Source organism: Rhizobium etli 8C-3, assembly GCF_001908375.1.
GTDB classification, from domain to species: domain Bacteria; phylum Pseudomonadota; class Alphaproteobacteria; order Rhizobiales; family Rhizobiaceae; genus Rhizobium; species Rhizobium etli_B.
In genome coordinates, this window is sequence record NZ_CP017241.1 from 3,184,788 (window position 1) to 3,240,569 (window position 55,782).

The following is a 55,782-nucleotide window of genomic DNA, read 5'->3' on the forward strand; positions in this document are numbered from 1 at the left end:
ATAGAGCGCGATAGCCCTCCTTGCGCCGTATCTGCGTTCCAACCGGGCCAACACCTCTCCTCCGGAGAACGAGAAGTAGGCGTCAAACAGTGGAATCTGCTTCAGCGCCAGATATTCCTCATCGCCACGATCGAGCTTTGCCAACGTGACAGGCGTATCGATGTCGTAGAAGCAGAGGCGTTTCAGCTCCAAGGCAACAAGTTTGCCGATGAGCGCCACACTATCGGGAACATAGGATCCGACGACCACGGCATCTGCCCGGCGCAGCCTTTCCCGATAAAGTTCGATCATGGTGTCGATTTCGGAATAATAGTCGAGTTCGCAGAAATCCGGCGAAGCAAGGTCCCGGTGGCTGGCATACCAGCGCACGTCCCGCTCGAGAAACAGAACCCGATGGCCGTCCAGTCGCAGGCCTTTGATGAGGGCCCGATAGGTCGTGGCATGACCGTTTCCCCACGAGGAGGAAAGCGAAAGTCCCAGGAAGACGATTTCGAGCGGTCTCGTCATTTGGCTGCCTCCATCCGCGCGCCGAGACGAGCGCGGAAAATCTCATCCACTGCTCTAGCGCGATGAGCATAGGTGTGATCGGCAAGGACACGCATGCGCGCCCTCGCCCCGATCCGGGCAGCGGACTGGCGGGACAAGCCGGCAATCAAGGCGGCCACATCCTGTCCATCGCGCGCGACCAGGATTTCTTCGTCCGGCTTGAGGAAGAGTTCTATACCCTCCCAATGGTCGGTGATGAGACAGGCGCCGGCGCCGGCCGCCTCGAAGACGCGGGTCGCGGGGGAGAAACCATTCTCCGCCATGCTGGCGCGCGATATGTTGAGGACCGCCATGGGGGTCACGTTGAAGGCGTTGTGATCCCGCGTCGGCACATGGCCGATATAGTTGACATTGGACGACATCGGCTTGTCCTGCCAGCCCGAACCGCCGAGCAGGAACGTCCGGCCCGGCAGACGAGACGCAGGGTCCAGGAAGAAATACTCGACCCGCGCCTCCCGGTCGGGCAGACGATTGCCCAGAAAACCGAGATCGGCGGCAAAGCGGCTGTCCTCCGGCACCGGATGATGCGTTTGCGGATCCAATGCATTGTAGATCGGCACGCATTCGGCTGCTCCGACGGAGCGATATGCGTTCACGACAGGATCGCCCCCTCCATAGGTCAGCACGAGATCGATTTTGAAGAGTGCCTGGCGCAGCGGATGATCGGGGTCGGCCTTGAGTTCGGCGAGCGTAGCGGGCGCATCGACGTCCCAGAAGATTTTCAGGGCCTTCGGCGATGCGTTGCCAAGCACTTCCTCAAGCAGCAGATCATCTTGAAAACCGACGCCGCTTGCCTTTACCACGATATCGGCCTCGGCGGCCTGGCGGGCTGCAGCCTTCAGGGCGTCGATCGTGCCTTCATAGACGACGACCTTGCACCAGTCCGGCGGCTCCATGTCACGGTACTTCTGCCGATCGTATACGTCGGGCTCGTAGAAGGTGATTTCGTATCCCTTTTCCGCCAACGACCTCAGCAGGCCGCGATAATAAGTGGCTGCACCATTCCAATAGGCGGAGACGAGACTCGAACCATAAAAAGCGATCTTCATTCGGCGGCCTCCCGCGAGTGCAGGCTCTTTGCAACCTTGCTCGTGCCGCAGTGCCCCAGGATGGTGAAAAGCTCGTCGACACGGTGCCGGCAGGTATGGCGCGCCTTGATCGTTTCGAGGCCGGCCGCAGTCAGGCTCGCGGCCCGATCGGCATCGAAGAGGACTTCACGCAGGCACTTCTTCATCTCCTCGCCGTCACGCACGAGAAGATAGTCCTTGCCAGATCTGAAGAGGTGTTCGGCATCGTCCCATGGCGCCGAGATCAGAGGTATTCCGCAGGCAAGTGCCTCGAAGACACGGATGGTCGGAATGCCCGGAAGATGCTCGACATAGGGCCGCCGTGGAATGTGCATCGTGACCTTGTGGCGAGCAAAGGCGACGGGAACATCCGCGTTGGCAATCCAGCCGCCATAAGAAAAACCGGCATTGCGCAGGGCCTCGAGCGCATGATCGGGATAGCGGACGCCGCGAACCGTAGTGTTCAGGCGGAGATCATGGGCTGGACGGATCAGAAATTCAGCAATCTCGGCGGACCGTTCGCCATCGCCCCAGTTGCCGATCCAGATGAGGTCTCCGTTTTTTTCGATTTCCGGCAACGGTCGAAACAGGGCATCGTCGGCCGCCTCGTGCCATGTGAATACAGATTTTCCCCAACCTGCGCGGAGGTAACGTTCACGCAAGGTCTGCCCAAAGGCCAGCACGCCATCGTAGTCGTCGAGCGTCAGTCCGGCGATATCGCCCTCGGCGGAAACTGCTCGATGATGCGTATCGTGGAAAAGCAGGGTGAAGGTCGCGCCGTTGCGGCGGATGCGGCCGAGACGCTCGACCAGTTGCGGTTCTGTCCACTCGTGGACGATGACGACGTCAGCATCGGCAAGCGCGGCTTCATGATCGAAGTTCTCGTCGTAGATCTGCGAGCGGTGCTGCGGGAAGGTTTCGAAAAACTTCTCGACTGCAGCCTGTCCCTGATCCTCGACGAGGTTTGCACGGCTCCACGCATTTTCCGCCTCCAAGGCCAGCGCTTCATGACCGCGCCGCTGAAGATCGCGCATGACGCCGCGAAGAAAATGCGCATTGCCGTGGTTCCAGTCGGAAACAACCGAGTGAGTATAGAAAACGAACTTCATGATTACTCCGCTGCTGTTGAAAACGCCCAGTCGAACATGCCAGAGTAGATCCCGAGCATCGCCTGCGCCTGTGCCTGGGGGCCGAACTGGATAGATCGCGCGCGTGCCTTTAAAGCGAGAGCGGCGCGCAGCTGAGGGTCATCGGCAAGACAATTGAAGGCATCAGCGAAAGAGTGAGGACGATACGGATCGGCAAACAGAGCGGCATCGTTCCAGATTTCGCGATAGGTCGGGATATCGGAAAGGACCAATGCCGCGCCTCCCCTCGCCGCCTCGAGAGCCGCAAGACCGAACGGCTCGTAGACGGAGGGCGAAGCCACGACGCCTGCCTGTCGCATCAGCGCGATCAGCCTGCCATGGGCAAGCTCGCCGCGATGATCGGCATTGCGAAACTGCAGGCATTGACCGTTGGGGCCGTTGCTTTCGCCAACGGCGATCACCGGCCAGCGCGCCAGGGCTGCCGCCGCATCCAGCACGGCGCCGTTTTTCCCGTCGTCCCACCAGCGGCCGGCGGCAAGAATGAAGTTCTGCTTGGGCTCGTCCGACGTGTCGAGGGCGCTCGAATTATGAACGACTTTAAGGTTCGGTATCCGGCCATAGGCCGCATCCATGGCAACGGCATGGCTGCGGCTTGGGGCAATCACGGCATTCGCGCGTGCGAAACCGGCAAGGTTCAGCCGATGTTGCCACTGCCAATTCGGCGGTACTTCGCTGCTGCGGACGGCCGCAAACCATGTCACGACACAGGAATGGCAAACCACGATCACCGGCAGTTCGGTTTTCATGTTCGCCGCCTGCGACGGCAGATTGAGGTGCAGAAGATCGGCCTGTTCTCGATGAGCGAGGTCCACGACCAGGCGCGGCACCTTTGCGACTGCCTTTTGGTCCTGCACCATCCAGTCGAGGGGCGCGTCCAGCCAGACGAGCTTGCCGTTCCGGTTTGCCTCGGCGATCTTTTCCTCTGTCGGGGCCGGCCCCAACCCTGCGAAGACCACCTCGATATTCTTCGGCTTCAGGGCTGCCGCCAAGTCCATGGCGTAACGCCAGACGCCTCCCACGGCGTCGACCGTCATCAGCACGCGGCGGTGCCGGTTGGGTCGCTGCTGACCGATCATGCCGATGCCTTTCGCTTTTCCCTGCGAATCTGCCGGCCGCCGAAACGGTTGGCGACCAGCCATTCGGCAAGATGCCGCAATCCGCTGCGCCATTCGATGCTGGCTGCCCAGCCGGTTTCGCTTCGGAGTTTTTCCGTATTGGCCACGAAATAGAACTGGTCGCCGGCGCGCCATGGACCGAAGCTGGTTTCGACGGGACGTCCGATAAGCTCTTCGATCTCGCGCAGCACCGCTACGACGCTGACGGCATTGCGTGGCCCTCCGCCAAGGTTGAAGGCATTCCCGCTCACGCGAGCGATCTTGTCGAGCAGAGACCGGTAGGCGGCAACAGCATCATCCACATGCAGGACGTCCCGCACCTGTTTGCCGCTGCCGTAAACCGAAACGGCTTCGCCGCCGAGCGCCCGGATTAAAAAATGCGCTACCCATCCCTGGTCTTCGGTGCCGAACTGACGAGGCCCATAAACGCAACTCATGCGCAAGACGGCAGCCGGTATGCCGTAGGACTTGGCGTAGTCGAGGATATACTGGTCAGCCACGCCTTTCGAACAGCCGTAAGGCGTGCAGAAATCGAGCGGCCGATCCTCGCCAATGCCTTTGGCCCGCACGACCTCGTTTTCCGGGATATAGCGATCCTCGAGCTCGACCATCCCCAGATCGTCGAGAGCGCCATAGACCTTGTTGGTGCTGGCGAAGATGACCGGCGCCCGTCTGCCCGCCTTGCGCACCGACTCCAGCACATTGAGGGTGCCACGGGCATTCGTTTCGAAATCCTCGAGCGGATCGACAAGGCTGGTGGTCACGGCCGTTTGCGCAGCATAGTGGAAAACGGCCTTGGCATCCTTGAAGGAAGCCTCGATGCCCAAAAGATCGCGAACATCGGCAAGAACGGGATGAACCCGTGCGCCATGCCGTTCGATGAGCCAGGAAAGGTTCTGGTCCACGCCGGCTCGTCCCAGATTGTCCAGAATGATGACGTCTTCGCCATCGCTCAAGAGACTGTCGGCGAGATTGGAACCGATGAAGCCACTGCCGCCGGTCACGACAATGGGTGCAGCACCGGAGGCAAGATGCGGTGCTGCGAGCGCTGCAACCTCTTGCACTTTTCTCACACCCCCTTCCACAAGCAGCCGGGCAAGAAGCTTGGGCTTGTTGTCATGGGTAACCGCGCCGAGATGGTAATGCCGGGGATCGAACCACAGACCCTCCTGCACAGGAACATCAGGCGGCACATCGCGCCACGAATACCAGTACATGCGGTCGGCCGGCACGTTGAGAGCTTTGACGAAGCGCCGCGCCTGTTCGATCTCGTCGTTGCGCCAGGTGGAGTAGCCGGCCTCGGTGATCCAGATCTCGGCATCGGCATTGTAACGGTCGACGATCCCGCGCATCTCGCCGAGGTGCATGTCCCAGCCGCCCCAGGTCCCTGCTTCGCTGTCCCAGGTTCCAGGAAAACCGTGAAAGCCGACTGCATCGACGACGTTTATCACGCCCCGCATGCCCATAAGGTTCAGCCAATAGGGATCGAAGGGGCATGGCCCGCCGAGTACCGGCTTGTAACCCCTCTGCTTTGCCCAGTAGGCGGCGCCACCGACCATCTCGCAGAAGAGCAGGAAATCGCTGTCCTGTCGCCAGTCCCAGTCGAGCAAGTTGTTCGGTTCGTTCCAAAGCTCGATGTGGCTGAAATACTTGCCATAGCGGGTTAGGACGTGATCGACGAAATCGGCATAGGACTTGAGATTGGCCGGCGGTCCTGAAGACCGGCCCGTGCGCGACATGGAAGGCGGCGTATAGTGGATGCAGGGGAGAAGATCGATCTCGCTCCCGACCTTCGGAATCAGCCAATCGAACCATTCCTGACCGCCCGGCGCCAGATACTCCGCCCAGGACAGATGCGTGCGCAGATAACTGGCGCCGCCGGAAAGGATATCGGGAAGGACCGCTTCGGTCCGCTCATATTCGCCTGGTCGGAACCACTCGACGAAACCGAACCGCTTTGTCTCCTTCTGGCTGGACAGGCGAGAGCCGTTCTTGCTCATGAGATCAAGCCCCGCTCTTCCAGTTGCCGCTTCATCTCGACCCCGCGGTCGATTGCCCCTACCTGCCTGATCCAGTCGGCAAACGGCGCGAGCGAATTCTCAAGGCGATCCTTCGGTTCGAAGCCGAGCAGTTCGCGCGCTTTTGAAATGTCGGCAAAGCAGTTGCGGATGTCTCCGGAGCGCGCCTTGTTCATGATGTCCGGGCGGATTTCCGGCACACCCATTGCATCAGCAAGAAGCGTCGCAACATCCGAAATCGAGTAGGCATGGCCGCTGCCGATGTTGATGACATGGCCGGCGGCGGCTGGCTTCTCCAGCGCAAGGCGGAAAGCCACCGCGACGTCTCGCACGTGGACGAAATCGCGACGTTGTCTTCCATCCTCGAAGATCATCGGCGGTTGCCCGTTGGCAAGACGCGAACCGAAATTCGCAAGCACACCCGTATACGGATTGGAAAGTGCCTGCCCGGCGCCGAAGACATTGAAAAGCCGCAGGGCAACGGCATGCAGGCCGTAAGCTTCGCCCAAGATCAGCACCTGCCTTTCCTGCGCATATTTCGTCAAAGCGTAGATCGACGCCAGATCGACCGGTTTCTCCTCATCCGTCGCGATCGGAACAAGGGGATCGCCATCCTCACCAAGAGGATCCCATTGGCCGCGTTTCGTCTCACCCGCCTTTCTCCGGACGTGTCCGAGCCTTCGGCCATCCGCAGTCTGGTAAAGCCCTTCGCCATAGACGCTCATCGAGGAAGCGACGACGATCTTTTTCACCGGCAATCCGAGCATGTTCTCGAGGAGAACGGCAGTTCCGAGGTCGTTGCAACCGACATAGCGGGCAACCTCGTACATCGACTGCCCCACGCCGACTTCGGCGGCAAGATGAACCACGCCCTCGACATCGGCGAGCGCCGCATGCACTGCGTCCTTGTCCCGCACATCGCCGTAGATGACCTCTGTGCCTTCCGGCACCGCGACCTCGGCATCGGCGTGCACCTGATCGACGAGCGCATCAAGAATGCGCACGTCATAGCCGTTTTCGATAAGTTCTTCAGCGACATGGCGACCAATGAAGCCGCACCCGCCCGTGATCAAGATCCTCGTCATTTTGATCTGTCCCATTGAAAAAGTCGTTTCGGAGACGACTGACGAACTGGCCTCGAAAGTAAAAGTTCCTTCATCAATGACATCTTTATTGACTTCATCATCTATGACTTCTTTGACTTCTACCGGAACCCATCGCAGCGACCGCAGTTCTAGGGATGCACCTGGAGGACATCTGATGGATACTGCGCACGGATCCGCACCAGACGTTATGCATGCTGCAATTGTGACCGGCCCCGGACAATTGTCGGTCGAAACGCGCCCCCTGCCGGAGCCGCTTTCGGGCCAGGTCAGAGTCAAGTTGGAAGGATGCGGCGTCTGCGCGTCGAACCTGACGCCTTGGGCGGGACCCGAATGGATGACATTCCCGACTGAGCCCGGCGGTCTGGGTCACGAGGGCTGGGGAAGCGTCGATGCAATTGGTGAAGACGTCACAGGACTTCATATCGGAGACCGCGTCGCGATCCTCTCCTATCACGCCTATGCCACCCATGACATTGCCGACGCCGCCATGGTTGTGCCGCTGCCTGAGGAACTGGACGGTCAGCCATTTCCGGGCGAGCCACTTGGGTGCGCCATGAACGTCTTTCGCCGTTCCAACATCGAAAACGGCAAGACGGTCGCCATCATCGGCATCGGCTTTCTCGGTTCGCTGCTCACCCAACTCGCAACGGCAGCGGGAGCGCGCGTGATCGCGATCTCGCGACGCCCTTACGCCGTGGAAGTCGCTGCACGGATGGGGGCGGCCGAGACCGTCTTAATGGACGATCACTGGCGCATCATCGAAAGCGTCCAAAAGCTGACGGATGGAAAATTCTGTGATTGCGTGATCGAAGCCGTCGGCAAGCAGTGGCCACTCGATCTTGCTGGCGAACTGACAAAGGAGCGTGGGCGGCTGATCATTGCCGGGTACCACCAGGACGGTCCCCGACAGGTCAACATGCAGCTCTGGAACTGGCGCGGACTTGACGTCATCAACGCCCACGAGCGTGACCCAGCCATCTACATGCAGGGCATCCGCGACGCGATAGAGGCTGTGCGACGCGGAAAGATCGATCCCCGATCGCTCTATACGCACGTCTATCCTCTAGAAAGGCTGGACGAGGCTCTTGACGCAACGCGCGACCGCCCCGACGGCTTCCTTAAGGCATTGGTGCAATATTCATGAACGGGATCGTTTCAAGGCAAGGTGCGGCAGTCACCGCCAAGCCGCTGAAGCTCGGCTTTCTGGGCGTTGGATGGATTGGTCGTCACCGGATGAAGGCAATTTGCGACAGCGGCCTCGGCGAGGCTGTCGCCATTGCCGATCCTTCCGAGGAGATGGCGCGAGAAGCCAAGGCGATAGCACCCGGGGCCAGGATCGCAGCCGACCTTGACGATTTGCTTTGCGAGCACCTGGACGGCCTGGTGATTGCGACACCGAGCGCAAACCACGCCGCACAATCCATTCGCGCCCTTGAAGCAGGTATTCCCGTCTTTTGCCAGAAACCGCTGGGACGGACGGCGTCCGAGGTGAAGGCCGTCATCGATGCGTCCAGGGCAGCCGACAGGCTCCTCGGTGTCGATCTATCCTATCGGCACACGAAAGGCATGCAAAAGATTCGGGAGCTCATTCGCGCAAACGCGCTCGGAAAGGTGTTCGCAACAGACCTGACCTTCCATAATGCCTACGGTCCCGACAAGCCATGGTTCTATGACAGAAGCCTTTCCGGCGGCGGCTGCCTCATCGATCTCGGCGTCCACCTTGTAGACTTGGCCCTATGGAGTCTCGATTTTCCGTCTGTCAAAACCGTCACGAGCCGGTTGAGAGCGGGTGGGAAACGGCTGGGGCAGGCAGGCGGCCAGGTCGAAGACTTCGCAACTGCTACGCTGACGCTTGAAGGCGACGAAGTCGTGCGGCTGACATGCTCCTGGCGGCTTCAGGCGGGCTGTGAGGCGATCATCGGTGCTGAATTTTTCGGAACCGAGGGGGGGGCTTCCTTCAGAAATGTCGACGGCTCGTTCTACGACTTCACCGCAGACAAGCTGCTGGGCACCTCGCGTAAAAACCTTGTCCAGCCTCCCGACGAATGGGGCGGACGGGCTGCCGTGGACTGGGCAAGGAAGCTGGCCCGGGAACCTGGCCATGATAGCGCTTGCGAGGAATTCCTGGCGGTCGCCGAAGTAATCGACCGCATCTACCATGGCGAGGAATGACAATCCTGGCCTTTGAAAGCGCCGGGCCGCGCTCCAACTCCAAGAGACAAAGAGCGTTTCCAGCGCCGTTGAGCGCGTTTCGTCGCGGACTGGAACCTGAAACACAGTGCATGGTTTCTTTCTCCGAAGGAAATTCCCATGCCGCGATGGAACTGCAACAAGGGACCGATTTTTTGACCGAAACCACCACTCGATCCGAGGGGCATGAAAAGGCTCGCCTCGAAACCAGGCGCTTGCTGGCCGCCGGTCAGTTGTCGCAGCCGCCATGGTTGCTGCTTTGGGCACAGGTGGGATCGATCCGTTCGCAGTTTCGCCTGCGGGAACAGCAGCGACCCAATGTCCGTCTCAGACTGGCGAACAGATGTCTGCCGCTTCGGAGGAGGATATTTCGCCCCGCCGACAGCAGCACAGCGGTGCCGCCGTTGCCGAGCCGCCAGTTTAAAAACTTTAGGAGAATGGTGCATGTCGACCTCGCCAGCAGCAAACTCGGCAAATGTCTCGCGACGCCTTGACCGCAATATCGAGACGCTTCTTCGACGGCGGCAGGCCGAGGAACGGAGTGCTCCGTTGCAGGATCGGGTGGCCGGCGAAATTACCCGTTTCGCCGGTTCGATGAATTTCGTCTACTTTCATGCGGTCGTCTTCGGCGCCTGGATTCTCGCCAATGTCGGCTTGCTTCCCTTCATCCCGGAATTCGATCCGTCCCTTGTGATCCTTGCCATGGTTGCCTCCGTCGAGGCGATCTTCATCTCGACATTCGTTCTGATCAGTCAGAACAGAATGGCCGAGGCCGATGACAAGCGATCCGATCTGAACCTCCAGATTTCGCTTCTGGCCGAACATGAGGCGACACAACTTCTCATGATCGTGGCGGCAATTGCCGAAAAGCTTGGCGTTGAGGTCGAGCAGACTGCGGAAATCGAAGAACTGAAAGAAGACGTCGCCCCGGAGGAGGTTCTCGACACGATTGAAGAAAAGGCCAGAAACGGACTGTAGGCCTGAACAATGAAGCCAGCCGCCGAGTAAGCAGTCGTCAAATGCGATTGCCGATCCTTCATTCGCCAGCCATGAAAATCGCGTCGGCGGCCTTGGGTTTTGATAATACTCCTGAAGAACACTTGCCGAATGTCCTGATTTGGACTATATCTCGATCAGGATAAGGAGATCATGATGTTGCGTACGCGCCGCACAGAGGAACGAGACGAGAGTGGCCTGCAGCGCCTGGACCCGGACCGATTTGCTCCCGCAAGCCGCAAAAGGCTGAGCGCGCCGGCCCTGCGAACCTTTCTGGCGATCGCCGACCTCTGGGGCCTGAACGAAGAGCAGCGTTTGCTTGTACTGGGCTACCCGTCTCGGTCCACCTATCACAACTGGGCCAAGCAAGCGCGCGAACATGGTGCCTTCACGCTGGACGTCGATACCCTCACTCGAATCTCGGCCGTGCTCGGTATTCATCAGGCGCTTGGAATCCTGTTTCCCGACGAACGCGCCGGCCTCGCGTGGCTGCGGACGCCGCATGATGCGCTTGTTTTCGGCGGCCATCCTCCACTCAGCGTTGTCACGAGCGGAACCCAAGACGGGCTGATGACCGTTCGTCGGTTCCTCGATGCGGCAAGGGGTGGCATCTACATGCATCCGAACACCCTGGATGAAAGATTTGCGCCGTACGAAGACGGGGACATCGTCTTCCGGTGAGTGATCGTGTTGCAAAGGCGCCGCGTCCTGCCTACCGGCTGATCCCATCGCAATTCCCGCCGATCGGACTTTTTGATACCGTTGCGACGACGGCCGATCTCGAAGCCGTGATGGAGCTCGCCGGCTGGACCAATGACCGTCTCGTTGCAGACCGCATCCAACGGCTTTCCAAGGGCGAATGGGTCTATGGCATGCCCAATTCCAGCATTGTGATGGCGGCATTTTTGCATGTTGCGCCGGGCGGCATGCGATTTAACGGTCCCGATCTCGGCGCGTGGTATGCTGCCGACGATCTCCGTACAGCCGCAGCCGAGGTTGGTCATCATCTTCGGCGTGAAGCTGTTGCGCGCGGCGTGGCGACGATGACGCGCACCTATAGAAGCTACTCGGCCATCCTGCTTGGCGATTACCTCGACATTCGTGGAGAACAGGCACTGCGGCCCGAGATCTATGACGGCACCAGCTACACGGCTTCGCAGGCCCTTGGTGAGCAGGTTCGTTCGAACGGCGGGGCCGGCATAGTCTATGACAGCCTGCGGCGCAGAGCCGGCGTGAACATTGTCGCACACCGGGCGCGAAACATTCGTGAGGTTGTGCAGGCCGACCACTTCGAGATTACCGTGTCTGCCGCCGATCGGCGTATCGATGTGCGAAGGCTAGCGGCCTAGCCGTGGAAACCGGTAAACCGTCTCGTTCGCAAAGGCAGGACGGATGGAAAAGACGGAACCCTCATCGATGCAGTAAACATCGCCGTAGCTTCGGCATCTTTTCAGTACTGCGCGATATCGCCGCTTTCAGATTGCGCAAGCGTCAGGGGATAGCGCTCCGGGTGATGCACAAGGGCCGTGAGGTTCACCGGCCGGTTTCGGCTGTCGAATGCGATCTGATCGACAGTCAGGACGGCCGCGGGCGAATGCAGGTCCAGCATCTCTGCTTCCTCGCGAGAGGCGAGACGCGCACTCAGCGTTGTCTGTCCGCGCGATGGATGGATGTGATGGTGCTGGCGAAGCTCCGCATAGAGAGAACGGTTGCCGATCGTCCAATCGAGATCCAGAAGCCCAGGAACGCGGGCCGCCGGCAGCCAATCGGTCTGGATGACGACCGGGATCTCATCAAGCAAGCGCAATCTTGAGAGCACGACGACATCTGCGCCCGGCGGCAGGAAAAGCGGCCGGCTGATCTCCAGCGGCGCGCGAAGAACACGTGCCTCTATCAGGCGATGTCCAGGAACCCGGCCGTTCGAAATGGCCGTGGCTGTGAAGCTCTTGAGAACCTGCAGTTCGAAGCCGCCGCTGTGTTCTGCAACATAAAGCCCCTTGCCCGGCTGGCTCGTCACCACGCCTTGCTGGACCAGCTCGCGTATTGCGTGTCGAATCGTGATGCGGCTGACGTCGAAAAGATCAACTAATTCGCGTTCCGAGGGTAGTTTCCCTCTCAAGGGCAGCTTGCCGTTCCGGATCGAGGTCAAAAGCGCTTCGTAAACCTGCTTGTGAAGCGGCCGGGGATCTTCGCGGTCCACCAGACTTTGAGTCATGATGGAAAGCGGGTGCTCCTGACGCTTGTTCAAACCTGTTCCCCTTTCCTTTGCGTTCATTTTGCAACCACTCTCCACGCAATTCTCGATAAAGTCTATATTGACATGACTGGATATAACCAGTCCTAATGTGTGCCCAGGAGCCAAAGAGTTCCATAGATACCGAAGCGCTATCACAAAAAGGGAACAATCCATGTTGAAGAGAAGTCTTGCTGCCTTAGCCGTCTCCGTCGGCATCTGGACCGGCAACGCCCATGCCGAAGCCATTTCCGTATTCTGCTCGCCCACCGAGTTCGAGCTTTGCACAACGGTCGCCAATGCCTGGAAGGAAAAGACCGGCAACGAGGCGAAGATCAACAAGATGCCGGCTTTGCTGGATGATGCCATCCCGCTTTACCAGCAGCTGCTGGCCTCGAAATCCAAGGACATCGACGTCCTGTTCCTGGACGTCATCTGGCTCGGCATGTTCAAGAACAACCTGCTCGACCTGAAGACCCTGGTGCCGCAGGCAGACCAAGACAAGCATTTCGCCTCGACGCTCGGCGCAGCCAAGCTTGACGGCAAACTGGTCGCCATGCCCGCCTACATGGATGTCGGGCTGATGTATTATCGCAAGGACCTTCTGGAGAAATATGGCAAGCAGCCGCCCAAGACATGGGACGAGCTGGCGGCCAGCGCCAAGGAAATCCAGGACAAGGAACGCGCCGCCGGCAATGGCGAGATGTGGGGCTATGCCTGGCAGGCCAAGAGCTACGAAGGCCTGACCTGCGACGCCATCGAACTGATCGCCTCGAACGGCGGCGGCACGATTATCTCCGACGACGGCAAGGTGACGATCGACAATCCGCAGGCTGCCGAAGCGATAGAGAAGGCCAAAGGCTGGATCGGCAGCATCAGCCCGGAAGGCGTGCTGAATTACGACGAGGAAGCCTCCCGTGCAATCTTCGAGTCGGGAAACGCCGTCTTCCATCGCAACTGGCCCTATGTGTGGGGAACGAGCCACCAGAAAGGCAGTGCCGTCATCGACAAGGTCGGCGTGATGCCGCTTCCCGTCGGCAAGGAGGGCCAAAAGTCGAGCGGCTGCCTCGGCCCGATGTATTACGGCGTTTCCAAGTTCAGCGCCAAGCCTGAGATTGCAGCCGATTTCGTCAACTTCATCACCGCTTCGGAAATGCAGAAGATGCGAGCGATCGAGGCGGCCTACAACCCGTCGATCCAGGCCCTTTACAGCGATGCGGACGTCCTTGCCAAATTGCCCTTCCTCAAGGACAACCAGCAGGCTTTCGCAGATAGTGCAAGCAGACCCTCAGGCTATACCGGCACGAGCTACAACCGCGTTTCGCAAGCCTTTTATCGTTCGGTCCACGACATGCTTTCGGGCGGCGGCGATATCAAGGGCGGGCTGAGCGCCCTTGCAGCACGCCTTGAGAAGCTGAAGGAGAGCCGTTGAGGCTTTTCTGACAAGCCGGCGCGAGCAGGACCCCTTGCCTGCTCGCGCAGCCGGCTTGCTTGCCGCGCAACCGGCCACTGAAGTGGCCGTTGCTTTTCAGCATCATCAAGTTCGGGTGTAAGATGGCATCGGTTTCACTGGACTCCGTTTCAAAAAGCTATGGCACGCATTCCGTGATCGAGGATGTCGATCTCGGGATCAGGGACGGCGAGTTCATCGTCTTCGTCGGCCCGTCGGGATGCGGCAAGTCTACGTTGCTGCGTATCGTCGCCGGCCTGGTGTCTCCGACAAAGGGCGCCGTCAGCATCGGCGGCGACGATGTTACCGACGTTCCCGCCTCCAAGAGGGGCGTTGCCTTTGTCTTCCAATCCTATGCGCTCTATCCGCACATGAGCGTTGCCCGCAATATCGGCTTTGCACTTGAAACGCTCGGTCTTGCGCGGACCGCCATCAGCGACAAGGTGCTTGCCGTTGCAAGAATGCTCAAGGTCGATCATCTGCTGGATCGCCGTCCGAGAGAGCTGTCCGGCGGCCAGCGCCAGCGTGTTGCGATCGGCCGGGCGCTGGTCCGTCAGCCTGAGATCTTTCTTTTCGACGAGCCGCTTTCGAACCTCGATTCGGATCTGCGCATGGAGATGCGCATGGAGATCGCCAAGCTCCACGACGAACTCAAGACGACGATGATCTATGTGACGCACGATCAGTCGGAAGCCATGACGCTCGCCGACAGGATCGTTGTCCTCAATCACGGCCGCATCGAGCAGGTGGGCACGCCGCAAACCCTTTACCACGCGCCAGACAACCGCTTCGTGGCAAGCTTCATCGGAAGCCCGCGGATGAATTTCTTGTCCGTTTCCATGCAAGATGCCGCCGGGGGCAAGGTGATCGCAGGCCCCGGTGGACTTTCTGTTGACGCCGGATTTCTCAGTTCCGATGCAGCGGCAGCGACCATCGGCGTCAGGCCGGAAGCCCTGACCATCGCAGCCGACGGCGCCGGGCGCATATCCGGCGTCCTGGAGCGCGTCGAGGATCTCGGGCATGAGCATTTTGCCTATTGCCGCATTACAGAAGAGGTCGTGTGGGTGATCCGTGTGACTGTTCCGCCTGCCAGGGAAACGATCGGCCGGCGGATCGGGTTGAGGTTTGCTGACGAGGCGGTTTTCGTCTTCGACGCGACGGACCGGCGGATCCCGCACGTAAGAGCGGCTGCCACTCCCGCAAGGGCAGCAGAGCAATGAGTGCGCGTCTGGCACGCCGCGACCACGTAGCCGCGTGGCTTTTTCTCGTCCCCGTCATCATCGTGATGCTGCTCGTGGCAGTATGGCCGCTGGCGCGGACCTTCTTCTTTGCCTTCACCGATGCCTATCTTGATGATCCTTCGACCTATTCCATGGTCGGGATCGACAATTTCCTCGACGTCATCAACGACAGAAGCTGGTGGGTGGCCGTCAGGAACACGATCGTCTTCACGGTCATTTCGGTTGCGATCGAAACCGTTCTCGGCCTTGCGATTGCGCTCTTGATCAACGAGGCCATCCCTGGACGGGGGATGGTGCGTGCCGCCATCCTCGTCCCTTGGGCGATCCCTGTCGTCGTTTCCGCGAAAATCTGGGAATGGATGCTGAACGACCAGTTCGGGGTGCTCAACAAGATCCTGATCGGACTGGGCTTTATCGATCACGGAATTGCCTGGACGGCGAGCAGCTCGCTGATCATGGGCGTCATCATTTTTGCCGACGTGTGGATGACGACGCCTTTCATGGTCCTGCTGATCCTCGCCGGACTGCAGCTTATTTCGCCGGAGATATTCGAAGCTGCAGAGGTAGACGGCGTTCCGGCATGGAAGCGCTTCTGGTCGATCACCTTGCCGATGCTCCGGCCGGCGATCGGCGTGGCCGTGCTCTTTCGCGTGCTCGATGCGCTTCGGATGTTCGACCTTGCCTATGTCATGGCTGCCAGCAATGAGAACGTCATGACCGTGTCGATCTACGCGCGTGACAGGCTCATCAGCTTCCAGGAGCTGGGTGTCGGCTCGGCCGCATCGACATGGGTGTTCCTCTTGGTGGCGCTCGCCGCCATCATCATCATCGGCGCGCTGCGTCTTGATCGGGCAAGCGGGGAGCTGACGAAATGACGGATATTGCACTCTACAGAACGGTTCGCAAACCTGCCACCTATTACCGGGTGCGGCGACGCATCGTGAGGCTGCTTCAGTCCGCAGCGCTCCTGCTCGTTTTGCTCTACACGCTTTTCCCCTACTATTGGGCTTTCGTGTCTTCGACGAAACAGGGCGCAGCCCTCTACCGGGCTGCGCTCGTTCCTGCACTCGATTTCACCTACTACCGGCAGCTGATCGACAATCCGGTCTTCATGGGTTCGCTGCTTAATTCCGCCTATGTCGCGGTGGCGACGACGTTCCTGTCGCTCTTCATCGGCCTCAGTGCCGCTTATGCTCTCGGGCGGATCGATTTTCCACAGCGCCGTGCATTGCTGATGATCATCCTGATGATCTCGATCTTTCCGCAGGTCGTCGTTCTCTCCGGCATGTTCGAGCTGATCAACTGGATGGGCTTGTTCAACCGTCCAAGCGCGCTGGTGCTGACCTATCTTCTCTCGACAGTGCCGTTTACGACCTGGGTTCTCACGACCTTCATCCGCGAATTTCCACGTGAGCTGGAAGAAGCGGCAATCATCGACGGATGCTCGCATTTTCGCATTCTGATGAAGATCCTGCTGCCGCTGATGGGTCCGTCGCTTGCCAGCACCGGCATTTTGGCCTTTATCCTGGCGTGGAACGAGTTCCTCTTCGCCCTCACTTTCACTTTGACGGACGAGAACCGAACGGTGCCGGTTGCAATCGGCCTCATTGCCGGAAACAGCCGCTACGAATATCCCTTCGGCCAGATCATGGCGGCCTCGGTGACCGTCACCCTCCCCCTCATCTTGGTGGTGCTTTTCTTCCAGCGCCGCATCGTTGCGGGCCTGACGGCAGGCGCGGTCAAGGGATGAACGACAAAGGACATAATCATGGACATGCTGGTAAAACTCTACGAACTTAAACCCGATCACGCGCTGGACAAGCGTTTGGCAGATCAGGACATCCTGATCCGTCGGATGCTTGCACCCGAGCTCAAAGCGCTGACATCGTGGATCGAGCCGCGCTTTGGCGCCGGATGGGCATCGGAGGCGACCGTGGCGGCAATGCGCCAGCCGCCGTCGTGCTTTGTTGCGGTCAGGGGCGGCGAGCTCATCGGCTTTGCTTGCCACGAGGCGACGGCCAAAGGTTTCTTCGGGCCGACAGGCGTGGATGTTTCTGCCCGCGGCCATGGCGTCGGTCAGGCCTTGCTGATTGCCACCCTGCTCGACATGCACGCCCAGGGCTACGCCTATGGCGTCATTGGCGGCGCCGGCCCGATGGAGTTTTATCGCCGCAGCGTGGGCGCGATCCCGATCGAAGGTTCTGTTCCGGGAATTTATCGCGACATGCTTCCGATAGCCAAGCCAAGCGAAGTCTCCGAATCTGAAAAAACGCCAACCGAAATGCAGCGATGATATCGCGGTCCGCTTTCGGCCCATGAAAATTAATTTCATGATTTCGGAAGAAGCCGCGTTAATGGTTGACGACTTGTAATTTTTGCCCCAACCTGAAGAAAATAAATTACGAAATGGGAACGACTTAAGCATGAAAGTGGGAATCGTAGGGCTGGGATTTCGGCTCGGTTATCTTGGCTATGTTTTCAAGGCTATCGACAGCAGCTTCGAAATCGCAGGCTATGTTGATCCGGAGCCTGCCGGTCTCCCCGGCTTGACGGAAAAGGGTATTTCGGTCGGCAAGGCCTACGCCTCGCCTCAGGAGCTTCTTGCCGGCGAAAAGCTCGATCTGCTGATGATCGGTTCGCCCAACCACATGCATCTGGAACACATCAGGTTGGGCCTTGAGGCCGGCTTGAAAGTGTTTTGCGAAAAGCCGATCGTCACCACGATCGCCGAAAGCATCGAGCTCGCCAGGCTCATGGCAAAGTTCGGCCACGAACGGTTGATGGTGGGCCTGGTGCTGCGGTACTCGCCGCTCTACAAGGACCTTCGCGCCATCCAGGCGGCCGGCAAGCTCGGCCAGATCGTTTCGATCGAGGCATCCGAACATATCGAACCCTATCACGGCGCGTTCTTCATGCGCGACTGGAGGCGTTACGAGCGGTATTCCGGCAGCTTCATGCTGGAAAAATGCTGCCATGACCTCGACCTCTACAACGGTGTGGTCGGCGCAAGAGCCGAACGCGTGGCAAGCTTCGGCGGACGGAAGAGCTTCATTCCGGCAAATGATCCGGCGCGTGAAGGGATCAACGACCTCGAACTCTTTCACCGCAAACCCAGCGGCTGGATGGGATCGGACAGGGTCTTCGACAGCGATGCCGACATCATCGACTACCAGGTGGCGATCGTCGAATATGCAAATGGCGTCGGCATGAATTTCCACACCAACCTCAACGTTCCGGACCAGTTCCGCCGCTTTGCCATCATGGGTTCGCGCGGGATGGCGGAAGGCGACTTCGTGCGCGGCTATCTCGACGTGCACGAGCAGCTGACCGGCAAGAAGATCGTTGAGACCAAGTACGCCGCGACCGAACTTTCCCAGCATTACGGCGCAGACGAACAGATGGCAGCCGACCTGCTCGACAGCGTCCGCAGCGGCACCGAACTCCCCGTCTCGACGTTGAATGCGCTCGAGGCAGGCATCCTTGCATTGGCGATGGACGAAGCACGGATGAAGAGGACAGTCGTCGATCTGCGTCCTGTGTGGGATCGCTTCGACGAGGCGCTCCACGCCAGAGCGGCTTGAGGGGGGTGGCAGGATGAGTGTTCAAAAAAGCACCGTCATCTTCGCCTGGATCCTTCTCCTTCCAGCTGTCCTTTACGTCATGGCGATCGTCGCCTATCCGCTCGTCGATACGTTCATTCTTTCTTTCACCGACGCATCGCTCAGGAAGACGACGAACTGGGTCGGCTGGGTCAACTACGAGAAGATCTTCAACGCCACATTTGCGGAAGTCATCCTGCGCACCTTCATATGGACGTTCTTTTCGGTCTCGATCAAGATGATCATCGGTACCTTCGGCGCGACCATGCTCAACGCTGCCGTGCCCGGGCGTTCGCTGTTCCGCCTGCTCACCATGCCGCCATGGATCGTGCCGATGGCGATCGGCATCTTCATGTGGGGGTGGATGTACAACGGACAGTTCGGGATGATCTCCGGCCTTCTGCAGCGTTTCGGCCTGACCGACGGACCGGTGGCATTTTTGGCTTACGGCAGCACTGCCTTCTGGGCAACGATCATCACCGACGTCTGGATCGGCGTTCCTCTGGTCACCATCTATTTTCTGGCCGCGATCCAGTCCATTCCGAAGGACCTCTACGAGGCGGCCTGGACCGATGGCGCCGGCCGATTTTATCGTTTCCGCCGCATCACGCTGCCGCTGATGGTCCCGGCGATCATTACGATGTCGATGCTGTCTTTGATCGCCACGTTCAATTCCTTCGATATCATCTGGATTCTGACCCAGGGCGGTCCGAGCGGTCAAACGACGACAATGATCATCGATACCTATCAGACGGCCATCGGCTCCAAGAAATACGGTGAAGGCGCTGCACGTGCGGTGCTGATCTGCATCTTCCTGTCGCTCTTCTGCTTTGCCTATTTCCGTGTCACCCGCCGTCTCAACCCGGAGAAGCGCGCATGAGCAGCCCCGCTATGATCGATCGCTACCGCTGGTGGGAAATCGTGCTGATCTATTGCGGCATTGCGCTGTTCCTGGCCTTCGTTCTTTCGCCCTTCGTCGAAGGCTTTCTGGTTTCGCTGAAACCGTTGAGCCAGCTTTTTTCCTCGCCTTACCGGTTCTGGCCGGAGAACGGCTCCTTCGAGGCCTACCGAACGATGTGGGTCAGCGTTCCAGGTTTCGGGCGCTATATTTTCAATTCGTTCTTCATATCGATCATCGTCACGATAGTCGTCCTGTGTCTCGTCATCCCGGCGTCCTATGCCTTTGCGCGGTTCGAGTTCAGGGGCATGGGCATCCTTCTCGGCGCCTTCCTGACGGTCAACATGTTCTCCGGCGCCGTACTCTTGATCCCTCTCTTCCGGCTGATGCGCAGCATGGGCGTCCTCAATACCTATCTCGCCATGATCGTGCCGGGCGTGGCCTTCCTCATCCCATCGGCGATCTGGCTTCTCAGGACCTATATGATCCGCATTCCCCAGGAATTGAACGAAGCCGCGTATATGGATGGCGCCAGCCATTTCTACACGCTTCGCCGCGTGATCCTGCCGATCGCCATGCCCGGCATCATCGTGGTCGCGATCACCACTTTCATCGGCGCCTATGCGCAGCAATTCATCTTCGCGCTGACCTTCAACTCGAAGACCGAATACATGCCTTTGCCGGTGGGGCTCTTTGCTTATTTCGGTAAGCAGGAGGTCATCTGGAACGAACTGATGGCGGCTTCCTTCGTCGGCATCCTGCCGGCGATGGTCGTCATCTTCTTCCTGCAACGCTATCTCGTCGGCGGGCTGACCGCCGGTGCGGTGAAACAATAAGATCAAGAAAACGAGTGAACAGCTAACACAAGAATGGGAGTCACAACGTGAGTATTACCATCAGAACAGGCCTCATGGCACTCGCCCTGCTCGGTTCGACGGCGTTGACCGCTGTCACGGCCCAAGCCGCCGACCAGGAGATCAGCTGGATTTATTGCGGCGACAAGCTCGATGATATCCACGCGAAGTACATCAAGCAGTGGGAAGAAAAGAACACCGGCTGGAAGATCGCGCCGGAAGTCGTTGGCTGGGCCCAGTGCCAGGACAAGGCAACGACGCTTGCTGCAGCTGGCACGCCAGTCGCAATGGCCTATGTCGGTTCACGTACGCTCAAGGAGTTTGCCCAGAACGATCTGATCGTCGAGGTCCCGATGACGGACGAAGAAAAGAAGGCCTACTATCCGCACATCGTCGACACCGTCACCTTCGACGGCACGCAATGGGGCGTTCCGATCGCTTTCTCGACAAAGGCGCTTTACTGGAACAAGGATCTCTTCAAGCAGGCCGGCCTTGATCCCGAGAAGCCGCCGAAGACCTGGGACGAGGAAATCGAATATGCCAAGATCATCAAGGAGAAAACCGGAATCCCCGGCTTCGGCCTTTCGGCCAAGACCTTCGACAACACAATGCATCAGTTCATGCACTGGGTTTACACCAACAACGGTACGGTGACGGACGCGGAAGGCAAAATTACCCTCGACAGCCCCGAAGTGCTGAAAGCGCTGGAGGCCTATAAGAGCATCGTGCCCTATTCCGAAGAGGGCCCGACGGCCTACGAGCAGAACGAAGTGCGCGCCATCTTCCTCGATGGCAAGGTCGCGATGATCCAGGCAGGTTCCGGTGCTGCCTATCGCCTGAAGGATACCAAGATCGACTGGGGCATCACGACCCTGCCGCTTGGACCGCAGGCCAAGGGACCAGGCACTCTGCTCATCACCGACAGTCTTGCGATCTTCAAGGGTTCGGGCGTCGAGGACAAGGCTATCGAATTCGCCAAGTTCATCACCTCTCCCGGTCCCCAGGAGGAATATGAGCTCAACGGCGAATCCGGTCTGACGCCGCTTCGTCCGTCGCCGAACATCGACAAGCTGGTGACTGAAAAGCCTTACTGGAAGCCGTTGATCGACGGCATCAGCTACGGTGGTCCAGAACCCCTTTTCACCGACTACAAGGGCTTCCAGAATTCGATGATTGCGATGGTGCAGTCCGTCGTGACCGGTCAGGCTCAACCGGCCGATGCACTCAAGAAGGCTGCCGGCGAAATCGAGGCGTTCAAGTAGCCTTCGTGGGGATCGCGGGGAGCAACAACCCGCGATCCTTCCTGATTGTGCAAGTGCTGCTACAGCAGCGACCGGAGACAGGTTTTGGGACAGCTTTTTCTCAATAATGTGCAGAAATTCTACGGCGACTACGAAGTTCTGAAGGGCGTGCAGCTCGATGTGAAGAACGGCGAGTTCGTTGTCTTCGTCGGTCCCTCAGGCTGCGGCAAATCCACCCTCCTGCGCATGATCGCCGGCCTCGATGCGACAACTGCCGGCGATATCGTCATCGACGGAATCCGGGTCAACGACCTGCCGCCGGTCAAGCGTGGCATTGCCATGGTGTTCCAGTCCTACGCGCTTTATCCGCACATGACCGTTTTCGAGAACATCGCCTTTCCGCTTCGCGTCGAGAAGATGGAGGAGTCAAAACTCAAGGCAAAGGTCGAGAATGCGGCACGCATTCTCCACCTCGACCAGCGCTTGCAGCAGAAGCCCGGAATGCTGTCCGGCGGCCAGCGCCAGCGTGTCGCAATCGGCCGCGCCATCGTTCGCGAGCCGAAGATATTCCTCTTCGACGAACCACTGTCGAACCTCGATGCCGCACTGCGGGCCGACATGCGCATCGAGCTTGCAAAACTGCATCGCCAGTTGAAGGCCACCATGATTTATGTGACGCACGACCAGGTGGAAGCCATGACCATGGCCGACCGCATCGTCGTGCTGGATGCCGGCGATATCTCGCAGACCGGTGCGCCATTGGAGCTTTATCACAAGCCGGCCAACCTCTTTGTTGCCGGTTTCATCGGCAATCCCAAAATGAACTTCCTGCCGGTTACCTGCAAAAGCGTCAGCGAGGCCGGCGTGGAAGTGGACCATGGCGGGCAGACCGCTACTTTGCCGGTTGCTCCGCGCGAAGGCATGATCGGCAAGACGCTTACGCTCGGCATCCGGCCGGAGCATGTGCAGCTTGGTTCCGGCGACATCTCGCTGACCGTTACGCCGACGGTCATCGAACGGCTTGGCGCCCATACGGTCGCCTATGCAGCGCTTAACGGCGAGGGCGAGAACTTCTGCGCGATGCTTCCCGGCAGTGTCGGGATTCGTCCCGATAGGCCTGTGGTCACGGGGATCAACGCCACCGATTGCCACCTCTTCGACGAGGCCGGCTTTTCCTTCGAGCGCCGCGTGGAACTCACGGAAATTGACATGGCCGTGCTTGATCCGACGGCAGCCTAGACCAGGCGACCCTATATGGAAGAAGTCGATTATTCCGCAAGACGGCGATCATCGGATGCGCTTCGACTGACCCATGAGCCGCTCGGTGAGTGCGAACCGACCCTGCAATTTGCGCGCAAGTCGATTAGGCGGCGCGACGCCGACCAGGCCAATTTTCTCCTTGTCTGTGAGCCCAGGTTGCGGCAGCCCATGAGGAAGTAGCGGTTCGGCCACAATCCGAAGAAAGCGGCAACTCGTCCCCACGGTTGCCGCCCTTGCGATTCCAGCTTGGCGAAGGATCGAAGCTGCCCTGTAACTATTTCGCCGGTGGAGGTTGCCAATCTTTTTCTGGTTTCACTTCGACCGTGTCGTGGGCCTCCTGCCAGCTGCTGATGCCGCCAGGGAACCAATAAACGCCGGTAAAGCCCTTCATCACCAGCCGTTTGCCAGCGTTCCAACTACCCCAGCACTCGGGACGGCAGAAGGTAACGATGGGCTTTGAACTGTCCCCTTGTGTCAGTTCATTTACGCGACGAAAAAAAGCTTCCTCTTTCGTTGCCTCAAAAGCCGCTGCTCCGGCACCCGGCATCCACACCGCGCCCGGTATGGAGCGATGTGTCGGCAGCCAAAGTCGATCCTTGGGAAAGTCCTCCGGCTTCTGATCGGCGGGGCCAACGTCAAGAAGCACCGGATCTTTTGGCATGAGCGCCTCAAGTCCTGCCAGATCAATGACGGTGGCACCTGTCAGCGTCGTCGGCGTCTGCCCGCGCATCGGGCCAGTCCACAAGCCGCTCGGCTCCGGCACTTCGGCCCAGGACCATTGCGTGCTGGCGGCGGTTACAAACGACGCAATCGCCAGTGAGGAGGCAACCCTCAGCAATGTTACAATCAGTCCCGACATGCCCGCACCCCTCAATTCGTGGCCGGCGGCACCTTGAAACTCTGTTCCCAACGCGCACCCTTGGTATCGGAAGCGACCACCTTGATCGGCCCATTGCCCTGCGGAACAAAATTGAAGCCGATGACGGGATTTGTAGACAGGGAAATATCGCCCACAATGTCCAGCACGGTCTGGTCGCCGTAGGAGACGGTCATCTTCTCGAGGTAACGCGCCGGCGTGTAAAGCCGAGTAAGCTGGTTCATCTGCATTCCGCTGAAGTTCGGGTGACGGATCATTAGCGTTGCCTCTGCAGGTTTTCCCTGCTGGATGCTCTCGGCGAATTTGATCCTCATTTCCCCCATACCCTTCATCGCTTCCGCGTCGCTGGGGCCGGAAGGCGCAGAGCAGCCGCCCGATGCCTTCACAAAGGCGGCAGTCGAAAACAGCTTCCCGTCCTTCGTCTCGGCAACGGCGTGAACGTTCGTATAGGTGTCGACCCGCACACGCAGCTGCAAGGTTCCAGAGTCCGCGGCCGGCCCGAAGGTGACATGAGCGGCCAGCGGCGCAGGATTGTCATCGATGACAAGATAAACCGATTTGATCTTGTCCTTCTGGGGCATTGTCAAAGTGATCGGCACGAGCGCAGCATCCTGCGCGCGCTTCGGCGCATCAATCTTGATCAATGAATCGGTCGGGACGACTTCGCGGTCGTCGAAGAGGTAATCGGCAATCAGTTGCCAGCGCTGCTCCCGCTGGGCATCCGCCTGGGAGGGTTCTGCTGCAGGAACCGACCCGGCGCAGATCGCCGTGAGCAGAGCCGCCGCAAAGATCGGTCGCACTATCTCCATCATGGGTCTCCTCCTTCTTTCACCCCTCTACATTACTCCCATTCAAGCTCCTTGTAAGCTTGAATGACGTTTCGGCTGTTATAGTCCTCAAACAGCGCCCAGCCTTCGCCTTCTCCCGCCGCGACCACTCGACTGGCCTTTTCTATCCCAAGGCCCTGCGCTATCGCCTTGCGCGTTTCATCGCGCAGAACCGTAAGATAGCGCACCTGTTTTGCCATGGCCGGTCGAAAATCGACCATTGCCGGTCCATGACCCGGAACTGCGCGAGAAGCACCAATGCCGTCGAGCCGCTTGGCTTCATTCAACCATCCGGGCAGGCTACCATCCAGCGAGGGAACGCGACCGACGAAGAGCAGGTCGGCAGGAAACAGGGTTCCCGTGGATGTATCGAACATCGACAGGTCGCAATCGGTGTGGGCGGTATCATGCGCAGTAATGCGGACAATGCGGTCGCCGAGATCAACTTCGGCCACATCTTCAATCTCGCGGGTGGGATAAACAATGGCGCCTACGCTCCTGGATCCGAGAATGTCGACGAGACGCTCGTGATAAAAACTTCCCCGCGCATCGAGAGCACGGCTCAGAGCGTGATGGCCGATAAATTCCGGCTGTTCTTCCGCAAAGGCCGCAGCGCCAAAGCAATGATCGGGATGGACGTGGGACATCACGACATACCGGATCGGCTTGTCGGTGCATTTCCTGATTTGCGAGCGAAGCCATTGCCCGTCTGCCAGACTGCCTCCCGGATCGATCACGAGCACGCCGTCGCGTCCGATGATGAAGCCTATGTTTGCAATGCCTCCGTTGTTTTCCCGAGTGGCTTCCTCGTGCGGCGCCTCGCGAATGAAGAGGCCGTTCCCGACGTCCTTCAACGAAAAGCATTCGCTAGCAGATCCACGTGCCGGCAGACAGCACATGCAAAGACCAAGCGCCAAGGCTTCACGTCGCGTGAAGCGAGCGCTACCGGCGGATGGTCCGGCATATTCGACCCGGGTGAGCTCATCTGTTGACATGCTTAAGAGTAGCACGTTCCGCCGGGCTTCGGTCGAGCTGAGAGTGTTGCTGACTGCCGCAGCCATTGTGGACGATATCGGTCCGATCGCGATCGTCGCTGTCTTCCATCTCGGGCGAACTGGATTCACGACTTGAGGCGGATCATCGCATGGCTCGGACTTTCGCCCGAATTTTCTGGGCGAGAGCAGAAACGCACGCAAATCAATTGATGCGAAGACCCTTGACGCGGTTCTTCATGGATCACATTCGCCCGGCTCATGCAAAGACCGGAGGCAATATATCGGTCGCGGTTGTTCCGGTGGCGATGTGGCGGAAATATTCTCCGCCACATCCATTGTCCGCTCATCCACTTGGCAACACAGCGCATTACGCTGTTCGAGCAAGAAGATTACTCCGCAGCCATGGCCGTTGGCTGCTCCGGTTCTTCCTCCTGGGCATTCTTGTGCGTCTGATGCTCGGTCGGCTTTATCCGGAACCAGGTGGCATAGAGAGCGGGAAGGAAGAGCAGGATCATCACGGTGCCGACCGCCGTGCCACCGATCAGGGTATATGCCATGGATCCCCAAAACACCGAGTGTGTAAGCGGAATGAAGGCAAGGACGGCGGCAAGCGCGGTCAGGATTACCGGACGTGTGCGCTGTACGGTCGCCTCGATGACGGCGTGATAGTCGTCGAGACCGGCTGCCTGGTTCTCCTTGATCTGCTCAGTCAAGATCAGGGTATTGCGCATCAGAATTCCAGCCAGTCCTATCAAGCCGAGAATGGCATTGAAGCCGAATGGCTGGTTGAAGAGGAGCAGAACCGGAACCACGCCGGCCAGGCCAAGCGGGCCGGTCAGCATCACCATGGTCATCGTAGACAGGCTACGAACCTGCAGGATGACAACGATCAGCATGGCGGCAATCATCGCCGGGAAGATTTGAACGAGAGCGACGTTCGCCTTCAGTGATTCCTCGATGTTTCCGCCCATTTCGATACGATAGCCCACCGGTAGCGAGGCAATCAGCGGCTGAAGCGCCTTCAGCACCTGCTGCGAGACCTCCGGGGGCTGTGTCGCCTCGTTGATGTCCGAACGGATGGTGATAACGGGCGTTCGATCGCGACGCTTCAGTATCGGCTCTTCAAAGCGGATTTCGGAGTGGCCTATCTGATCGAGCGGAACCTGTCGGCCATCCCGGCTCATCAGCGAAAAGTCTGCCAATGCCGATGGATCGAGGCGGTTGTCGCCAGCACTGCGGGCGACGACAGGCACGTTGCGGATGTTCTCGCGAACCTGCGTGATCGGAATTCCGGTCAGCAGCAATTGCATCTGCTGGGCTGCCTCCGTCGGCGAAAGACCGATCAGGTTAAGCCGATCCTGGTCAGGCACAAAACGCAGCACAGGCGTGCGATTGCCCCAGTCGCGGTTTGCCTGGCGAACGTCCGGTACGCTTTTCATGATGTCGAGAGCTTGTTCGGAGATCTTGTAGAGTTGTTCCCGATCAGGTCCCATGATCCGGAACTCGACCGGAAACGGCGTGTAAGGACCGAATACGAGCTGCGTGACGCGAACGTAGGCTTCAGGGGCGAGGCCATCTGAGATTGCCGCGCGGAGCCGAAGCTTCAAGGCCTCACGCGCCTGAGAATCGGGGGTAAGCACCACTATCTTTGCGAAAGCGGGGTTCGGCAATTCCGGTGCCATGGCAAAAAAGAACCGAGGAGCGCCCTGCCCGACATAGCTGGTGACAATGTTTGCTTCCGGTTGTTCCTGGAGCCAATTTTCGAGCTTCTTGACCGCGGCAGTCGTCGTCCCAATGCTGGTGCCTTCAGGCATGCGGACTTCAACGAGCACTTCGGGCCGATCCGATGTCGGAAAGAATTGCTGCTTCACTCCTCCCATACCGACAACAGAAAGAGCCATGGCTATGGCGACGACAGCGCATGTCATGAACTTGTGATGCACGGCAAATCTGATGACGGCCCTGAGACGCCGGTAATTGGGCGTATCGTAGATGGCGTGATGGCCGCCCTCGACAGGCTTGATCGCCGGCAGCATCTTGACGCCGAGGTAAGGGGTGAAGATTACCGCAACAATCCACGAGACGATCAGCGCAAAGCCCACGACCCAGAAGATATTGCCAGCGTACTCGCCGGCGGTTGATCTGGCAAAGCCCACTGGCATCAGCCCGATGATCGTCACGAGTGTGCCGGAAAGCATGGGCGCTGCCGTATGGCTCCAGGCATAGGCGGCCGCCTTGATGCGATCCATGCCCTCTTCCATCTTCACCACCATCACTTCGATGGCGATGATGGCGTCGTCAACGAGAAGACCCAGCGCCAGGATCAATGCGCCGAGGGTGATCCGGTCAAAAAACCTCCCGGTTTCCAGCATGATGAGGAAGACGACGGCAAGAGTGAGCGGAACGGCCAGAGCCACGACGATCCCGACGCGCCAACCGAGGCTGACGAGGCTCACCAGCAACACCACCGCGAGCGCCATGGCGAACTTCATCATGAACTCGCCGACCGCAGCGTCGATGTTGACGGCCTGGTCGCTGACCTTTGCAAGCGTCATGCCGAGCGCAAGATTCTGGGCGATCTCGCCAGATCTCTTCTCGAGCGCCTTGCCGAGCTCCAGCCCGTTCCAGCCCTGCTGCATCACCGCACCGAGCATAATGGCGGGCTCGCCCTCATGGCGGATGATGTAGGTGGCTGGATCTTGGTAACCGCGCCGCACATCGGCAACGTCGGAGAGCTTCAACGTGCGTCCACCAGCAACGATCGGCGTGTCGGCGATCGCCTGGATGCTGTCATAGGCACCGTCGAAGCGGATGAATACCTGAGGTCCGCGCGTATCGATCGAGCCTGCTGGCGTCACGGTGTTCTGTCGTTGCAGGGCCGCGGCAATGTCCTGCGCCGATACGCCGAGTGTGGCCAGCTTGGCATAGGAGAACTCGACGAAGATCTGCTCTGGAAGCTCGCCCAGGATATTGATCTTCTTGACGCCTGGCACGTGCAGAAGATCCTGGCGGATCAACTCGGCCTGCCGCACAAGCTCGCGCATCGGCATGCCCTTGGCTTTCAGAGCGTAGAGAGCGAAGCTGACGTCGGAATACTCGTCGTTGACAAAGGGGCCGATGACGCCCTGGGGCAGATTCCGGGCCTCGTCTCCAAGCTTCTTTCGGGCCTGATAGAACTCTTCCTCTACTCCGTTGGGGGGCGTACTATCCTTCAAGGTGACGGTCAAAAAGGCGTATCCGGGCCGGGTTGTCGTCTCGACGCGATCATACCAGGTGAGTTCCTGAATGCGTTTCTCGAGCGGCTCAGCGACGAGATCCTGCATTTCGCGCGCTGTCGCGCCTGGCCATGCGGCTGTCACCGTCAGGGTCTTGATGGTGAATGAAGGATCTTCCGCGCGCCCCAGCTTGACGAATGCATAGGCGCCGGCAGCAGCCAGCAGGATGATGAAGAACAGAGTGACGGCTCGCTCGCGGACTGCGAGCGCGGATAAGTTAAAGTTCATTGTTCTGCCGCCTCTGATTGTGCCACTTTGGTTCGCACGCTCGCTCCGTCCTGCAGCAAATGGGCTCCAAGAGCCACGACCGAATCGCCGGCCTTCAGGCTGGAAACCACCGCGATTTCCTCGCCCACTCGTTCTATCTTCACTTGCCTGAAGTGGACGGTCGAAGATTTCTCGTCGAAGATCCAGACCCCGGTTCGACTGCCGTCATCGAGGACAGCGCCTACAGGCACCGCTGCATGCGTTTGCTCACTGCCAGTAGAGATCTTGATCGTAACTGTCGCACCAAGGGGGGCTGACGCTGCCGCGCCATCCAGGACCCAGCGTGCTTCGTAGGTCCGGGTTTTCGGGTCAGCGGCGTCAGAAATCTGCCGAAGCCGCGCCTTGTCTTGCAAGCTTTCGTTTCCGTAAACTTCGGCCCGGGCTACCTCGCCAATCTGTGGCCGAAGGGATTCCGGAAGAAAGACCAGCGCTTCACGGGGCCCAGCTTGAGCGAGCCTGATCACGGTTTGTCCGGCTGCCACGACTTGTCCCGGCTCTCCGAGCGTCTCGACGACAGTTCCATCGGTATCGGCAACCAGCAGAGAATAGGTTGCCTCGTTGTCTGCGACCTTTGCTTCGGCTTCTGCCGCTGCAAGTTGGGCGGTAGCAGTGTCGAGTGCAGCCTTTGCTTGTTCATAACGTTGGGGCGTCGCGGCTAATCCGTTTTTCACCAGAGCCGTGTAACGCCTTTCGTCTGCTTCCGCTTGCACCAAGACAGCCCGAGCTGCGACGACTGCATTGCGTTTTGCTGTGAGTGCGAGGCGCAGATCGGTCTCGTCGATGCGCATCAGGGGTTGGCCGGCCTTGATCTGTTCGCCGACGTCCACATAGCGCTGAATGATCTTGCCAGGCACCCGGAAGCCGAGGTTGCTCTCTACCCGGGCCGCGATCGTGCCTGTGAAGGTGCGCTCGGCCGAACCTGGCCTCTCCGCTTCCGCCAGCCTGACGAGCGGCGGCGCCACGCGAGGATCTAAGGCCTCCGTTTCACCTCCCGATGTTTCGGCGACGACGGCAAACGCGGTTGCGGCGGCCGCCGCCAGAGCGGCCAATGATACGAGAACGATCTTGCGGTCCATTTTCATTACCCTTCTTGACGGGCGCAGGAATTGAATTAGATTATGATATAACTCTAAATGCTATATAGATGTCAAACGAAATCTAAAGAGGTCGATATGAGAGTCAGTCGTGCTCAGGCCGAAGCAAATCGCGAAGCGGTGATAAACGCTGCAAGCCGGCTCTTTCGGGAGCGCGGTTTTGACGGCATCGGATTGAAAGACCTGATGAAGGGTGCCGGCCTCACTCAGGGCGGTTTCTACAAGCAGTTTGAGTCCAAAGATGATCTTGTGGCGCAAGCATCGAGGCGTGCAATGGAAAGCGCGACCCGCAGATGGTCATCTGTTGCAGCTTCTAGCTCCGACCCTCTTGAGGCGATTATCGGGTTTTATCTCTCGCAGGGCCATCAGCAAGAAAAGGCCGATGGCTGCCCTTTAGTGGCGCTTGGATCCGACGCGGCGCGTCAGAGCGAGGAGGTGCGGGTTCCGTTCCAGGATGGGATTGAAGCCCATCTTCAGGTCCTCGACGAGCTAATGCCGACGTCGAAGGGATCAAAACCTTACGAAAAAGCCATGGCCGTCCTGTCTCTGATGGTAGGCGCCGTAACGATCTCTCGCATCTTGAACGATAAGGGTTTGTCGCAAGGCTTTCTCGATGCAGCCGCCGATGAGGTTAGGCGTATGGCGGCACCGGGGGGAAAAGCCTGAGATGTCCCGCAGTTTGCTTGCCGGATCCTTCAAGATCCCCGCAGGTCCTTGATGCAAAACCTGGCCGCTCGAGCGGGATCACCGTGTCAATAAGCAGTGACGGCGATCGAACGTCCGTAAGGCTTAGGCACACACACACAAGGATGAATGCTTTGTCTGGAGAACACATGCGTCGGATCGTAATTACAGGAATGGGGACAGTTAACCCCCTTGGCGCCGGTGTGGCAATTTCCTGGGCTCGGCTATTATCTGGCCGTTCGGGCATTCGAAGGCTCCCGGACGATGTGGTGGGAGACCTGCCGGCCAAGCTCGGCGGCGTCGTTCCCTCCCTAGAAGAAGATCCCGAGGCTGGCTTCGATCAAAATGCGGTCCTTGCTCCAAAGGACCAGCGGAAGGTAGATCGGTTCATTCTATTCGCATTGGCGGCGGCAAAAGAGGCGCTTGCTCAGGCGGAATGGAAGCCGATTTCGGAAGTTGACCGGGCCCGCACCGCGACGATCATCGCCTCGGGGATCGGTGGCTTCCCCGCCATAACCGAAGCGGTGCGGACGGTTGATCAGCGTGGTGTCCGCCGACTTTCGCCGTTTACAGTGCCGTCTTTCCTCGTGAACCTCGCAGCAGGGCAGGTCTCGATCCGATACGGCTTTAAAGGTCCGCTCGGTGCGCCGGTCACCGCCTGTGCGGCAGGCGTTCAGGCGATTGGCGATGCGGCGCGTCTTATTCGCGCCAATGAAGCCGATATTGCCGTGTGCGGCGGAACGGAAGCCTGCATGAACATCGTCAGCCTGGGTGGCTTTGCGGCCGCGCGCTCCCTGTCGACCGGCTTCAACGAAACACCTGATCGGGCCTCACGACCCTTCGACATGCTGCGTGACGGCTTCGTGATGGGGGAAGGCGCCGGTATCCTGGTCATCGAGGCCCTAAGTCACGCGCTTGCGCGCGGCGCAAAGCCGCTGGCCGAACTCGTCGGCTACGGAACGACGGCAGACGCTCATCACGTCACCTCCGGTCCCGAGGACGGCAACGGTGCGCGCCGGGCCATGGAAATCGCGATTGCCCAAGCCGGGATTTCGCCGCGTGACATCCACCACCTCAATGCACACGCGACATCCACACCGGTCGGCGATCTGGGGGAAATCGAGGCGATCAAGACGGTGTTCGGTACTCGTTCCAGCATAGCTGTCAGTGGAACGAAGTCGGCGACCGGGCATCTGCTTGGAGCTGCCGGCGGGCTTGAGGCCATCTTTACGATCATGGCGCTCAGAGATCAGGTGGCGCCACCCACTCTGAACTTGAATGCGCCAGATCCGGCCAGCGACGGTATAGACTTTGTCTCAAACAAGGCTCGGGCCATGAAGATGGACTACGCGATCTCCAACGGCTTTGGCTTCGGAGGAGTCAATGCCAGCGCAGTGTTCCGACACTGGCCGGACAAGCTGGCTGGCACCGGAAATCCGCGTCCGCGTTAAGCGGTCTTCTAATCGTTCCGACAACTTAAGACGTGTCCCGCTCGTTTGGAACGGAGCACGTTGCTTTAGGGCTCAAAGAACTTCGGGCAGCTCTTCAACTATCTTTATGGACGATGCCCAATTTCTGCAGTAGGTTGCATTCGCAAAGGTGAATATGATTTACAATAGATGACCCTCAAGAGCGGGTGAGGTGCAGGCCGTGCATAACAAGCTGCCACCTGAGGGCGAGTATGCACCGCCTCTGTCACGCCCGGCTCCGACTCCGGATGACATTCGTAGTCAGCTCGACCTCATCATCGCCAGCCCCGAATTCCCGCGTGTTGGTCGCAGTGCCGCATTCCTGATCTACGTGACAGAAGAAACGCTTGCTGGCCGTGCAAAACGCATCAAGGGCTATACGATCGCGGTCGATGTCTTCAAACGCAATGAAGGTTTCAAACAGGACGATCCCGTCGTTCGGATAGAAGCTGGGCGTCTGCGGCGTTTGCTGGAGCGCTATTACCTTGTCGCAGGACAGAATGATCCCATAAGGATCGACATTCCCAAGGGTGGATACGCGCCTTCCTTCGTCTGGAATGACAAGGTTGACGACGTCGCTCTGCCCGATGTCACGACACCCTTACCCCGAAGATTGGGCTTCCGGCTGCCTCAACTGATGCCGTTCGGTATCGGGGCTGGCGCAATGTTCGGCGTTGGTATCGTCGCTATGTCCCTGTTCGCTCACCTGCTTCCAGGCCGGTCGAACGCGCTCCTGTCGGCGGGCGGCCCGACACTGGTCGTCGCCCCATTCGCCGATCTTGGCGACGGGCCACAAGCGGAACTTTACTCCGTCGGCCTGACCGAGGAATTGCTGACAGTCCTTCCTCGCTTCAAGGAGGTGCACGTGTTCGGGCGGGAGGCATCCAAATCGCTGTCGCCGGGCGTTCCTGCCTCGCAGGTGCGCCGGGAGCTTGGGGCGCGGTTCCTGCTCGCAGGCGGCGTGCGTGTTTCAGCCAATCGGGTGCGCGTGACAGCACGCCTGGTAGATACCGGGACCGACAGGATTCTCTGGTCCGACACCTATGACGACGACACTCACATCCGCGATCTGTTCAGCATTCAATCCGACGTGGCAAGCAAGGTTGCGACTGCAGTTGCCCAGCCATATGGGATCATGGCCCAGGTGGATGCCGCCAATCCTCCCCCTGGAGATGTTGGAGCCTACACCTGCACGCTGGGCTTCTACGCCTATCGCGCGCAATTGACGGTAGACCAGCATTCGAACGTGCGCAATTGTCTCGAGCGTGCCGTCGAGCGATATCCGTCCTTCTCAACCGCATGGGCGATGCTCTCGATCATTTATCTCGACGAGGAACGATTTCGATTCAACGCAAGATCCGGCACTCCGACGCCGGCCGAGCGCAGCCTAAGCGCCGCTCGGCGCGCGGTTCGACTGGACGCGGGCAACACCCGTGCGCTGCAGTCTCTGATGACCGCGCTGTTCTTCAACCAGAAGGTCGCCGAGGCGTTCAAGGTCGGCGAACAGGCGTTGAAGACCAACCCGAACGACACAGAACTTCTGGGCGACTTCGGCACGCGTGTAGCCCAGAGCGGACAATGGGAACGCGGAGCAGCGTTACTTGATCGTGCGCTTGAGCTCAATCCCGGTGGCGGGGGCTACTATCACGGAATGCGTGCCTTCGCAGCGTATATGCTTCATGACAAGAGAACTGCGCTCATAGAGATCAGTCAGGCGGACCTGCAGAAGTTCCCGCTGTATCATGCAGTTGCGGCGGTTATCTACGCGGACGCGGACATGATGGACGACGCCCGCCGAGAGGCTAGGCGGTTCCACGAAATGCGCCCTGACTTCATTCCGAACATCGTGGCCGAATTGAAATCGCGCAACTTCCAGCCCGCGGATCGGGCAAGATTGATCGCAGACATCAGGAAGGCCGGGCTGCCTGCGGTGGATGAAGTTGAGGCGTCGATGGTGCTTTCGACGAAGGAGCGCCCGGTTTCTCTGCCCTAGGGGCTCATCCCAAAGATGGCCGTTACGGCATAGAACATACCAGAAGTTACGGGCGCTCTGCGCCTTTGGGGGATAGGTTTTCTTGCCGGGGCGGATTGTTGGCTTCGGATGCATTGGGTTTCAATTGAGGGCGTTTCGTGGGAAGCATCGGTTGTGGGGTAGCGTCGGTTCAAAAAAGCTGGCTTCGTTGGTTTGTTGTAGGTGTAGTAGTTGCACTGCTTACCGGATGTGGCGGCCATCCGAAGGGTGTATTGACCCCAGTGGCAAATACATCTCCGCAATCGCCGAAAGTGGACATGCTGATCGCCACGACCCGCACCCGTTCGACCGTGCCAGGTGAAATGTTCAACGGAGAACGTGCGCGGGCTCCCGCGTTTGCCGACATGACGATATCCATTCCGCCGAGCAAAGTGCGCAAGGAGGGACAGGTCGCCTGGCCGAAGAGATTGCCGTCCAATCCCGCTACCGACTTCGCCACCATCAAGGCCGACGACCTCAACGTTGACGAAGCCAAGAAATGGTTGAGCGCAAGCGTCAAAAGGACCCCAGACGGTAGCGTGCTGGTCTTCATTCACGGCTTCAACAACCGCTTCGAAGATGCTGTCTACCGCTTCGCGCAGATCGTGCACGACGCCGGCGTTCAAAGCGCACCCGTCCTGGTGACATGGCCCTCGCGCGGCAGCCTGCTTGCCTACGGTTATGACCGTGAGAGCACAAACTACACACGCAATGCGTTGGAGACGCTTTTTCAATATCTGGCAAACGACGCCGAGGTGAAGGAAGTATCGATCCTTGCTCACTCGATGGGGAACTGGCTGGCACTGGAATCCTTGCGCCAGATGGCCATTCGCAACGGGCGCCTGCCCCAGAAGTTCAAGAACGTGATGCTCGCGGCACCGGACGTCGACGTTGACGTCTTCAGCCAGCAGATCGCCGACATGGGTAAGCAGCACCCGCAGTTCACGCTGTTCGTATCCCGTGACGACAAGGCTCTGGCGTTTTCCCGCCGAGTCTGGGGTGACGTCTCAAGGCTCGGTGCTATCGACCCCGAGCAAGCTCCCTACAAGCAAGAACTGGAAGCCAACAAGATTATGGTCATCGATCTTACCAAGGTAAAATCCGGTGACAGGATGAATCACGGGAAATTCGCTGAATCGCCCCAGATCGTCCAGCTTATCGGCCAGCGCATCTCCGAGGGGCAGACTTTGACCGACAGCAGGGTCGGACTTGGCGACCAGATCCTCGTTGCAACGACCGGGGCTGCGGCTACGGCCGGCAACGTCGCCGGTCTCGTTCTAGCCGCACCCGTTGCTGTCGTCGATCAGAATACACGCGACAATTACGCAACCCATGTCGGAAGCGTGGCAGGTACAGGCCGAACACAGCAGACCGCCGCAGAAAATTGCGATCAAACCCGACCGGCACGGAACTGCAAGCGCTGAATCCGCGGACAGATTATACTGTAAGATACATAGGCACAGGCGGCTTTTACGGCATATTCCCATCGGGACTGCGAGACGGTCGATCAGGGCGATTCAGTCTCAGGCAAACAGAGGGACTCCATGCGGGTTTTATTATTGCAGGCTGCCGTGTTTTGGGCCGGCTTAGGCGTTGCGTCTGCGGTTCAATCGGCCGACATCGCGCCCGGGCTTCCCGAAGCGAAGGTGATCGAGAGCGAAAGCGGATGGACCTATAAGGCCGCGCCCTACTTCTGGGCAGCAGGGCTTTCGGGAGACATTGCGCAATTCGGTTTGCCCGAAGTCCACATCGACTCCAGCTTCGACGATATACTGGAGAACCTCGACTTCGCCTTCATGGCAGCGGGTGAAGCACGCTACGACCGTTTCAGCATCTTTGCCGACGTCATGTACACCAAGCTTGGAGCAGACGCGAACACGAGAAACGGCATCCTGGCCGACAGCGTCGACGTGACCTCGAAAACCTTTGCCGGATTGCTCGGAGCCGGATATTCCGTGCTCGAGAACCCGTCAGGGCATCTCGACATCGTCGCCGGCGTCCGTGTGTGGTCAGTCGACACGACCATCGGATTCAACGGCGGGCTGCTCGGTGGCCGTGAAGCGGACGACGGCGCGACCTGGGTCGACGCCCTCGCTGGTGTCCGCGGCAATTACTTTTTCACACCCGAAATCTACGTGACTGGATGGGGCCTGGTCGGCGGCGGCGGCGCCGATCTCGACTGGGATGTCTCCCTTGCCCTCGGCTACAGGTTCACCGACACGATCTCGGCAGTCGCTGGCTACCGGGCGGTTGGTGTGAACTACAACCATGACGGGTTCGTCTTCGACGTCGTGGAACAGGGGCCGATCATCGGCGTAGCGTTTCGCTTCTAGGACGCCGCTTGCGTGAAAATGTTGTTCAACGGAGACGGCATCGATGTGAAGAAGCTCTCCAATCCGGTTCGCTCTCCAGGTCAACTACGATCACGGTTGCGACCCCGACCATGGCGACAAGGCTACGCTCTTGTCATTCCATTCTGGGCCGAAGCGCCGGAAAACGGCCCCAGTGGTGCGGGCTTGCGGATGGCTCTCATCTTTCTGTTTGCGAAGTAGGTCCAGTCGGAAAGCCGGTCAGGCGCCCGCAAATCCAACAAGGAGATTACTGATGAACCTTCTCAAACCCACCGCCAACCTACTCGCAACGATATCTGTTTTGACGCTTGTCTGCGCGCCGATACTCGACCCCTCGCCCGCGGAGGCGAGGCGGGCAGCAGCCGCGTGCGGACCTAGAGGTTGTGCGGCGGCGGCGTGCGGACCACGCGGCTGTGCCGCCGGGGCACGAACCGCTCCGGTTTATCGTCCTGTTCCACGCCGTGGCGTCGTTGTCATCTCTCCCCATCGCTACTGGAGGCCAGGCGGCGCCATCGCTGCAGGCGCCGCGATAGGCTTCATCGCCGGGGCGACAGCGGCCTCGATAGCGGGCACGCCTCCCAAGCCGGGATATTGCTGGTATTATACGACGCCTGCCAAAACGACTGGCTTCTGGGACGTGTGCCCCTCGTAGAGCGGCCAGGACGAAGCTCGGATGAAGACTTCCGCGAGCGCTATCTTCATGGCTCTTGACCATACAGGCGACTGGGTCCGCGACTCTGCTGAGCCAATGTTGTTGGACGATCCCGGTCACGTGCTGGTGCCCGCGGATGCGCCGATGGTCGCAATGGTTGCGCCGAACGTTGCGCTGTTGCAAGGGGCCCATTGGTATCGAACGTTCAAGATTTCGGGCTGCACGAGGGCGGGTTCATCTGGCGTGGGGCTCCTTTTACTTGCGGTGCTGTGCTCCGTTTGCTGCTCCACCCCGAAATTGGAACGCTCCGCCGGCCTAGCCCTGCGGGCCTGTAGCGGAGGCCAGCCAACAATGGCTGTGGCCGAGAATGAAACTGAAGGAATTGCAATCCAACCTGGGAGAACGACATGAAGCGCATGTTTATTGCCATCACCGCACTCGCTGGCGGCGCCGCCATCGCCCATGCAGAAGATCCGATCGTGGGAAACTGGAAAACTGAGCTTGGAGACACTGCCGCGATCACGTCCTGCGGTGCAGGCTACTGCATCACGCTTAAGTCCGGCAAGCATGTTGGAAAGCAGATTGGTACCTTCAGGGGCAAGGACGGCAGCTATGAAGGCAAGATCACCGATCCCGACGCCAACAAGACATACGACGGTACTCTGACGGTATCAGGCAAGGCACTGAAACTGAAGGGTTGCGTCCTGAAAGTAGTGTGTGAATCGCAGACCTGGCCACCTCTTTGAGATCATCGGGAACCACGCACGACAGGGAGACTGCGAGATGGGCTCCATCTTAGTCGGCGGGATCGTCTTCGCATCCCTGGTCGCCGCCACCTTTGCCGGCATGGCGCTGCGTGCCCGCCTGCCGAACGATCATCTGGATGCCGACTCCAAGGAGGTCATCCGCTTGGCGACGGCTATCGTTGGAACATTGTCAGCGCTCGCGCTCGGCCTTCTCATCGTTTCTGCGAAGAACGTCTACGACAATGCGGACGTGGAACTTCGAAGCTCGGTCGCCCGTGTCATTCTGCTCGACCGCATCCTGGCCCAGTACGGCGACGAGACCTCGGAGGCGCGCGGCCGTTTGCGTGAGCTCATCGAAACAAGGCTGAGAAGCGGTTGGGGCGACAGGAACGAGGACGAGGCGCCTGTCGATCCATATGACGCATCGCAGACTGTCGAGCCGGTACAGGTCGAAATCCGTGCATTGGCGCGGGTGGACGAGGCTCATCGCACACTTCAGTCCCGCGCCTTGGTGGTCAGCGGCGAAATCGCCGAAGCGCATTGGATGATGGTGGAGACCGGTACGGAAGGGCTCCCGACCGCGTTTCTTGTGATCCTCGTGTTCTGGCTGGCGTGGCTGTTCGCGACATTCGGGCTTCAGGCGCCGCCGAATGCAACGGTTGTTTGCATCATCCTTGTATGCGCGGTCTCGGTTGCGGGAGCGGTATTTCTGATCGTGGACATGGCGCATCCGTACATCGGCGCCGTTCATGTCTCCGACGAGCCGCTGAGATCCGCCCTCGCTCATATCGGCAAGCAGTGAAGGCTGTGATCAAGCATGCGGTGTTGACCGCCGACATGGTTGAGGTCACCGCCTCGCAGCCGGGGTCGAGACGACAAAGAATGGGATTTGCAGGAGCAGTTTTGCCGGTACCCGGGGGCCCGCCCTGATTGCACGGAGACTTGCATTCAACGGGCCATGCCCGGTTAACGGCTTGAGACGACCGCCCGCTTCCGCGTAGCCAGAACGCTCGTCTCACCAGCGGGACGAACGCACCTTGCCGACGCAACCGCGCAGAAGCGATCGGTAACACGCTTGCCTTGGTACGCTCTTGCGTCTTGCGCTACTGCAGGGTCCCGTCGCCGCCGCGGTCGGCGGTCTTGAAGTCCGTCATCACCTTGTTTAGGAACTCGTTCTGGCTGGCCTTGCCGTCGCCGTTGGCGTCGATGGCGGCGAATTGCTGGACATTCAGAACTCGGGCAACTTCGTCGGAATTCAGACTTCCGTCCCTGTTCTTGTCCAAGCTCGCGAAGGCCGACGTCATGAAGGCCTGATATTCGGATCGCTCGACTGCTCCGTTCTTGTTGCGGTCGAGCTGATCCATTTGGCCCTGGTTCATGGTCATCGGTTGATTCTGCGCGACGGCCGCAATGGCGGTGAAAAAACCGAATCCTGTCAGTAGGGCTACTCTTTTCATTATCCCCGCCTTTTGCATCAATTGCAGGTCAAGGCATTGCCGCCCGCAGCGCCCAGCGTGGCGCCGCCGCCAACAGCCCAGAGTTGCCCGGTGCCCGAGCCAATGGTGGCGCCGACCAGTCCGCCCACGACCGCGCCGCCGACCGTACCGGCAATGCAGCCGAACTCGCTACTGCGTCCTCCTTGCGACGTCGCAGCAGATTGGCAGCCAGACAAGGCAAGGCAGCCTACGAGAGTAATGCTTATCGTGCACTTGGTCATTTTTTCCTCCAAGTATTTCCGTTCACGTTTAAGACAGACGGCGGAGGCGCCAATGAGTGGCGTCGGACGAAGCCAGGCTTCTGAATATATCCCTCATGTGCGAGAGATTCTTCTGCTACCAGAAGCAACTCACAAACATGCAGCGCGCGCTGAAGCTGCAACGCTGCTGAATACTACCACTGCGCATGGGCTGAGACAACACTTGGCCGCCTGTCTCGACCCCCGATGTCCTGCCGAGGGAGATCGGATTGCTGGTTCAGAGCTCCAAGACCGGGCATAGATAAGGTGCTTTGCGGTTCCACTCCTGCCAGATCGACGCCGCGCCGGTCGGGGCCATGTCGTGAAAGGCGCCTTGCTCTCTCGGGCGGCCCGCGCCGAGCTGGGCGAGCTACGCGCAGTTCCTGGGCGACGACCGCAAAACTCTTGCTCGCCTCCCTCGATCGAGCCGTTTCGACGCCTGCGTTCAGTGCCAGCAGATTGATCTGGAAGGCGGTCTCGTCGATAACGATTTCACTTGAGGCCTCGATCGCCTGCATCTCACAATTGATTGCGGGGGGTTCGGCCACCCCCGATTTTCATTAGTTGAACGCAAAAAGGCTCCGAGTTTCTCGGAATCCTTTGTATCGTTTGTAAATTTGGTTGCGGGGCCGGATTGAACAGAGACTTGTAACTTCAAGCGTCTTACGAACCTCAGCTAGCACTTTCGGGGTTTCCAAGGTCCCTTATCGAGCCGCCACCGGGCTTGCTCGCGCTGTGACGCAATTGGACTGCATTCTGCTCATTCCTGAGTTTGATCACAGAGCTATCTAGGAATAAACTGGCTAAGGAAAGCCCGTGATCATGAAACCAATGAATGAAGAGCACCTCGCGGTCCTGCGCAGGCACATGGTCGAGTTGATTGCAATTCATGTTGAGCTTGCTAGCGAAGAGGTTGGCAGGGCGGCGCTTGACGAGCGGGTGATGGCTGCGATGCAGCGTGTGCCGCGGCATCTCTTCGTGCCAGCCCCGCTTGCCGCGTATGCCTATCAGGACATGCCGCTGCCGATCGGCTTCGATAAGACCATCTCGCAGCCCTTCATCGTCGCTCTCATGACCGATCTCCTCGCTCCCCAGCCGCACGAGACAGTGCTTGAGATCGGCACCGGCCTGGGCTACCAATCCGCAATCCTCGCGGAGCTCGCAGGCCAGGTCTGGAGCGTCGAGATTGTTGAGGAGTTCGCAAGCCGCGCCGAGGCTCTGCTGGGGGGCCTGGGCTTTATTAATGTCGGCATTCGTATCGGAGACGGGTCCCGCGGCTGGCCTGAGCACGCCCCGTTCGACAAGATACTGGTCACGGTGGCGGCCGAGCGGTCGCCGCCGGCATTGCTTGAGCAGCTCAAACCCAATGGACGCCTGGTTATGCCGTTGGGATCTGAAAAAGAGCAGTTCCTGACTGTCATTGACAAAGATGCGGCAGGGCAACTCAAGATAAGCAAACTTATCCCGGTTCAGTTTGGTCTGCTCGAAACGGTTTAACGCGACGTGCGGACATCCGGCGCGACCGCACCTCTCCGATCGTACACAGAAGTCGGAATTCTGCCCGTCTGCACCTAGAAACGCAAAAAGCCCTCAATGGGAGGGCATTTTGGGATCATGTTGTGGAAGTTTGGTCGCGGGGCAGGATTTAATCTTAACTTGCGATCTCCGAGCACCCCTAACCGCTTACTTAAGCTTCTGGTTGCCAAGAACCGCATCGGTCTTTTTGTAGCGCTGCGTAAACATGGTATCCTAATTCTGCACTCCCCATCACTCTGGAAGCGGGATGTGCTCATCCCTGTCGTCGACCGGAAGATCGAAGCGCCCTTCGCCCCAGTTCTGTGCCCGCCATTCAGTCTTGGCTTCCTCGATACGCTCCCTGGATGAGGCGACGAAGTTCCACCAGATGTAGCGTGGGCCGGAAAGTGTCGCCCCGCCTAAGATCATCAGCCGCGCGCCTTTTTCCCCGGCTGCGACCGTGATCCTGTCGCCAGGACGAAACACCATCATCTGGGGTGCTTCGAACTCCCGGCCGGCGATCGAGATCGAGCCTTCGGCAATATAGATGCCCCGGTCCTCATGATTGTCCGGCATCGGCAGGCGAGCGCCTGCTTCAAGCCTAACATCAGCATAAAACGTCTCGGAAAACATGGTCGCGGGAGCGAACTTGCCATAGGCGTTCCCGAGAATGAGCCTCACAGAGACACCATGATCCTCGATTACCGGTAGCGCCTCCCGACCGTGGTGCTCGAACGTCGGTTCCATTTCCTCATGGCTCTCAGGCAAGGCCAACCAGGTCTGGATCCCGAACAAGCTATTCGGGCCCGTTCGAGCCATGGCGGTCGTGCGCTCGGAGTGCGACACACCCCGCCCGGCAACCATCCAGTTCAACTCACCGGGACGGATAATCTGATCGGCTCCGGTACTGTCGCGATGGTGGAAGTCGCCACGATAAAGATAGGTAACCGTGCCAAGCCCGATATGCGGGTGCGGACGAACATCGACGCCCTGCCCTGTCAGCAGTTCTGCCGGCCCAGCCTGGTCGAAGAAGATGAACGGACCAACCATCTGCCGCTTTGGCGCTGGCAGGGCACGTCTGACCTCAAAGCCGCCAAGGTCGCGTGACCGTGGGACGATCAAGGTCTCGATCGCATCGATGCCGACTTCGTCAGGACAGCCTGGTTCGATTGCAGGGTTCCAACTCATGCGCATTCACCTCTTCCGTTGGCGATCTCCTGTCCGCGTGGAGCGCAGGGGACGCTGCATGGTCCCAACTGACTAACGGGTGAGCGTGCCTGCGACTAGTTGCGCGGCGCGGTGAGCTGTGTCGCACAAAGCGGAACGCGCAGTCGATGTTCAACACGCAGATCTTACAAATGCGGATTTCTTTCGAATGCTTCGATGAGGAACTCTGAGAGGATGCGGACTTTTCGCGCCGGCTGCGGGCTGGGCGGCCGCACGACGTACACCCCACCGACCGGTAGCGGAAAACGGGTCATGACCGGAACGAGCGCGCCGGACGCAAGATATTCATGGGTAACGCAATCGGGAAGCCACGCTATACCAAGCCCTGCTGCGGCCGCGCTAGCGAGTTCCGCGCCGTTGTCGGAACTGAAGCGACCCTGCGGCTGCACAGTGACGACCTTGTCGCCATCCATGAAACGCCACGCCTCGGCACCGATCAGGGCTTGATGAGCGGCGATTTCGTCCGGCTTTTCAGGTGAACCATGCATCCTGATATAGTCCGGACTCGCCACCAGCTTGCCGTAGATCTGACCAACGCGCCTTGCGATCAGGTTCGAGTCGCGCAGGGCGCCGACCCGGATTGCGCAATCGAACCCGTCCGCAATCAGATCGACGAACCGGTCGCTATACTCGGCATGGATCTGAAGCTGCGGGTGGTGGCGCGCCATCTCCGCCAAAACGGGCGCAAAATGTAGCGGGCCTGATGTGAGAGGAACGGCCACCCGCAGGCGTCCGCGAAGGTCACCGTCAGGCAATATCGTTTCCCGTGCGATGTCGATCTCGGCGCAGATCCTTGCTGCATAATCGCGAAACGTGCCCCCGGCTTCCGTGAGACCGGCGCCACGGGTCGTTCGTGCAAGAAGCTGGATGCCGAGCGCTTGCTCAAGCCGGATGAGGCGCCGACTGACCATTGACTTGGAGATACCCAAACGGCGTGCTGCGGGAGAAACGCCCCCGGCATCGGCAACTTCGACAAATGTCCGCAATTCCTCGATGTCCATATTGTGTTCCCCCGTTTCGTGGCACGGCCTGGCACCTATGCCTGCCGAGCCCGCCGGACGATCGGCGCAACCTCGTTGCCCAGAAGCTCGATGGATTGCTTCATCGCTGCCGTGTCGAGAGAGGCTGTGCTCATCTGGAAGGTGATGCGCGAAACGCCGCCAAGCGTCTCGCTGGCCTGCAGCATCTTGGCTGCGACCGTCTTCGGGTCACCGATCAGGAATGCGCCCTCCGGACCTGCCATGGCGTCGAACTGCTGGCGCGTCGGCGGCGACCAGCCGCGCTCACGACCGATCTTCGAGGTAAGATGTGCCCAGCCGGGAAAGAATGCGTCATTGGCTGCAGTGTCTGTTTCTCCCACAAAGCCCATCGCGTGGACGCCCACCTTGAGCACATCGGGACTATGTCCCGCGCGGCTGCCGGCTTCGCGATAGAGATCGACAAGCGGACGGAAGCGCTCGAAGCTGCCGCCGATGATTGCGATCATCAGCGGCAGGCCAAGCGCACCGGCGCGGGCGAAGGATTGTGGCGTTCCACCTACCCCGATCCATACTGGGAGCCGTGCTTGATGAGGACGCGGGAAAACACCTTGCCCTTTGAGGGCCGGACGGAAGCGACCTTCCCATGTAATATTGGTCGCCTCGTCAAGTTTGAGAAACAGGTCAAGCTTTTCGGCAAAAAGGTCGTCATAGTCGCGCGTGTCCAGACCGAATAGCGGATAGGCTTCCACGAACGAACCTCGGCCGACAACGACTTCCGCGCGGCCTTTGGAAATCAGATCGAGAGTTGCGAATTCCTGAAAAACCCGCACCGGGTCGGCGGCGCTCAGAACGGTCACCGCACTCGTCAATCTGATCCGGCCGGTCCGGGCCGCTGCCGCAGCCAGAATGACAGCCGGCGCGGAGTCGAGAAACTCCCCGCGATGATGCTCGCCTATGCCGAAGACATCGAGCCCGACACGGTCCGCGACGACGACCTCCTCGATGAGTTCGGCCATACGCTCGGTCGCCGAAGGAAGCTTGCCTGTGGTCGGATCCGGGAGGATGGCTGCAAAACTGTCGATGCCGATTTCCATGAGAAGTCACCTGCGATTTGCGTGGAAGGCGCGGCGCCTGAGTTGCCTAGGACGTTGCCAATTGTGCCTGAAGCGCGCCTTCCTCGGGATCGAACATCGGCACGCCGCCGCGAGCCGCCGTAACCGGCACCTCGTCCTGCAACACGTCCCAATGCTCGGCCAGCTTGCCGTCTTCGACGCGCAAAAGATCGATCACCACTTGCGGCACGTTTGCCCAGCCGCGGATGCGCCCGTGGATGGCGACAAAATCGCCCTCGGCAACAATCAGGCCGGGTTCATAATAAACGTCTTGCGACAGACCGGCGACGAGCGCCTGCAAGGCATCGCGCCCCTGAGGAATGCTGGGATTGTGCTGAAAGTAATCCGCAACGTAGAGTCGCTCGACCGCCGACGCATCATGGCGCTGGAATAGGGAGGTCGTCGCCTCGAGCACCAGCGACGCCTTGTTGCGCTCCGGACGGTCGTCGGGGACGCGGTCCGCTGGCCGAGTGACGACGATGGGACCGGTCATTCGCAGAAACTTGCCATCAGGCAGCGTGGCGAACGAGTGGACCAGACCACGGTCATAGTCCTGCACATTCGTGACCGTCGCACCGTCCTTCTCCTGCCAGCTCACAGCAAAGATGCGGTTGCCGCCCGGATCAGCCTGCTGTGCCCGGCACCGGCGTGTTGAGCAATTGCTGCTCCCACAAATAAGCGATGCCGCTACCACCGGCATGCTGCACGACCACGTCCGTTATCTTTACGGCAGTGTCCATCCGCGCCCAATCACGCTGCCATTCAGACGCAACCGCCAGCCACGTCATCATGTTCGCGCCGGCTGCGATCATGCGGTGGATGGCGACCTCATGCGCTTCGACCGATGTGCCGCCAGATGCGTCTGTTACGACCGTTACATCCCAGCCTTCGCCGAGGGCCTGGATCGTCGGCATGGCGACGCAAACTTCAGTCCAGAGGCCGGCAATGATCAGCTGTTTGCGGCCGGTCGCCTTAACCGCATCCACTGTCGTCTTATCTTCCCACGTGTTAATGAACGTCCGGTCGATTATCTCCTGGCCTGGGAACACATCTGCGATTTGGGGGAACAGGTTACCGCCCCGCTCGGCGATCACGGTCGTCAGGATCGTGGGGACGCCGAACGCCTTCGCTGCCTTAGCCAAACCCACGGTGTTGTTGATCACCATCATCGGTTCGTGGCTGTTCAGGTTCGCCAGTTGGTAAGGCTGATGATCGATCAGAACGAGGACGGAATCTTCGGGGCGGAGAAGGGAGTCAAGGCCGTTACGAAAGGTCATGGTTTCATCCTGTGTTGGCGGTTTATTGAAGCGCGTTTGCTCAAAAGACATGCGCCCTCCGAGGCGCTGCCGCGGACGAAACTTGTCATTCCCGTTTGTGATGCGGTAGTCCTTGCCTGTGCTAAGCTGTGTCGCAGAATGGGGAACGCCGAGTGGACATTGAGGATCTCCGGACATTCGTCGAAGTCGCTGATGCGGGAGGCGTCACCTCGGCCGCGCTGCGGCTTGGCATCTCCAAGTCGATGGTCAGCCGACGGCTTGTGCGGCTTGAAGCGGAGCTTGGTGTCCAGCTTCTAGCCCGATCCACACGCGGGGCTTCCCTGACCGAGGCCGGCGCAACCTTCCGGGACTACGCAGCCAGGGTTTCCGCCGAGATCGATGTGGCCAGGGAAACAATTGTGCCGGCCGGTGAGCTCCGCGGCCGCCTCAGGATTGCCGCGCCGCTTTCCTTCGGTCCGACGCATTTCGCAGCGGTGATTGCGCAAATGGCACATCGCCATCCTCATCTCCAGATCCAGACCTGTTACAGTGATCGCATCGTGGATCTGATCGCGGAAGGCTATGATTGTGCGATCCGCGTTGGCACACTTCAGGACTCCAGCCTGATCGCAAGACGTGTCGGTCCACTCTATGGGAGTTTCGTTGCAAGTCCGGACTACATCAAAGCCCATGGCTCTCCGGAGACACCGGACGAGCTTGTCGCCCATCAGGCTCTCATGCAGGGAACGGAAACCTGGCAAGTGATGGATGGAGACAAGGTGATAACCGTTCGCCCGCAGGGACGCTTCAAGGCCGACAACGGGGTCGCTCTCGCTGTCGCCGCAGCAGCCGGTTTGGGCATCGCCGCGCTACCTGACGACCTTATCAAAGATTATCTGGCCTCAGGCGAGTTGGTTCCGGTCATGAAACGCCATCCACCGCCCCCGATCGGGATATATGTCGTCAGACCGCCCGGGCAGCATCCTGCAAGAAAAGTTCGGGTGCTGACGGAAATGCTGATCGAGTGCTTCGACCATGGCTCGGCATTGCCGAAGACAGCTTACCCGTAGAATCGCGGCACTCGTCCCAACGACGTCCGCGATGCCTCGGCTAGCGATCAGCACCTGCATCTTGAGATCGTCAGATCATGTGGAAATCAGGGTACCGAAGAATTACCGGCGCAGTTCTCAGTGTAGACGCCGGATTCAACGCCTGATTTGGTTGCCAGTAAGAGGATCGGGTCGGAGGAAAAAGCCTCCGGCCCCTCAATCGAACGGCACCCGGCGCGTCTCTGACTAAGGCTGGCGCTTACGAATGATCAACCATTTAGCCCTCCCGAGAAATGCTCGACCGATATTGAAGGCGCGCTGTAGATCTTCTTCTCCGTTCGAGCGATCCGCCGGACGTCGGAGTTCCGATTAGACTGCCTTAACAGCGATGGCACTTTCAGCGGCCGCAAGAATGGTCTCTTCTCCTGACCGAGGCCGCCAACCTAGGACTCGCTCTGCCTTGGCACTTGAGAACACGTGCTTTCGGCCGAGCAGAGGAATGACAAAGCGAGCGGGGCGATCAAAGAGAGCGGCGATCCTGAGAACGATGCCAGGGAGTGACCTCGGTGGGACTTTCTGTGCGGCTTCGCCTAGATGATTCCGCAAGGTCTCGGCGATATCGGCCATCCACTTCCAATCGTCATGATTTGAGGCGTTGAAAGCGCCAGCGCGGTTACGGCGGCTCCTGCCCTGAACATGGAACGGCGGTTGAAGACCATGGCTTTTTTCCTCCGGATAGCTCGACTTCGTTTTTGGGGCGGGGTGGAAGAGCGGACGCTCGACAAGGTCGAGACCTTGCTCAGAGGCCCGGTCCGGTGCCTCATTTGACGCGCTGCCACTCGATCCTGATTTCAGTGCCTTCCGGCCTCCGGAATTGTTCGGTCATGCGGTCACCGGTCACGACAAGCGTGAGATCATCGCGTGTTCGTACGCTGCCAACCCAGTTCGGAAACGTCGCCCCTTCAACACGGTTTCCGCTGAATTCTCCCTTCTCATCAACGGTATAGGTGCCGAAAAAGCCGATACTGCGTGACATGGCCATGCGATTTTCATCATCCGTTCCCTCACCGCGAGCGTTAGACGCAAACCGCGGGATATCGGCGTCGGTGAGAACTTCAATGAAGTGCATGTCGGGAGTGAAGACGAGAAGACCATTGGGTTTTTCTCCGTAAGCGGAGATATTTTTTCCACCGGGATCAATCGTCGCCGACACCATCCGCCAAGTGCCTGCGACTTGGTTTTCTGCGGCGGTCTGTGCAAAGGCAGACGACGAAATGCTGAGGGCAAGGGCCAATATAACCGGTCGAATGGACATGTTTTTTCCTTCCTGTTCATGAGGGCTGTGTTGCCGCCGCTGCTGCGGCTCACGGATCCTGCCGGTCGGCGGAATTCGCCACTCCACGCTGCACCTCAAGAGCAGACAGGCGTGCGGAAAGCGCCTGTGAGATAGATGAATAGGCCGTGCTACCCAGCGCCAGCCGCAATGGCGGCGTCTCGCTCTCGGCGGCTGATATGATTGCGGCTACGGTGCGCGCCGCATCTCCCTTGATCTCGAAGCTGCCCTCGGTAATCGCCCGGCGAACGGCCCCGGCAGGGGTTTCGTCGTAGACATCCATCGGTGTCGCACGGACGAGATTGGCTCCGAAATTCGTGCCGGTCGGTCCCGGCTCGGCGATGATGAAGTCGATACCGAAAGGCGCCACTTCCTGTGCGACGGCTTCGACGAAGCCCTCGATGCCCCACTTGGTTGCGTGATAGAGACTGAAGCCCGGATAGGCGATCTGCCCTCCTTCGGACGAGACCTGGACGATCCGCCCGCCGCCTTGCCCTCGAAGAATGGGCAGTGCGGCACGGATCAGATGGATGGATCCAGTAAGGTTGGTGGCGATCTGCCGATCGATCTCTTCATTCGTGAGCTCTTCCGCAGCACCGAACAGGCCATAGCCCGCGTTGCTGACGATCACGTCTATCCGGCCGTGCCGTTGGAATGAGTCTTTAACGGCCGAGGCGATGCTCTCCTGCTCGACGAGATCGAGCTGAACGATATCAAGACGATCGCGGTATTCCTGCGCAAGTTTCGTCAGTGCGCCGGCACGGCGGATCGTTGCGACCACCTTGTGTCCCTGGGTGAGCAGTTGTTGCGTCATCTCGAGACCAAGCCCCGAAGAAGCGCCGGTGATGAACCAAGTCTTTGGCATGTGAACTCCTGTTTTGTTCATCTCCAATGTAAAACAACAGCATTGGTGATATAAGATCTTCAATTTGAGATGAGATGGTGAGGGAAAAATCACGAATGATACGTCCCAGTCTGAACGATCTTGCCGCCTTTGCCGCGGTGGCCAATCACCAGAGCTTCCGCAGAGCGGCCGACGTCATGGGCGTTTCGCGCTCGGCTCTCAGCCACGCAATCATCGGACTGGAGGCAAAACTGGACGTGCGGCTCTTCAACCGGACGACACGCAGCGTGTCGCTGACCCAGGCCGGCGCTCGCCTGCTCGCGCGCCTCGATCCGGTCCTTCAGGAACTCGATCAGGCGCTCGATACCTTGTCGGAGGAACGCGGCACCCCGAGCGGCACACTTCGGATTAATTCAAACAAGAGCGGCGCGCGCATTCTCGTCGCAGAGGTCGTGCCGCGCTTTCTGGATCTCTATCCCGACGTCGAGCTTGATCTTGTTTCGGAAGGTCGGCTCGTCGATATCGTGGAACAGGGTTTCGATGCCGGAATACGCCTGCTGGAAACCGTCCCGAAAGACATGGTCGCGGTGAAGTTCGGGGGCGACGTGCGTTTCATCGCCGTGGCGGCGCCTTCCTATCTGGACGGGAAAGCAAGACCGCATACGCCCGACGATCTTTATGCGCATTGCTGCGTCCGCCAACGTTTGCCGAGCGGAAAGCGCTATCGCTGGGAGTTCTCCAAACGCGGCGCCGAAGTCACGATCGATGTGCCGGGCAACCTCACACTCGATGACAATGATCTTCTCGTGCAGGCGGCGGCGGACGGGCGCGGTATCGCCTATGTCCCGGAATACTTTGCCCAGCCGTTTCTGGGGTCCGGTCAGCTGGTGACCGTGCTTGATGACTGGTGCCCGCCGACGCCTGGTCTGGCCCTCTATTACCCGCGCAGCCGGCACGTCCCATCCCCGCTTCGGGCCTTCATCGACCTCTTGCGAGAGGTGGACAGGACACGATGACGGGCGACGGTGAAATGGCATCCAACCCTGCCAGATGGATGAGGAAGACCTGCGGCCGCCATCGCTTTGAGCTGCTTTCGCATTGCGGATGCTCGCTTGGTATGTCAGGGGGCCGCTGGCTTGCGACGCAAGATCATGCCGCCATGGTGCAATGTGTTGGCATCGACGAAATCGCCGTCGGCCGTGAAGCCCGTATCGTCCCAGTACTCGATATGCGTCCCGTCGACTTCGTAGCGACCCTCATAGGCTCGCTCGCGCTGACCGCGGGCCTCGATATAGCGTCCGCTCGGCAGAAGTTCGTGGCGAACACGGTTGTCGTCGGTGACCCACATGCCAACGTAGGGATGGTTCGGCTGCAAATTGGCCTCTTGTGCTTCTGCGGGTTGAATCGAAAGGGTGGCCGTGATGAGTGCGGCAAATGCCTGTCGCATGGTTCTGGCTCCGTTAGGCGTTACTGTTCTCGGTTTGGAGGCGATAGCGCCTGTGCGCGCGGTGCCGGTTCGGCAGACATTAGGTTCTGTCGAAGCAGCGGGCGCCGTGTCATTGCGAGCGCGGCGCGTTGTTGTCGACAACCTGCTGATAGGCAACAAGGTCCAGGAATGCTTCCGCATTAACGACGAGGCCGTCCTTCATCTCGAATATCCAGACAAACTGGTTGCGATAAGGTGCGCCCGACGTCGTGGTCGCCGTTCCGTCGAAGCGGATGATGATCGTGTCTCCGTCGGCAAAGATGTCGTGCACCTCCGGCACGACCGGCGTCGCGAGGCGGCTGGTCAAAGGACGTGATGCCTGTTCGATGAAATCCTTCTGGCTGCGATAGGTGCCGGCGACCGGTCCGGAGCCATGGATCGTCCACACGACGTCGGGAGCGAGAAGTTCCGCGAAGACGTATGTACCCCCGCGCCATTTTTCGAAGGCGGCTTCAACGATCGCCCTGTTCTGCCGTTCGATCGCTGCACTGTCTGCGGCCTGCACCTGCCTTGCCGTGGTGGTGGCAATGGCTGCATCCGGCAGGGAGAGCGACAGCAATGCCAGTGTGATCAATGCTGTTCGGCTCGCACCGGCGACCCGATGTCTTGTCCGAAGAATGGTCATGGTATTTATCCTTTCCTGCGGTCAGTTGCGGCGTTCGACTGCGGCACCGCCGAAGATCAGTTGCTGGACGAGGGGACGTTGCGTGAAGCGAGCGGGAAAGACGGGGCTCGGAGCGCTGATCCGGTTCAGACGATCCAGTTGTTCGGGCGTAAGCGCCAGATCCAGAGCTCCGAGATTGTCCTCGGCCTGGGCGAGCGTGCGGGCGCCGATGATTGGCGAGACGACGGTCGGATTGGTCAGTGTCCAGGCAAGCGCTACCCGCGATGGCGTGGAGTTGGCCTCTTCGGCGACGGCTCGAACCTCGTCCGCAATCTCGATCGCACGTTGGTTCAGATGACCGGACGAAGCTATGACACCCTTGCGGCTGGCGGACACTGTCGCCTCTTGCGAATCCTCGACGTCGGAAAGGGAATATTTGCCTGTGAGCACGCCGCCGCCGAGCGGAGACCAGGGCAGCACTCCAAGGCCCAAGGCTGCAGCCGCCGGCAGGAGCTCGTGCTCGACGGTCCTCTCTACCAGGCTGTATTCGATCTGTAGCGCTACGAAAGGAGACCAGCCGCGGATGTCAGCGAGCGTCTGCATCTGTGCAACACGCCATGCAGGTGTGTTGCAGATGCCGAGATAGAGGACTTTCCCGGACAGAACGAGGTCGTCGAGCGCTCGCATGACCTCGTCTGGCCGGGTCGTCATGTCCCATGCATGCAGATAAACGAGGTCGATGCGATCCGTGCCGAGCTGCGTGAGGCTCTGCTCGACGGAGCGCACCATGTTCAGGCGGTGGTTGCCTCCGGAATTCGGGTTGCCCGGTTCGCGCGCCATTGTAAACTTCGTCGCGAGGACGATCCGCTCGCGCTTGTCGCCGATGAAGGTCCCGAGCAGGCGCTCGGCGCGGCCGTCGGTGTAATTTACCGACGTGTCGACGAAGTTGCCGCCCCGGTCGATGTAGAGATCGAAGATACGGCGGGCCTCGTCGCCATCCGCCCCCCACCCCCAATCGGATCCGAAGGTCATCGTTCCGAGGCTCAACGGCGAGATTCGCAAGCCCGACCGTCCAAGAAGTTTGTATTGATCAAGCGTCATGTCGGCTGTCTCCTGGTTCTAAGGTCAAAGGTAGACGCGTCGATGAGAGCGAACAACTTGCCCAATGATGACTAGCCTGGTAAATATTTCTAACCAATGGCAGTCGATCTGAATGGCATTTCTGTTTTTCTGGCAGTCGCCGAAGCGCGGAGCTTTCGCGTGGCCGCGGAGAATTTGGGCGTTACACGGCCAGCCGTCAGCCAGACCATCCGCCGCCTCGAAGATCGGCTGGGTGTCGCGCTCGTGCAGCGCACCACGCGCAGCGTCAGTCTCACAGAGGCCGGCGAACGACTGTATCAGCGGGTGGCGCCGGCTATTTCCGAAGTCGGACTGGCGCTCGACGCCACGGCGGACCGCGACAGCTCACCCAGCGGACTGTTGAGGCTGGCGGTGTCATCCATCGCCGAGCAGTTTATCTCAGGGCCGCTTCTCGCGCGTTTCGCGGACAAATTTCCCGCCGTTCAGGTCGACGTGACCGTCACGGACGAGGAATTCGACATTGTTGCGGAAGGCTATGACGCGGGGGTACGTTTGGGCGAAGTCATCGATCAGGATATGATTGCCGTTCCGGTCTCGGGCGAGCAGCGTCAGGGCGCCTTCGCCGCCCCGTCCTACATTGAACGTTTCGGCAAGCCCGAGCATCCCTCGGAACTCTCTGCCCATCGGTGTATCGGCTGGCGTCCAGCTCCCCACAGCGCACCATATCGTTGGGAATTCGGCCAGCATGGACGCGAGTTCGACGTGGCTGTCGACCCTCAGATCACCACCAACGACATGTGGCTTATGATCCGAACAGCATGTGCCGGCGGCGGCATCACCTTCGGGATGGAGGACACCTTCAAGCCCTACGTCGAATCTGGTCAATTGGTCCCTCTCCTTCAGGAGTACTGTCCTCCCTTTGCTGGCTTTTTCCTTTATTACCCCAGCCGGCGCAATCTCCCTCCCAAGCTTCGGGCGATCGTCGACCATGTGAGGCGGTCGCGATAGCATCCGTCCTGCCGTCGCTGTCGTGACAGGCACTTCCGGGCGCGGCCAGATCGATGCGGAACGCCCCGAGGGCTCGACTACCTTAAGGCCGTTGCCGCACGCCTTTGGTGATCAGACAGTGATAGGCCGTGCCGAAGGAAATCAGCAGCGCCGCGGCCTGTGCCATTTCCACGCCGTCCGGTACAGGTCATGTCTGCGAGGCGGGGACGGACCAGAGTTCCGCATGCGAACCATGCATATCGAAGGCGGTCACCTTTCGGCCGACTGCCCGGTCGCGGACATTTTCACCGACCGAGATCAGGGTTCCGGCAGCCGCGTAGCCGACGATCCAAGGGGATTGCTGTGGCGTCGACCGGCGATTGATCAGATCGCCGCCCTCGATCGAAATCGCTTCCACGGCAATCAGGACGTCATCTGGCCCGCAAGTCGGATCGGGCACATCGGCATATCTGAGAACTGTCGGAGGACCGGGGTTGTCGTAGACTGCCGCTTTCATGTGCTTTTCCTTTTGATGAGGGAAGCTTGCGCGATTGATAGGTGACTATTCACCCAGGCTCTTTTGTTTTGAAGCACGTCAAGCACACGCACGCCGATACGATTGAGCACCTGCCGCCGTCTATTTCGACACGGCTAATCCGCTCAGCGGCTCAGGAACAGGCCGGACGTGCAGGCGATCGCGGTCGGACATGGCGTTACCCTGTGCTCGAAAGCTTCTTGCCGCGGGGAGCGTTAATGTATCGCGCGTGGCGTACGAGGTAGGCTACACAAGCACGTCGCAATTCAGTCGAGAGTATAAAAGCATGTTTGGCACTGCGCGCGTGGCTGACCTGCAACGCTGGATCCTGCCTCGGATAGCCCCGCCGCTCTCTTGCGTTGACTTGCACCAGCCACGATCTGCGATGCAGAACACGACGTTTCCTTCCGCGTTTATCGGCTTCAGGAGGCGCGGGGGCCAAATCCATTCGGCGTTCCCCGTTTAGCGACACAGCTTCGCGCCATGGCGGACTATCGCATCGCTTGTCGAGATGAGATCAAGGCCTCAGGAACGTGCACTTCGGAGTATGTCCACCGGCAAACCTACTCAAGCTCGAAGGGCAGCCAAGGACACATTCATAACCCCTTTAACCGCAAATCCGCTTTCCGGGCCATCACCGAGGTTATACTCCAGCCGCTGTTTGGCAATGACGGCCTCTGGGTTGCTCTTCTCCTGTTTCAGAGTGCGCGCAGCATCGCCTTTCGCCTAATGCTGCCGAAGCTCGCAGCCGCCACATTCCGGTAAAGTAGGAGGCAGCGAAAAACGGCTATACGAGCAAGATACGCGCTGTACGCGTACCTCTACAATATGGCTTCGCAATCTTGCATTTTCGTGGAGGTAATGTGTAGAGTTCATTGCGCAGGGTCATTTCGGAACTATCGGAGGTTGCGATGGAAAATTCTTTTGCGCAGTCCCGTAACTGGTTATGTGGGCCTGAGAGCGGAAAAGAGGCTTGTCACGCCGCTCGTGACCGCGACGGAGGCGGCCCGCTCGATAGCGGCGGGCGACTTTGGCAGACGGGCGTCGGGCCAAGGCGGCTTCGGCGAGGCCGACCGCCTGATCGAGTATTTCAACCGCATGGCCGAATAGTTGCAGCGGGCGGAGAAGGAGCCGAAGTACTCGAATTCCGCGATCCCCACGAACTCAGGACCCCGCTGACGATCCTGCAGGGCCGCATGCAGGGGCTAGCAGACGTGTCTTCTCCCAGTCAGGAGCTGTTCCAGAGCCTCAGGTGAATGCGCGCGCTGGATAAACATAAAGTCCAGGATTAGATCCGATATGAAGCCTCCAATTGTCATCCCGCTTGCTCTGCTGCTCGGCGCTTCCACTATGCCGTTCTTGGGAACAACCGACGCGCAGGCCCAGAACCGCGACGTCAATCAGTCGTTATTCGCCTTCGGCGGCACGATGGTCGACGCCGACATCCTCCAAGCAGCCAATCCTTTCGGCGTCACGTACGAGGACCTCCCGATCTTCGGCCTCGGCTACCAGTACTTCCCGGCTAGGATGGGCTCCTTCAGGTTCGGACTGGAAGCGGGGCTCGCCGGAAGATTGGGCGGGCATCCGAATGCGGAATTCTGGGGCGGCGGCGTCGCTCGCTACGACGGTTTCGAGATTGGTGATACCGTCCGAATCTCACCAGCCTTTACGTTTGGCATCAGCCATGTCACGCATACCCAGGAGGGACGGGAGCGCAAGAACGAGCTGGAGCATAACGGGGACGCTAGAACGCTGTTCTATCTCGGCCCCGAGTTGAACCTTTCCTTCAACGCCATGCCCGACGTCGATTTCTTCTGGCGGATACACCA

At 59.4% G+C, this 55,782-nt stretch carries 57 protein-coding genes (2 of these 57 running past the window's edge); 31 read left to right on the plus strand and 26 right to left on the minus strand.

Features of this window, described 5'->3' with window-relative positions; genetic code table 11:
* The 6 genes in view from AM571_RS15835 to AM571_RS15860 are tightly spaced (at most 2 nt apart) and all read right to left on the minus strand, a layout consistent with a single transcriptional unit that may run on beyond the window.
* A protein-coding gene (locus AM571_RS15835) for a CgeB family protein (protein ID WP_074062230.1) crosses the window boundary here: on the minus strand, positions 1-507 show its start. It extends 594 nt beyond the left edge of the window; 507 of the gene's 1,101 nt are visible here — the first part of the coding sequence; the start codon lies at positions 505-507; the stop codon falls past the left edge of the window.
* Positions 504-1,595 carry a CgeB family protein gene (locus AM571_RS15840; RefSeq protein ID WP_074062231.1) on the minus strand — a complete coding sequence of 364 codons (1,092 nt, stop codon included), beginning with the start codon at positions 1,593-1,595 and terminating at the stop codon, positions 504-506. The genes AM571_RS15835 and AM571_RS15840 overlap by 4 nt, the downstream gene beginning before the upstream one ends.
* Positions 1,592-2,722, minus strand: a complete 1,131-nt coding sequence (locus AM571_RS15845; RefSeq protein WP_074062232.1) for a CgeB family protein — start codon at positions 2,720-2,722, stop codon at positions 1,592-1,594. The genes AM571_RS15840 and AM571_RS15845 overlap by 4 nt, the downstream gene beginning before the upstream one ends.
* A gap of 2 nt (positions 2,723-2,724) precedes the next feature.
* Positions 2,725-3,837: a glycosyltransferase family 4 protein gene (locus AM571_RS15850; RefSeq protein ID WP_081377103.1), complete on the minus strand. Its 1,113-nt coding sequence runs from the start codon at positions 3,835-3,837 to the stop codon at positions 2,725-2,727.
* Positions 3,834-5,876: an NAD-dependent epimerase/dehydratase family protein gene (locus tag AM571_RS15855; RefSeq protein ID WP_074062233.1), complete on the minus strand. Its 2,043-nt coding sequence runs from the start codon at positions 5,874-5,876 to the stop codon at positions 3,834-3,836. The genes AM571_RS15850 and AM571_RS15855 overlap by 4 nt, the downstream gene beginning before the upstream one ends.
* Positions 5,873-6,979, minus strand: a complete 1,107-nt coding sequence (locus AM571_RS15860; RefSeq protein ID WP_074063284.1) for an NAD-dependent epimerase/dehydratase family protein — start codon at positions 6,977-6,979, stop codon at positions 5,873-5,875. The genes AM571_RS15855 and AM571_RS15860 overlap by 4 nt, the downstream gene beginning before the upstream one ends.
* 175 nt (positions 6,980-7,154) lie before the next feature.
* Here AM571_RS15860 and AM571_RS15865 point away from each other — a divergent pair, with 175 nt between their 5' ends.
* The 6 genes from AM571_RS15865 (at position 7,155) to AM571_RS15885 (ending at position 11,535) form a co-directional block, all read left to right on the plus strand.
* A complete protein-coding gene (locus AM571_RS15865; protein WP_074062234.1) occupies positions 7,155-8,144 on the plus strand; it encodes an MDR/zinc-dependent alcohol dehydrogenase-like family protein in 990 nt (329 codons plus the stop codon).
* On the plus strand, positions 8,141-9,172 hold the full coding sequence (locus AM571_RS15870) for a Gfo/Idh/MocA family protein (RefSeq protein ID WP_074062235.1): 1,032 nt from the start codon (positions 8,141-8,143) through the stop codon (positions 9,170-9,172). Before AM571_RS15865 ends, AM571_RS15870 begins: the two co-directional genes overlap by 4 nt.
* A 110-nt stretch (positions 9,173-9,282) precedes the next feature.
* The gene (locus AM571_RS36340; protein WP_155774463.1) at positions 9,283-9,684 is read left to right on the plus strand and encodes a hypothetical protein; all 402 of its coding nucleotides are present in this window, start codon (positions 9,283-9,285) and stop codon (positions 9,682-9,684) included.
* Positions 9,635-10,168: a DUF1003 domain-containing protein gene (locus tag AM571_RS15875; protein WP_074062236.1), complete on the plus strand. Its 534-nt coding sequence runs from the start codon at positions 9,635-9,637 to the stop codon at positions 10,166-10,168. Before AM571_RS36340 ends, AM571_RS15875 begins: the two co-directional genes overlap by 50 nt.
* Before the next feature lie 174 nt (positions 10,169-10,342).
* Complete coding sequence (locus AM571_RS15880) at positions 10,343-10,867, plus strand: MbcA/ParS/Xre antitoxin family protein (RefSeq protein WP_074062237.1); 525 nt, start codon at positions 10,343-10,345, stop codon at positions 10,865-10,867.
* On the plus strand, positions 10,864-11,535 hold the full coding sequence (locus AM571_RS15885; protein WP_074062238.1) for an RES family NAD+ phosphorylase: 672 nt from the start codon (positions 10,864-10,866) through the stop codon (positions 11,533-11,535). Before AM571_RS15880 ends, AM571_RS15885 begins: the two co-directional genes overlap by 4 nt.
* Before the next feature lie 101 nt (positions 11,536-11,636).
* On the opposite strand, the gene AM571_RS15890 is transcribed toward AM571_RS15885, so the two are convergent.
* Complete coding sequence (locus tag AM571_RS15890) at positions 11,637-12,401, minus strand: GntR family transcriptional regulator (protein WP_074063286.1); 765 nt, start codon at positions 12,399-12,401, stop codon at positions 11,637-11,639.
* Positions 12,402-12,594: 193 nt separating this feature from the next.
* Between AM571_RS15890 and AM571_RS15895 the strand changes: the two genes are divergently transcribed.
* From AM571_RS15895 to AM571_RS15940, 10 genes are all read left to right on the plus strand, one after another.
* Positions 12,595-13,851: an ABC transporter substrate-binding protein gene (locus AM571_RS15895; protein ID WP_074062239.1), complete on the plus strand. Its 1,257-nt coding sequence runs from the start codon at positions 12,595-12,597 to the stop codon at positions 13,849-13,851.
* A gap of 122 nt (positions 13,852-13,973) precedes the next feature.
* Complete coding sequence (locus AM571_RS15900) at positions 13,974-15,089, plus strand: ABC transporter ATP-binding protein (RefSeq protein WP_074063287.1); 1,116 nt, start codon at positions 13,974-13,976, stop codon at positions 15,087-15,089.
* Positions 15,086-15,985 (plus strand): carbohydrate ABC transporter permease, encoded by a 900-nt coding sequence (locus tag AM571_RS15905; RefSeq protein ID WP_074062240.1) that lies wholly within the window; start codon positions 15,086-15,088, stop codon positions 15,983-15,985. Before AM571_RS15900 ends, AM571_RS15905 begins: the two co-directional genes overlap by 4 nt.
* The gene (locus AM571_RS15910; RefSeq protein ID WP_074062241.1) at positions 15,982-16,860 is read left to right on the plus strand and encodes a carbohydrate ABC transporter permease; all 879 of its coding nucleotides are present in this window, start codon (positions 15,982-15,984) and stop codon (positions 16,858-16,860) included. Before AM571_RS15905 ends, AM571_RS15910 begins: the two co-directional genes overlap by 4 nt.
* 18 nt (positions 16,861-16,878) lie before the next feature.
* Complete coding sequence (locus AM571_RS15915) at positions 16,879-17,403, plus strand: GNAT family N-acetyltransferase (RefSeq protein WP_074062242.1); 525 nt, start codon at positions 16,879-16,881, stop codon at positions 17,401-17,403.
* Between the two features lie 130 nt (positions 17,404-17,533).
* Positions 17,534-18,691 (plus strand): Gfo/Idh/MocA family protein, encoded by a 1,158-nt coding sequence (locus AM571_RS15920; protein WP_074062243.1) that lies wholly within the window; start codon positions 17,534-17,536, stop codon positions 18,689-18,691.
* A gap of 13 nt (positions 18,692-18,704) precedes the next feature.
* Positions 18,705-19,589, plus strand: coding sequence for a carbohydrate ABC transporter permease (locus AM571_RS15925; RefSeq protein WP_074062244.1), 885 nt, complete (start codon positions 18,705-18,707; stop codon positions 19,587-19,589).
* A complete protein-coding gene (locus AM571_RS15930) occupies positions 19,586-20,443 on the plus strand; it encodes a carbohydrate ABC transporter permease (protein ID WP_074062245.1) in 858 nt (285 codons plus the stop codon). Before AM571_RS15925 ends, AM571_RS15930 begins: the two co-directional genes overlap by 4 nt.
* Before the next feature lie 74 nt (positions 20,444-20,517).
* A complete protein-coding gene (locus AM571_RS15935) occupies positions 20,518-21,723 on the plus strand; it encodes an ABC transporter substrate-binding protein (protein ID WP_074062246.1) in 1,206 nt (401 codons plus the stop codon).
* A gap of 84 nt (positions 21,724-21,807) precedes the next feature.
* Positions 21,808-22,941, plus strand: a complete 1,134-nt coding sequence (locus tag AM571_RS15940; protein ID WP_074062247.1) for an ABC transporter ATP-binding protein — start codon at positions 21,808-21,810, stop codon at positions 22,939-22,941.
* Positions 22,942-23,236: 295 nt separating this feature from the next.
* Here the strand turns inward: AM571_RS15940 and AM571_RS15945 are convergent, their stop codons facing one another.
* From AM571_RS15945 to AM571_RS15965, 5 genes are all read right to left on the minus strand, one after another.
* Positions 23,237-23,821: a rhodanese-like domain-containing protein gene (locus AM571_RS15945; protein ID WP_074062248.1), complete on the minus strand. Its 585-nt coding sequence runs from the start codon at positions 23,819-23,821 to the stop codon at positions 23,237-23,239.
* An 11-nt stretch (positions 23,822-23,832) separates the two neighbouring features.
* Positions 23,833-24,651 (minus strand): quinoprotein dehydrogenase-associated SoxYZ-like carrier, encoded by an 819-nt coding sequence (locus AM571_RS15950; RefSeq protein ID WP_074062249.1) that lies wholly within the window; start codon positions 24,649-24,651, stop codon positions 23,833-23,835.
* 29 nt (positions 24,652-24,680) lie between these two features.
* The gene (locus AM571_RS15955; RefSeq protein ID WP_074062250.1) at positions 24,681-25,661 is read right to left on the minus strand and encodes a quinoprotein relay system zinc metallohydrolase 2; all 981 of its coding nucleotides are present in this window, start codon (positions 25,659-25,661) and stop codon (positions 24,681-24,683) included.
* Positions 25,662-26,050: 389 nt separating this feature from the next.
* Positions 26,051-29,164 (minus strand): efflux RND transporter permease subunit, encoded by a 3,114-nt coding sequence (locus tag AM571_RS15960; RefSeq protein ID WP_074062251.1) that lies wholly within the window; start codon positions 29,162-29,164, stop codon positions 26,051-26,053.
* Positions 29,161-30,279, minus strand: coding sequence for an efflux RND transporter periplasmic adaptor subunit (locus tag AM571_RS15965; protein WP_074063288.1), 1,119 nt, complete (start codon positions 30,277-30,279; stop codon positions 29,161-29,163). Before AM571_RS15965 ends, AM571_RS15960 begins: the two co-directional genes overlap by 4 nt.
* 96 nt (positions 30,280-30,375) lie before the next feature.
* On the opposite strand from AM571_RS15965, the gene AM571_RS15970 reads away from it, so the two are divergent.
* From AM571_RS15970 to AM571_RS16010, 8 genes are all read left to right on the plus strand, one after another.
* Positions 30,376-30,963 carry a TetR/AcrR family transcriptional regulator gene (locus tag AM571_RS15970; RefSeq protein ID WP_074062252.1) on the plus strand — a complete coding sequence of 196 codons (588 nt, stop codon included), beginning with the start codon at positions 30,376-30,378 and terminating at the stop codon, positions 30,961-30,963.
* Between the two features lie 167 nt (positions 30,964-31,130).
* Positions 31,131-32,432, plus strand: a complete 1,302-nt coding sequence (gene fabF / locus AM571_RS15975; RefSeq protein WP_074062253.1) for a beta-ketoacyl-ACP synthase II — start codon at positions 31,131-31,133, stop codon at positions 32,430-32,432.
* A 199-nt stretch (positions 32,433-32,631) separates the two neighbouring features.
* Positions 32,632-34,443, plus strand: a complete 1,812-nt coding sequence (locus AM571_RS15980) for an adenylate cyclase (RefSeq protein ID WP_074063289.1) — start codon at positions 32,632-32,634, stop codon at positions 34,441-34,443.
* A gap of 296 nt (positions 34,444-34,739) precedes the next feature.
* Positions 34,740-35,885 (plus strand): alpha/beta hydrolase, encoded by a 1,146-nt coding sequence (locus AM571_RS15985; RefSeq protein ID WP_237358501.1) that lies wholly within the window; start codon positions 34,740-34,742, stop codon positions 35,883-35,885.
* A 120-nt stretch (positions 35,886-36,005) separates the two neighbouring features.
* Positions 36,006-36,794: a hypothetical protein gene (locus AM571_RS15990; RefSeq protein ID WP_074062254.1), complete on the plus strand. Its 789-nt coding sequence runs from the start codon at positions 36,006-36,008 to the stop codon at positions 36,792-36,794.
* Positions 36,795-37,065: 271 nt separating this feature from the next.
* Entirely contained in the window at positions 37,066-37,464 is a 399-nt protein-coding gene (locus AM571_RS15995; protein WP_074062255.1) for a hypothetical protein, read from the plus strand.
* Positions 37,465-37,871: 407 nt separating this feature from the next.
* Positions 37,872-38,210 carry a DUF2147 domain-containing protein gene (locus tag AM571_RS16005; RefSeq protein WP_074062257.1) on the plus strand — a complete coding sequence of 113 codons (339 nt, stop codon included), beginning with the start codon at positions 37,872-37,874 and terminating at the stop codon, positions 38,208-38,210.
* Positions 38,211-38,247: 37 nt separating this feature from the next.
* A complete protein-coding gene (locus AM571_RS16010; RefSeq protein ID WP_074062258.1) occupies positions 38,248-39,012 on the plus strand; it encodes a DUF4239 domain-containing protein in 765 nt (254 codons plus the stop codon).
* Between the two features lie 301 nt (positions 39,013-39,313).
* On the opposite strand, the gene AM571_RS16015 is transcribed toward AM571_RS16010, so the two are convergent.
* The 3 genes from AM571_RS16015 to AM571_RS38375 all read right to left on the minus strand — a co-directional run bounded on the left by AM571_RS16015 (position 39,314) and on the right by AM571_RS38375 (position 40,463).
* Positions 39,314-39,667, minus strand: coding sequence for an EF-hand domain-containing protein (locus AM571_RS16015; protein ID WP_074062259.1), 354 nt, complete (start codon positions 39,665-39,667; stop codon positions 39,314-39,316).
* A 17-nt stretch (positions 39,668-39,684) separates the two neighbouring features.
* A complete protein-coding gene (locus tag AM571_RS16020) occupies positions 39,685-39,927 on the minus strand; it encodes a hypothetical protein (RefSeq protein WP_074062260.1) in 243 nt (80 codons plus the stop codon).
* 173 nt (positions 39,928-40,100) lie between these two features.
* Positions 40,101-40,463 carry a methyl-accepting chemotaxis protein gene (locus AM571_RS38375; protein ID WP_081377148.1) on the minus strand — a complete coding sequence of 121 codons (363 nt, stop codon included), beginning with the start codon at positions 40,461-40,463 and terminating at the stop codon, positions 40,101-40,103.
* 304 nt (positions 40,464-40,767) lie between these two features.
* On the opposite strand from AM571_RS38375, the gene AM571_RS16030 reads away from it, so the two are divergent.
* The gene (locus AM571_RS16030; RefSeq protein ID WP_074062262.1) at positions 40,768-41,442 is read left to right on the plus strand and encodes a protein-L-isoaspartate(D-aspartate) O-methyltransferase; all 675 of its coding nucleotides are present in this window, start codon (positions 40,768-40,770) and stop codon (positions 41,440-41,442) included.
* Positions 41,443-41,712: 270 nt separating this feature from the next.
* On the opposite strand, the gene AM571_RS16035 is transcribed toward AM571_RS16030, so the two are convergent.
* The 5 genes from AM571_RS16035 to AM571_RS16055 all read right to left on the minus strand — a co-directional run bounded on the left by AM571_RS16035 (position 41,713) and on the right by AM571_RS16055 (position 46,056).
* The gene (locus AM571_RS16035) at positions 41,713-42,648 is read right to left on the minus strand and encodes a pirin family protein (protein ID WP_074063291.1); all 936 of its coding nucleotides are present in this window, start codon (positions 42,646-42,648) and stop codon (positions 41,713-41,715) included.
* A 164-nt stretch (positions 42,649-42,812) separates the two neighbouring features.
* Positions 42,813-43,688 carry a LysR family transcriptional regulator gene (locus AM571_RS16040; RefSeq protein WP_074062263.1) on the minus strand — a complete coding sequence of 292 codons (876 nt, stop codon included), beginning with the start codon at positions 43,686-43,688 and terminating at the stop codon, positions 42,813-42,815.
* A gap of 35 nt (positions 43,689-43,723) precedes the next feature.
* Positions 43,724-44,761: an LLM class flavin-dependent oxidoreductase gene (locus AM571_RS16045; protein WP_074062264.1), complete on the minus strand. Its 1,038-nt coding sequence runs from the start codon at positions 44,759-44,761 to the stop codon at positions 43,724-43,726.
* 46 nt (positions 44,762-44,807) lie between these two features.
* Positions 44,808-45,479, minus strand: a complete 672-nt coding sequence (locus AM571_RS16050; protein ID WP_237358502.1) for a MoaF-related domain-containing protein — start codon at positions 45,477-45,479, stop codon at positions 44,808-44,810.
* Positions 45,403-46,056, minus strand: coding sequence for a hydrolase (locus AM571_RS16055; protein WP_074063293.1), 654 nt, complete (start codon positions 46,054-46,056; stop codon positions 45,403-45,405). Before AM571_RS16055 ends, AM571_RS16050 begins: the two co-directional genes overlap by 77 nt.
* Before the next feature lie 152 nt (positions 46,057-46,208).
* Between AM571_RS16055 and AM571_RS16060 the strand changes: the two genes are divergently transcribed.
* On the plus strand, positions 46,209-47,105 hold the full coding sequence (locus AM571_RS16060; RefSeq protein WP_074062265.1) for a LysR family transcriptional regulator: 897 nt from the start codon (positions 46,209-46,211) through the stop codon (positions 47,103-47,105).
* Positions 47,106-47,904: 799 nt separating this feature from the next.
* On the opposite strand, the gene AM571_RS16070 is transcribed toward AM571_RS16060, so the two are convergent.
* The gene (locus AM571_RS16070) at positions 47,905-48,399 is read right to left on the minus strand and encodes a lipocalin-like domain-containing protein (protein WP_074062267.1); all 495 of its coding nucleotides are present in this window, start codon (positions 48,397-48,399) and stop codon (positions 47,905-47,907) included.
* 49 nt (positions 48,400-48,448) lie between these two features.
* Positions 48,449-49,282 carry an SDR family oxidoreductase gene (locus AM571_RS16075; protein ID WP_074062268.1) on the minus strand — a complete coding sequence of 278 codons (834 nt, stop codon included), beginning with the start codon at positions 49,280-49,282 and terminating at the stop codon, positions 48,449-48,451.
* A 95-nt stretch (positions 49,283-49,377) separates the two neighbouring features.
* Between AM571_RS16075 and AM571_RS16080 the strand changes: the two genes are divergently transcribed.
* Entirely contained in the window at positions 49,378-50,277 is a 900-nt protein-coding gene (locus AM571_RS16080) for a LysR family transcriptional regulator (RefSeq protein WP_074062269.1), read from the plus strand.
* 104 nt (positions 50,278-50,381) lie between these two features.
* Here the strand turns inward: AM571_RS16080 and AM571_RS16085 are convergent, their stop codons facing one another.
* The 3 genes from AM571_RS16085 to AM571_RS16095 form a co-directional block, all read right to left on the minus strand.
* A complete protein-coding gene (locus AM571_RS16085; protein ID WP_074062270.1) occupies positions 50,382-50,708 on the minus strand; it encodes an Atu4866 domain-containing protein in 327 nt (108 codons plus the stop codon).
* A gap of 109 nt (positions 50,709-50,817) precedes the next feature.
* Positions 50,818-51,372: a nuclear transport factor 2 family protein gene (locus tag AM571_RS16090; RefSeq protein ID WP_074062271.1), complete on the minus strand. Its 555-nt coding sequence runs from the start codon at positions 51,370-51,372 to the stop codon at positions 50,818-50,820.
* Positions 51,373-51,393: 21 nt separating this feature from the next.
* The gene (locus tag AM571_RS16095) at positions 51,394-52,452 is read right to left on the minus strand and encodes an aldo/keto reductase (protein WP_074062272.1); all 1,059 of its coding nucleotides are present in this window, start codon (positions 52,450-52,452) and stop codon (positions 51,394-51,396) included.
* Positions 52,453-52,548: 96 nt separating this feature from the next.
* Here AM571_RS16095 and AM571_RS16100 point away from each other — a divergent pair, with 96 nt between their 5' ends.
* A complete protein-coding gene (locus tag AM571_RS16100; protein WP_074062273.1) occupies positions 52,549-53,439 on the plus strand; it encodes a LysR family transcriptional regulator in 891 nt (296 codons plus the stop codon).
* Between the two features lie 187 nt (positions 53,440-53,626).
* Here the strand turns inward: AM571_RS16100 and AM571_RS16105 are convergent, their stop codons facing one another.
* Entirely contained in the window at positions 53,627-53,935 is a 309-nt protein-coding gene (locus tag AM571_RS16105; protein ID WP_335727719.1) for a quinone oxidoreductase family protein, read from the minus strand.
* A gap of 190 nt (positions 53,936-54,125) precedes the next feature.
* Here AM571_RS16105 and AM571_RS35710 point away from each other — a divergent pair, with 190 nt between their 5' ends.
* The 3 genes from AM571_RS35710 to AM571_RS16125 all read left to right on the plus strand — a co-directional run.
* Entirely contained in the window at positions 54,126-54,419 is a 294-nt protein-coding gene (locus AM571_RS35710; protein ID WP_081377105.1) for a helix-turn-helix domain-containing protein, read from the plus strand.
* 458 nt (positions 54,420-54,877) lie between these two features.
* Positions 54,878-55,063, plus strand: a complete 186-nt coding sequence (locus tag AM571_RS37415) for a HAMP domain-containing protein (RefSeq protein WP_237358503.1) — start codon at positions 54,878-54,880, stop codon at positions 55,061-55,063.
* A gap of 189 nt (positions 55,064-55,252) precedes the next feature.
* Positions 55,253-55,782: the 5' portion of a hypothetical protein gene (locus AM571_RS16125; protein WP_074062275.1), read on the plus strand. The gene runs 82 nt beyond the window's last position; only the first 530 of its 612 coding nucleotides appear in the window; the start codon lies at positions 55,253-55,255; its stop codon lies off the right edge, out of view.

What these genes read in the sequence shown, in the direction of transcription:
- AM571_RS15930 (WP_074062245.1), top strand. Translation starts at nt 19,586, where the DNA reads ATGAGCAGCCCCGCTATGATCGATCGCTACCGCTGGTGGGAAATCGTG.
- AM571_RS15900 (WP_074063287.1), top strand. Translation starts at nt 13,974, where the DNA reads ATGGCATCGGTTTCACTGGACTCCGTTTCAAAAAGCTATGGCACGCAT.
- AM571_RS15880 (WP_074062237.1), top strand. Translation starts at nt 10,343, where the DNA reads ATGTTGCGTACGCGCCGCACAGAGGAACGAGACGAGAGTGGCCTGCAG.
- AM571_RS15890 (WP_074063286.1), bottom strand. Translation starts at nt 12,401, where the DNA reads ATGACTCAAAGTCTGGTGGACCGCGAAGATCCCCGGCCGCTTCACAAG.
- fabF (WP_074062253.1), top strand. Translation starts at nt 31,131, where the DNA reads ATGCGTCGGATCGTAATTACAGGAATGGGGACAGTTAACCCCCTTGGC.
- AM571_RS36340 (WP_155774463.1), top strand. Translation starts at nt 9,283, where the DNA reads ATGGTTTCTTTCTCCGAAGGAAATTCCCATGCCGCGATGGAACTGCAA.
- AM571_RS16015 (WP_074062259.1), bottom strand. Translation starts at nt 39,667, where the DNA reads ATGAAAAGAGTAGCCCTACTGACAGGATTCGGTTTTTTCACCGCCATT.
- AM571_RS15985 (WP_237358501.1), top strand. Translation starts at nt 34,740, where the DNA reads ATGCTGATCGCCACGACCCGCACCCGTTCGACCGTGCCAGGTGAAATG.
- AM571_RS15920 (WP_074062243.1), top strand. Translation starts at nt 17,534, where the DNA reads ATGAAAGTGGGAATCGTAGGGCTGGGATTTCGGCTCGGTTATCTTGGC.
- AM571_RS15935 (WP_074062246.1), top strand. Translation starts at nt 20,518, where the DNA reads ATGGCACTCGCCCTGCTCGGTTCGACGGCGTTGACCGCTGTCACGGCC.
- AM571_RS35710 (WP_081377105.1), top strand. Translation starts at nt 54,126, where the DNA reads ATGGCGTTACCCTGTGCTCGAAAGCTTCTTGCCGCGGGGAGCGTTAAT.
- AM571_RS16085 (WP_074062270.1), bottom strand. Translation starts at nt 50,708, where the DNA reads ATGCGACAGGCATTTGCCGCACTCATCACGGCCACCCTTTCGATTCAA.
- AM571_RS15910 (WP_074062241.1), top strand. Translation starts at nt 15,982, where the DNA reads ATGACGGATATTGCACTCTACAGAACGGTTCGCAAACCTGCCACCTAT.
- AM571_RS38375 (WP_081377148.1), bottom strand. Translation starts at nt 40,463, where the DNA reads ATGCAGGCGATCGAGGCCTCAAGTGAAATCGTTATCGACGAGACCGCC.
- AM571_RS16095 (WP_074062272.1), bottom strand. Translation starts at nt 52,452, where the DNA reads ATGACGCTTGATCAATACAAACTTCTTGGACGGTCGGGCTTGCGAATC.
- AM571_RS15860 (WP_074063284.1), bottom strand. Translation starts at nt 6,979, where the DNA reads ATGACGAGGATCTTGATCACGGGCGGGTGCGGCTTCATTGGTCGCCAT.
- AM571_RS15945 (WP_074062248.1), bottom strand. Translation starts at nt 23,821, where the DNA reads ATGTCGGGACTGATTGTAACATTGCTGAGGGTTGCCTCCTCACTGGCG.
- AM571_RS15840 (WP_074062231.1), bottom strand. Translation starts at nt 1,595, where the DNA reads ATGAAGATCGCTTTTTATGGTTCGAGTCTCGTCTCCGCCTATTGGAAT.
- AM571_RS15995 (WP_074062255.1), top strand. Translation starts at nt 37,066, where the DNA reads ATGAACCTTCTCAAACCCACCGCCAACCTACTCGCAACGATATCTGTT.
- AM571_RS16030 (WP_074062262.1), top strand. Translation starts at nt 40,768, where the DNA reads ATGAAACCAATGAATGAAGAGCACCTCGCGGTCCTGCGCAGGCACATG.
- AM571_RS15870 (WP_074062235.1), top strand. Translation starts at nt 8,141, where the DNA reads ATGAACGGGATCGTTTCAAGGCAAGGTGCGGCAGTCACCGCCAAGCCG.
- AM571_RS15845 (WP_074062232.1), bottom strand. Translation starts at nt 2,722, where the DNA reads ATGAAGTTCGTTTTCTATACTCACTCGGTTGTTTCCGACTGGAACCAC.
- AM571_RS16080 (WP_074062269.1), top strand. Translation starts at nt 49,378, where the DNA reads ATGATACGTCCCAGTCTGAACGATCTTGCCGCCTTTGCCGCGGTGGCC.
- AM571_RS15950 (WP_074062249.1), bottom strand. Translation starts at nt 24,651, where the DNA reads ATGATGGAGATAGTGCGACCGATCTTTGCGGCGGCTCTGCTCACGGCG.
- AM571_RS16045 (WP_074062264.1), bottom strand. Translation starts at nt 44,761, where the DNA reads ATGGAAATCGGCATCGACAGTTTTGCAGCCATCCTCCCGGATCCGACC.
- AM571_RS16020 (WP_074062260.1), bottom strand. Translation starts at nt 39,927, where the DNA reads ATGACCAAGTGCACGATAAGCATTACTCTCGTAGGCTGCCTTGCCTTG.
- AM571_RS16075 (WP_074062268.1), bottom strand. Translation starts at nt 49,282, where the DNA reads ATGCCAAAGACTTGGTTCATCACCGGCGCTTCTTCGGGGCTTGGTCTC.
- AM571_RS16055 (WP_074063293.1), bottom strand. Translation starts at nt 46,056, where the DNA reads ATGACCTTTCGTAACGGCCTTGACTCCCTTCTCCGCCCCGAAGATTCC.
- AM571_RS15905 (WP_074062240.1), top strand. Translation starts at nt 15,086, where the DNA reads ATGAGTGCGCGTCTGGCACGCCGCGACCACGTAGCCGCGTGGCTTTTT.
- AM571_RS16010 (WP_074062258.1), top strand. Translation starts at nt 38,248, where the DNA reads ATGGGCTCCATCTTAGTCGGCGGGATCGTCTTCGCATCCCTGGTCGCC.
- AM571_RS16100 (WP_074062273.1), top strand. Translation starts at nt 52,549, where the DNA reads ATGGCAGTCGATCTGAATGGCATTTCTGTTTTTCTGGCAGTCGCCGAA.
- AM571_RS16035 (WP_074063291.1), bottom strand. Translation starts at nt 42,648, where the DNA reads ATGAGTTGGAACCCTGCAATCGAACCAGGCTGTCCTGACGAAGTCGGC.
- AM571_RS15865 (WP_074062234.1), top strand. Translation starts at nt 7,155, where the DNA reads ATGGATACTGCGCACGGATCCGCACCAGACGTTATGCATGCTGCAATT.
- AM571_RS16105 (WP_335727719.1), bottom strand. Translation starts at nt 53,935, where the DNA reads ATGAAAGCGGCAGTCTACGACAACCCCGGTCCTCCGACAGTTCTCAGA.
- AM571_RS15855 (WP_074062233.1), bottom strand. Translation starts at nt 5,876, where the DNA reads ATGAGCAAGAACGGCTCTCGCCTGTCCAGCCAGAAGGAGACAAAGCGG.
- AM571_RS15895 (WP_074062239.1), top strand. Translation starts at nt 12,595, where the DNA reads ATGTTGAAGAGAAGTCTTGCTGCCTTAGCCGTCTCCGTCGGCATCTGG.
- AM571_RS16050 (WP_237358502.1), bottom strand. Translation starts at nt 45,479, where the DNA reads ATGCCGGTGGTAGCGGCATCGCTTATTTGTGGGAGCAGCAATTGCTCA.
- AM571_RS16070 (WP_074062267.1), bottom strand. Translation starts at nt 48,399, where the DNA reads ATGTCCATTCGACCGGTTATATTGGCCCTTGCCCTCAGCATTTCGTCG.
- AM571_RS15875 (WP_074062236.1), top strand. Translation starts at nt 9,635, where the DNA reads ATGTCGACCTCGCCAGCAGCAAACTCGGCAAATGTCTCGCGACGCCTT.
- AM571_RS16005 (WP_074062257.1), top strand. Translation starts at nt 37,872, where the DNA reads ATGAAGCGCATGTTTATTGCCATCACCGCACTCGCTGGCGGCGCCGCC.
- AM571_RS16040 (WP_074062263.1), bottom strand. Translation starts at nt 43,688, where the DNA reads ATGGACATCGAGGAATTGCGGACATTTGTCGAAGTTGCCGATGCCGGG.
- AM571_RS15850 (WP_081377103.1), bottom strand. Translation starts at nt 3,837, where the DNA reads ATGATCGGTCAGCAGCGACCCAACCGGCACCGCCGCGTGCTGATGACG.
- AM571_RS15960 (WP_074062251.1), bottom strand. Translation starts at nt 29,164, where the DNA reads ATGAACTTTAACTTATCCGCGCTCGCAGTCCGCGAGCGAGCCGTCACT.
- AM571_RS15915 (WP_074062242.1), top strand. Translation starts at nt 16,879, where the DNA reads ATGGACATGCTGGTAAAACTCTACGAACTTAAACCCGATCACGCGCTG.
- AM571_RS15925 (WP_074062244.1), top strand. Translation starts at nt 18,705, where the DNA reads ATGAGTGTTCAAAAAAGCACCGTCATCTTCGCCTGGATCCTTCTCCTT.
- AM571_RS15965 (WP_074063288.1), bottom strand. Translation starts at nt 30,279, where the DNA reads ATGGACCGCAAGATCGTTCTCGTATCATTGGCCGCTCTGGCGGCGGCC.
- AM571_RS16090 (WP_074062271.1), bottom strand. Translation starts at nt 51,372, where the DNA reads ATGACCATTCTTCGGACAAGACATCGGGTCGCCGGTGCGAGCCGAACA.
- AM571_RS15970 (WP_074062252.1), top strand. Translation starts at nt 30,376, where the DNA reads ATGAGAGTCAGTCGTGCTCAGGCCGAAGCAAATCGCGAAGCGGTGATA.
- AM571_RS15990 (WP_074062254.1), top strand. Translation starts at nt 36,006, where the DNA reads ATGCGGGTTTTATTATTGCAGGCTGCCGTGTTTTGGGCCGGCTTAGGC.
- AM571_RS15955 (WP_074062250.1), bottom strand. Translation starts at nt 25,661, where the DNA reads ATGTCAACAGATGAGCTCACCCGGGTCGAATATGCCGGACCATCCGCC.